The organism is Paenibacillus kribbensis (assembly GCF_001705305.1).
GTDB classification, from domain to species: domain Bacteria; phylum Bacillota; class Bacilli; order Paenibacillales; family Paenibacillaceae; genus Paenibacillus; species Paenibacillus kribbensis_B.
In genome coordinates, this window is record NZ_MCBP01000011.1 from 1 (window position 1) to 57,671 (window position 57,671).

Consider the following 57,671-nt stretch of genomic DNA (forward strand, 5'->3'; position numbering starts at 1 on the left):
CGGAAGAATTTGCGAAGCAAATTCATGTTTGGTGGCGATAGCGGAGGGGTTCCACACGTACCCATCCCGAACACGACCGTTAAGCCCTCCAGCGCCGATGGTACTTGGACCGCAGGGTCCTGGAAGAGTAGGATGTTGCCAAGCACAATAAAAAAAGCACACCCTTAACGGGTTGTGCTTTTTTCTTTTTGCCGATCTCTTTATCGTTCATACACAAGTTTATCGTGTTCTCGATGAGCTTTGCAGCATCCTGTTTGTTCTTAGTAACTTAGTAAAGTTGTGTCTTGCAGGCTTGCTTAGAACAACGGTACGGCACTATTCGAGTGACACTTAATCTATTTCAACTTGTTCTGCCTGGAGAACACTTAAGGCTTGAAGTTTACGTGTAATTTCTTTTTGCCATTTCTTATCTCCGACTTGTACGGCAAGATTAAGAAGATCCAAATAATCATCAATATGTAGGGAGGTTTTGCTGAAAACTTCTTTCACTGTGGTCCTGCCTCCTTTGAAGTCTATGTGTATTCATCATTAATAATGATAATCATTATCAAATAACGAGCTTATTCATATTATGCCTGTGTTCGAGATAAATTGCAAGTTATGATATGAATAAATTTTGAAGCGCGCAAATGAGTTTTAAAAAAACAAACCCTTCTCCTTAAGTTCACACATTGTTCACGTCTTTTATATGGAGCATAATAAAGAAACAAGTGTGCATTGAGTGTTCACCAATAGGGGACCCATTGCGTAATGCTTCAACAAGAGGAGGAAGAAGATTATGGGCAGAACTAAAAAATGAAAGCGTTTGCTATTGTGATGGTGGGGGCCTTGGCATTGATGCTGACAGCTTGTAATGGACGGAGCGCAAGTCCGGAAAATTCAAGTAACCAGGGAGGAGACATCTCAACAAAGGGTGTGCCGATGGCCTTCCAGAACATTAATCCAGACCCGATCTCCCTTCATACAAAATAATTAAGCAGGCCGATATATCACATTTTTACTCATTTTGCCGATAATTAGAATATCATGGTATTAGCTTTTATCGGTTCTTTGCAATCGTTCGATTGATCTGGGTGATGACGGGGGGAGGTCCGGCTCATGCGACGGATATGGTAGTGCTTGGTTTCAAATCTTGCAATATATTTGTTTGTCATTTACAAATGTGATAAATTTTGTTTCAAACGGACCGAAAATAAGGTAAGCTAAAGGAGAAGGGGCTGTTGAACGTCATGAAAAAAAACGGTGTTTTTTCCCCTATTAGCCATTGTAATGATTACACAGCTGTATCCGCTCTCCTAGCTACTGACCTACTCGTTGAAGACGAAATGAAGAAATATTTAGCGCAAGCTTCTTTGCACTCCCTGAAGTGCCTCAGTGGCACAACTATCAGGAAGCCTGTTAATTAGGGAACTACCTGCGTTATTTAGGAAACAGTGTGCTAGTGACCGGGGCTATGATGATGTTCGTCATTGTACCAAGCTCGATGACTGCTTATTGCGATACGCGTTTTCGCTAGCGCTTCGGAGCTGCTGTACTGACCATGTTTCTGATCGGAATGATGATTCCGATGCGGGCTACATGGCCACCGTTGATGGTGATGTTTAAAAATGCCCATATTTTGAATACGTTTTTCTCGCTGATTTTACCCTTATCGCTTTCCAGACACCGATTGCGGTCTTCATCCTATCTGGCTTTATGCGGTCTATTCCCCACGAAATTGAAGAATCCGCTCACATTGACGGAGCAAGCATTTATCGCATTTTCCGCAGTGTAATCCTACCCATCTCGATCCCAACTATCATGACGGTGTGTAATTAACTTTCACTAATATCTGGAACGAATACATTATGGCTGCTACCTTTATCTTATCCAAAAAGCTCAAGACTCTCCCATTTGGAGTCTATACATTCGTCAGCCAGTATTCTGTGAATTACGGTAATGTTGGCGCTTTTCTAGTCATGGGAGCTTTACCAGTCATTATTATTTATTTTGTCCTGTCCGAAAAGATTACCAAGTACATGGTAGCGGGAGCAGTTAAAGGATAGTCGGACGAGAGGAGCGCACAGAGGAATGCTGCGCCGTTTTACTACATCAACGAACGCACGATTACGAATATTTTGGGAGCTCTCTACTATTCGCGGGAGGATCTGATCGGCATTCATGTCATCACAGACACAGGCAAGGTATGCAACTATCGCACTATATGAATATCATGGATACTCATTACGCACATACGGAATGGTATAAGGAAATTCGAAAGCCAGCGGGCAAAATCGCATGGCTGGGTGTGTGTCCTCATCCTGTCATTGATCAGGTGGCAACCAGATCTGTGTTTGTGTTCGGACAGCAGCTCTATGATCTGGATAAGCACAAGCCGACTGGTATCGCCCTGTTTAAGACTGAACCACGTCCTGTTTTGTCTGCTCTTCACAATTTGCGATTGGGTACCAATAACCAGGTGTATCTGTTGGGTCATGAAAATCGGATTGTATCGGCTACTTCCTCTGAACTGCCCCTGGGTTTGGGACATCTGGAGAAGCAGGTACCGGAGGATGATGTCATTGCACATCGGGGTAAGAAGAGAGTTGTAATCGCTTCCAAATTGCTGTTTGCAGATCAATTGGTCTTATTGTGGCATTCAGCGAGGATTTGAACGTGGAACTGGTGCAAAAGCAAAGGTATTTGCCTATTGTGGCACCTGTGCTCGTTGTGTCCGCGTTAATTGCATCTATCGTCTCTAGAGGAATTTCACTTCCGTTCAAGCGCGTCATTCGGGAAATGAAGCGAGTAGAGACGGAAAATTTCCGTCATACGGTAAACATCGAATCATATGAAGAAATCAACCAGTTGGCTACCTCCTTCAATCATATGGTAAGACGGATTGCAGAACTGATTGAATTGATTTGTATCTCATCAGTCAGTGAAAAAAATGCAGTGAATCATGGGCTGAAGCCGCTGACTGCGAATACAGGTGGCAAGCTGATCGTTCGAGCGGAGGAGCATGACGGCGTATTAAGCCTACACATCATCGACAACGGAGCAGGGATGGAATACGAACGATGGGAGATGGTCCAGATAGCATTAGCAGAACCCGGCAAGCAGACGGGCAGCGGGCAGGCCGGAGGCATCGGCCTGCAAAACCTAAATTTAAGGCTACGGCACATGTTTGGAGAGGAGTACGGTCTGCGGATCTCCAATACACCTGGGGCTGGAATGACAGTCACTGTAAGTGTACCTTTACCACAGAAGGAGGAAAAATATGAATATTCTGATAGCTGACGATGAAAGTATGATTCGGCAGGGGATTCGGCGTACTATTGGCCAGGCTCTGCCAACCTGCGGCATTCATCTCGCTGCTTCCACTGAGGAAGCAGCAGGCATTCTGGCGGAGTATCCCGTCGATATTGTATTGACTGATATCCTGATGCCGGGTATGGATGGTCTGGAATTCATGCGAATTTCCAAGCGAAAGCATCCTCATCTACAGTGGGTTGTCACCTCGGCCCATTCCGACTTCCAATATGCACAAAGAGCAGTGAAGCTGGGCGCCAAAGACTACCTGTTAAAGCCAATCGGCAAAAAGAAGCTGCTGGAATGCATTGAAATGCTGGCGGCTGAAGCGCTTGTTGCATCGCAGCAGGCTAACGAGGGCAGGCTTCTCAAATCCAATATGGTCTATTTGCGTGAGGCTGTTTTCCAACGCTATGCACTTGGACTGGACACGGGAGAACTGGATATACAGCCCTTTATCGAAAATTATCCGGAATTTCACCTCTTCATGGTTCGCATGGAGCCTGATCATAAGCAGACGCACCTGGAGCATTTTATGATTGAAAACGTACTGTCCGAGCTCATTGAGGCTGGAGGCAGCGGCTTTGTCGTCAGTCTCGACAGCCACAGCCTGCTGGGCATTGCACGCCTGCAGGATGAAGCGGAGGCCGCACGGCTGGAGACGCTGCTCGAATCTCATTTGAAACGTTATGTGAAGGTGCCCCTGCAAATTACACGCTCAGGCGTTCATCATAATTTTGCAGCCATACCTGAAGAGGTAGCAAGGCTAAGACGGACGCCAGAGGAGATTGCAGCCGCAGCGACGGACACTGGTGAATGTCTTCGTAAAGGCATGCATACGGTGGATGTGGCATTGCAATACATTCAGGCTCATTTTACCGAGGAGCTGTCGTTAGAGAAGGTAGCTTCGGTCGTCTTTTTGAACCCTGTCTATTTTAGCCAGTTGTTCAAGCAAAAAACGGGACAAGGCTATAAGGATTATGTCATTTGTTTACGGATGGAGGAGGCGAAACGGCTGCTCAGTGATCCTCATCTGCGGCTGGCTGATATTTCAGAGCGGATCGGCTACCAGGATATGCGGCATTTTACACAAGTATTCCGGCGTAAATGTGGAATGACTCCGACAGAGTATCGACATCAGGGAGTCAAGTAGGACGGGATATACAATGATCTGAATAGTGAGTGTCTATGTAATATATGACTGTTCTGTGAGTGGAGTTTCTACTCTGGGGCAGTCTTTTTTTGTGTCTCCAGCTCCGGCTTGTAGGTATTCAACTAATTTGCGAGCTGCATTGGACAAATAACGATCCTTGCGCCAGACGACGGCTGGTCGGGTAAAAGGGAAGGGCTCCTTAATAGCTAGTGTACGAAATCTGTCGCCATACTCTCGTCCCAAGCCAGTGTCTGGAATGATAGTAATGCCCATGCCTGTTGATACAAGTGAGAGAATGGTCGATATTTCAGGACAGTCCAGTACTACACGGGGGATAAGATGCTGCTCCTGAAATTTGCGAATCACAGTCTCGTATACCCCAAGTCCTTCCGTTCGGCGTGCTAAAAGGAGGTCGTAGCTGGCAGCTTCCTGTAACGTGATTTCACCACTCGGATGGCGATCGGCCCATTCACAAGGAAGTACCACGACAAAAGGAGCCTCCTCTAATTCTATCGTATGATACGACTTGTCATCTACCGGAAGAAGGAGCAGGGCCAAATCAACTTTATTTTGATGCAACAGTTCTTCCAGGTGATGCGTGTCCCCATGCCCTATTTTAATGTACACCCCCGGGTAATCCTGATGAAAGCGGCTGAGAGGTCCGGTAATCAGAGACATACAGACCGATGAAGTGCCTATGGACAGAGTACCGGTGACATTGCTTTCAAATTCACCAATTTCTCTACAGGTATCCTCCATTTCGGCCAATAATCGCTTGGCACGGGTGTATAGTGCGTAACCTGCCTCGGTTACCTCCCACTTCTTTCCTTCACGGAAAATCAGCTTTACGCCAAGCTCATCCTCCATATTTTTGAGTTGCTGACTTAATGGAGGCTGAGCCATGTTAAGCCTTCGGGCAGCCTTTGTGATTTGTCCTTCTTCGACAATGACGCAAAAGTAGTGCAGATGCTTTATATCCATTTAGGCTACCTCCCATTTCTGAACAACCTCAGATGAATACTTTTAAAGTATGCATTACATATATTATATATATTTTTAGTGTGTACAGAAGAGGCGTATAATTTTTGGCAGAGATAAATTAGATATAATTGCCAAAAATCAGAGTGTTGCTAGAGAACAGGAATCATGGAGTGTAGGAGGGGACACATGAAGAAAATCATTGTAGGAATATCAGGAGCGACGGGGTCGATCTTCGGTATCCGTATACTGAAGCACTTACGAGAGGCTGGGGCCCAGAGCCACCTTGTGTTATCTCCGTGGGCTAGTGCGAATATTCCCTATGAGACAGGCTACACGGTAAAGGAAGTGGAGGCGATGGCAGATGTGGTCTACTCGTACAAGGATCAGGCTGCGCGTATTTCTAGCGGCTCCTTCCGAATAGACGGTATGATCGTTGCCCCTTGCAGCATGAAGACGCTCGCCTCCATTCGCATTGGAATGGCGGACAACCTGCTCACCCGATCAGCGGATGTGATGCTGAAGGAACGAAGGAAGCTGCTGCTTATGACAAGAGAAACACCATTAAGCAGTATCCATCTGGAAAATATGCTGGAACTGTCACGCATGGGCGTGACGATCCTGCCGCCAATGCCTGCCTTTTATAACCATCCTGCAACGATTGAAGAAATGGTGGATCATATTATATTCCGCGCATTGGATCAGTTCGACATCGTTACAACCGCAGCCAAACGCTGGGATGGAATGAAGCAGGCTGAATCCAGACTACACCAAAATTGAAAAATAGAAAAACAAAGGAGAATGAATGATGGCCTATAAAGATTTTCGTGATTTTTTGCATACTCTGGAGAAAGAGGGACAATTGCTCACGATTAGCGATGAAGTAAAGCCGGAGCCGGATATTGCAGCAGCAAACAGAGCATTAAACAACCTTGGAGACAAGACACCGGCCTTATTCTTCAACAATATTTATGGGTATACGGATGCTCGTATTGCAATGAACGTGATGGGCTCTTGGCCCAATCATGCTCTTATGATGGGAATGCCAAAGAACACTCCGCTCAAAGAGCAGTTTTTTGAATTTGCCAGACGCTATGAACAATTTCCGGTACCTGTGAAGCGAGAAGAAACGGCTCCTTTTCATGAAGTAGAGATTACAGAAAATATTAATTTGTTTGATATTTTGCCGCTGTTTCGTTTGAACCAGGGAGACGGGGGATTTTATCTGGATAAAGCTATTCTGATCTCGCGCGATCTGGATGACCCGGATACGTATGGCAAGCAAAATGTCGGTTTATACCGGATGCAGGTGAAAGGTAAAAACCGTTTGGGCATTCAGCCTGTACCTCAGCATGATATAGCGATCCATATCCGTCAAGCTGAGGAACGCGGGGAAAATTTGAAGGTGGCGATTGCCCTGGGATGTGAGCCTGTTATTACGACGGCTGCTTCTACACCGCTGTTGTACGATCAATCCGAATATGAGATGGCAGGTGCCATTCAGGGGGAGCCTTACCGTGTAGTTAAAGCCAAGGATGCGGACTTGGATCTGCCTTGGGGAGCCGAGGTCATTCTGGAAGGTGAAGTGTTAACGGGCGTGCGGGAGTATGAAGGTCCATTCGGTGAATTCACAGGCCACTATTCCGGTGGTCGCGCGATGCCAGTCATTCAGATTAATCGTGTATATCACCGTAAGCAGCCCATCTTTGAGCATTTGTACATCGGAATGCCTTGGACGGAAACGGACTATATGATTGGTGTGAATACAAGTGTACCGTTGTTCCAACAGCTCAAGGATGCATTTCCTAATGAAATCGTAGCCGTTAATGCCATGTATACGCATGGGCTGGTCGCTATTATTTCTACGAAAACCCGGTATGGAGGCTTTGCGAAGGCTGTCGGGATGCGTGCGTTGACGACTCCGCATGGATTGGGGTATTGCAAGCTGGTCATTGTGGTGGATGAGGATGTCGATCCGTTCAATCTGCCGCAGGTCATGTGGGCTTTATCCACCAAGCTGCATCCGAAGCATGATGCTGTCATAGTCCCAGGCTTGTCTGTTTTACCACTTGACCCCGGCTCCGATCCGGCAGGTATGACGCACAAAATGATACTGGATGCGACGACACCTGTAGCACCGGATATTCGAGGTCATTATTCGCAGCCGCTTGATTCTCCGCTGGGTGTAGCAGATTGGGAGAAAAAGCTGAGCCAAATGCTTCGTTAAATATGTTTGAAAATAAAAAAAATTAAAGGAGTGCTGACAGATGCATATTTGTCCCCGTTGTGAGTCCAATCGCTCAGAAGTTGTTTCCCATTCGCCGGTTAAAGGTGCCTGGGAGGTATTGTTGTGTCCTGTATGTATGTTCACATGGCGTACCTCGGAACCAGATAGCATTACCGATCCCGCAAAGTATAAATCAGCGTTCAAGGTTGATCCCCGGGATATTCCGAATGCGATCCATGTACCCCTGATTGCAGAACGGAGGCAGGATCGTTCGTAACCAGATGTAAATTGTGGTATTTTGAGTATATGGGCCGAATGTAAAGGGGGTTATACTTTATGCAGATACCAAGGATCGGCAAGGAGCTGTTTACGCTGTTGGACGGCAAGACGTTGGAGAACAAGCAGCATGAAGCGATGATGCTGTTGACGATCACGGAGGATCAGTGGCCGCACGTTGCAATGATAAGCGTAGGTGAGATTGTTGCGCTGGACGAGGGAAATTTGCGGCTGGCATTATGGCCGGGGACGACCACGACGGGCAACATGATCCGTACCGGGAAGGCAACGCTTGCGGTGTTCATCGGCGGAAAGGCGCATTATGTACGGTTGTCACTGAAGCATCTGCCGATGTTGCCCGGAGCCAAGCATGTGCGTGAGCGGTTTGCGGCACAGGTATTCGCAGCCCGAGAAGATTCGGCCCAATACGCAGATATTGTGACAGGTGTTACGGTCCGGCTCAAGGAGCCGGAAGCGGTGCTGAATCGCTGGAAAGAAACGTTGGCAGAACTGTTAATGTAGAACAGGAGGAATGAATATGTCTCGTTTTGAAAAGGTAGATCAGCTATTGCAACAATTCATAGCAAATGGGCCGGCAGGGTGTGGCTGTGCCATTTCACAAAATGGTCAAGTGTTGTATGAAGGGTATCACGGATATGCTGATCTGGAAGCTCGAAAACCAATCACTGAGGATACAGTGTATCGCTTGTTTTCTATGACAAAGGTTGTTGTATGTGCGGCTGCACTTATACTGTACGAACGCGGACAATTTTTGTTGAATGAGCCTTTGTATGAATATTTACCCGAATATCGTGATGCGCATGTATTCAAAACCGCTCCCAACGGATACACCTATGTGGATAAGGCGGAGAACCCCATTTTAATTAAGCATATATTCAATATGAGTGTGGGTCTTCCTTACGCTTCCGAGTCTTCAGATACAGGAAAAGCTATGCAAAAGGTCATTACAGCATTAAAGGAAAAGCAGGGGAAATATGACTTGCGCACAGAAATTAAAGCGCTTTCTGAGATTCCGCTTGCATTTGAGCCGGGAACACGGTGGCTATACGGATATGGACATGATCTTGTTGCAGGTCTTATTGAAGTGATTTCAGGTAAATCATTAGGGCAATTTCTAAAGGATGAAATATTTGATCCGCTTGGCATGAACAATACAGGCTACCGTTATCGTGGAGATATTGCATCACGCATGGCCTCCGTTTATCAACGGACAGACACCGGGAAACTTGAAAAAATAGAGGGTTTTCTGGATGAATATCATCAGCCAGATGCTATATATGAAAGTGGAGGCGCAGGTCTGTATTCGACAGTCAAAGAGTACCTCACATTTTCACAAATGCTGTCGAATGGCGGCATGGTAGACGGTGTGAGGCTATTGGGAGGGAAAACCATTGATTTAATGCGTACAAATCATCTGAATACAGCCCAACTATCTGATTTTACGAATTCATATCATACAGGTTATGGTTACGGACTGGGCGTGCGCACGCTAATGGATAAAGCGGCCGGGCATGCAAACAGCTCTATTGGAGAATTTGGCTGGTCGGGAGCAGCGGGCACTTGGGTTTCTATAGATCCGAGCGAGCAGTTCTCGGTCGTTTATATGCACCAGCTTCATCCCAATATGGAGGAGTACCACCATTTGAGAGTTCGTGCAGCAGCCTACAGCTGTTTGTAAAAGTGAAATTATACTTAACGGTTTGATCTTTGTCAGTACCGATTCTAGTTAATAAGGACCAAATTTTCTCTAAAGCCTAAACTATTCTTTTCCATATGTCGACATTAAACGTAGGTATAAGGATTTTGCGAAATCCTTAATTTTAAGTTTTGAAATGGGAGGGAATTAAATTTTGAAGAATAGGTGGTCCGGTTTTCTGGCGTTGGTCATCCTGATCTCAAGTTTTACATCATATGCAGGGTTTGCACACGCGGCTGATTTGGTGCTTTCCAAGATTGTGCTTTCCTCTAACGAGGTAACTGTGCAGCAGGGAGATACAGCTGCATTGACGGCTACGGCTATTTATACGGATGGGACGACGTCCAATGTAACCGTAAGTACGGATTGGAAAAGTGATAATACAGCTATTGCTACGGTATATAACGGTACAGTCTCAGGCAAGGGCGAAGGGGAAGCGACTGTGGTTGCGACCTATAAAGATAAGATACAATCGGTGCAGGTACATGTAACGAAAAAGGTTAAGGCACTGACATCCAGTGTACAAAGCCTGAGCTTGCGTTCAAACGGCACCGGGCAGGTCGATCTGACAGCGACTTACAGTGATAATACAACAGCTCAGGTTTCAGGTGATGCTACCTGGACCTCCGATAACCAGAAGGTAGCAACCGTAGTCAACGGATTGGTTACTGCTCAGGGAGCAGGTACAGCCAATATTAAGGCCGTATATGGTCAACAAACCGTAACGATTGCAGTACAGGTAGAACAGGTCAAACGATTGGATGTCAGTCCATCAGAGGTTTCCCTTTTGTTGAAGGATACGGAGAAGGTTAAGTTGACAGCGACATTCCCGGATGGAACGGTTCAGGATGTTACAGAGTCTGCCGAGTGGAGCTCCAGTAATGCAGCCGTGGCAGATGTGCTGAAAGGGGCTATTACCGGCTACAGCGCGGGCAAGGCGACGATTACAGGTAAATATGGTACCATGACCGCTACAATTTCAGTGGATGTGGACCAAACGAATAAGCTGAAAGCCAGCGAATCCGATATTTTCCTCCGTTTGGATGAATCGAAGAAAATACAGGTTTCCGCTGTTTACCCCGATGGGACGGTAACAGATGTCACCGATAAAGCTGCCTGGACATCAAGCGATGAGAAAATTGCGACGGTGAATAAAGGAACGATTATGGCAATTGGAGCGGGTTCAGCTACGGTGACCGCCAAGTATGGTGATAAGACCGTTTCGATCAAGACCGACGTTGAAACCTCCAGATACCTGGATTTGAGTGAAGATAAGCTGAGCCTGAATGCCAAGGAAACCAAAAAGCTCAAGCTGACCGCTACGTACGTAACAGGTACGGAAGAGGATATTACTAGCAAGGCAGAGTGGAAGTCCAGCAATGAGGATATTGCATTTGTCAGTAAGGGTGAAGTAACAGGCTATAAAACAGGTGAGGCAACGATCACAGCTTCTTATGGCGGTAAAACAGTCACAGCGAAGGTATCCGTGAATGTGCCTGGTGACCTGGCTTTGTCCTCCAAAACAGCAACGATTGATGTGAATGAGGACTATACGGCAACGCTGACTGCTACTTATGCCGATGGGCGTAAGGAAGACGTGACACAGGATGCGGAATGGACTTCAAGTGCGGAAGACATTGCTTCCGTATCCAAAGGAACGATTACAGGTAAATCAGCCGGTAAGGCGGTTATTACAGCCACCTACAATGGCAAAAAACTGACGATCAACGTACAAGTGGGCCTTGTAGACCGTTTGGAAACCGACACACGTGTAATTGCGCTCGGTGCCCAGGAAACGAAGCAACTGAAGGTAACAGGCGTCAAGAGTGGCGGTACAAAAACAGATGTAACCAAGGATGCCACCTGGACTACCAGCAATGTGAAGGTGGTCGAGGTTAGCGAGGGCTTGATCAAAGCGAATGGCAGTGGCAAGGCAACCATTACAGCTTCCTATGGCAAGCAAACCATTACGTTTACAGTGGAAGTGGACGTAGCGCAAAAGATTGAAACGGATACAGTCGCGTTATCACTGAAATCCGGTGATCAAAAAACCATCGCGATTGTTGTTAAATCCAGTGATGGCAAAGAAAAGGACGTTACGACCCAAGCTGAATGGAAAACGTCCAACTACAAGGTAGCTACGGTTAAAAAGGGTCAGGTTACCGCGGTCAGCTACGGTAGAGCTAACATTCAGGCGAAGTTCGGCGGAAAGGTCATCAGCGTACCCGTCGATGTAGATACACTTAAATATTTGCAAACGGACGAAGTCGCATTGAATTTGAAGGTTGGGCAGCTGGCTAAAGTGACGGCTACAGCCACGTACGTGGATGAGTCAGAGAAGGATGTGTCCAAACCGGCTGTCTGGTCCTCGTCCAGAATTATTGTTGCCACCGTCAAAGACGGCAACATTAAGGCACAGGGCAAGGGGAAAGCGGTAATTACAGTGAAATATGCAGGCAAACTGACGAAGGTACAGGTGAACGTTCAGTAAGAAAAAAGGGGTGTCCCAAAAGCCATGGAAATGGCTGAGGGACGCCCCTTTTACATTAGAGAAGGATTTTACTTTAGAGAAGCGATGGAAAGCTAAAGCTATGATTTGGCGTTCTTGACCGATGCGCTGCGTGTGAGCGATTCGGTCAAGCGCTTGCCGGTTGGCGTCTGGGCCAAGCCGCCCTTGGCGGTCTCGCGGTGCTTCGACGGCATCGCGCTGCCGACTTCCAGCATCACGTCGATGACTTCGTCAGACGGGATGGCGCTACGCACACCTGCCAAAGCCATGTCCGCTGCGGCAAGCGCGGTGACAGCTCCCAGCCCGTTGCGCACGATGCACGGAATCTCTACGAGTCCGGCGACGGGGTCGCAAATCAGGCCGAGCGTGTTCTTCAGTGCGAGGCCTACGGCGTGAATGGCCTGTTCAGGCGTGCCGCCGCGCAGCTCGACCATAGCGCCGGCGGCCATTCCGATGGCTGAGCCAATCTCAGCCTGACAGCCTCCCTCCGCGCCGGAAATGAAGGAGTTGTTGGCGATCACGTAGCCGATGGCTCCAGCGGCGAACAGGCCGTGCACCATATGCTCGTCATCCCAGCCGAATCGCTCCTGCGCACTGATGAACACACCGGGGATGACTCCGCATGAGCCTGCGGTGGGTGTGGCGACAATGCGACCCATGGACGCATTGACCTCCGACACAGAGAGGGCATAAGCCATGGCGAGCGCCGAGGCATCGCCGGAGCAGGTTTCGCCTGCCCGCAAATATTCGGCCAGACGCTTGCCGTCGCCGCCCGTCAATCCGCTGCGGGATACAGTGTCTTGCGTCTGACCGCGATGAACGGCTTCCTTCATCACTTCATAATAATCAGACATTTGGCGGAAGATTTCTTCCTCAGGAGTGTTCGTCTCCTGTGCCTGCTCTTGGATCATCAGACGGCCAATCGTGGTGGATTCCTCAGTACATAAAGCACTGATTTCATGCAAATGGGCAAATCGCATCAGACTCAGCTCCTTTTTTCAAATGAATCATTTTAATTTCGTACATATGTGGTAAGGACCGCAGCTTCGCGATCAATTCAGGCGTAGCAGGACTGTCCATTTCGATGGCAGTAAGTGCTTCACCATCCCGGCCTTTGCGATCCACGTGCATATAGGCAATGTTAATGTCAGCCGCGCCGAGCGCTGTAGTCACCGTGCCCAATGTACCGGGCTTATCCGAGTGGAGAAGCACCATCGTAGGCAGCTCCCCGGTCAGATTGACCCGAAATTCGTTGAGCTGCTGGACATGGATGCTTCCGCCGCCGATGGAGGAACCCAGCAGCGTACGCTGATCGTCACCCTTCCAGAGCTCGAAGCGGACCGTGTTAGGATGAGGAGCGGGTAGTCCGCTAAAGGCGAATTCCACCGCCATCCCGGCTTGTTCTGCCCATTGCTCGGCATCGGGAATGCGGTTGTCGTCCGTATCGTAATTGAGCAGCCCTGCGATGAGCGCCAGATCTGTGCCGTGGCCTTTGTACGTATCGGCAAAAGAGCCGTACAGTGTCATGCGGGCACGGTTGGGCTGTGCGCCAAGCCAGTGCCGGGCAACGCGTGCGAGCCGCACCGCGCCTGCGGTATGTGAGCTGGAAGGTCCGGTCATGGCCGGGCCGATAATGGAAAATACATCTTTGAAACGCATGGTGTGGCCCCCTGTGTGTTCTAGTACCATAGTATATGGTATTGCCGCGTCTTAGCGCGTATATGACGGTTCCCAATGGTGACGCACGATGTGAGCACAAAAAAGGACAGGATAAGGAAGTTTCCCTTATCTCTGTCCTCGTTACCTGAGAGTTTCGTGCGGTGTCATTACCGACTTACCCCTTGGGTGGCTTGCGCTCTCTCCAGAGTTGCGTCAGATGACGATACATGGACCTGAGAGATTATCCGTCAGCCGGGTGCTGGCGTCTTGCTCCTTCGGTGCCTCCAGGCTGTAGGCTTCCTGGATGGACTCTCCCGTCATCTTCATTCGCGTATACCGTTCTACAACTATTTCTTAGCGTAATATATGCCGTGCCCGCTGTCAATCACAGGGGTTGATTTTTACATAAACCAACGCGTTCTCACTAGAAAAAATTAAATTTTACATAATTATGGATAAAAGCAGGAAGGAATTAGAAGATTGATAGCTAATCTGATAGAGGACAATACCATTTATGGATAATAGGAGGGATATTAACGTATGGCAAAAGGCTTGGGCTTCACAGGTTTACGCTTGAAAGGAATGCTGCATCTAGCAGCGATTGTATCACTGCTGATAGGAATTTTCGTTCCATTCGGTCAAGTTAAGGCCGAGGGTGCATTAACGGTGGCAGAAGCACTCCAGCGTCAAAGCAGCGGGGGTACGGTGACGGTAGAGGGCTACGTCGTCGGACATGCGACCGGATCGAAAACGGCTAACTTTTCCAGCCCGTTTGCGAATGATTTTAACGTATTGATTGCTGATCAGGCCAATGAACGCAATACGTCTAATCTATTGGATGTGCAGCTTACATCAGCGTACAGAGGGCAATTTGGACTTTCAGGCCACCCTGAGCTGATCGGCAGCAAAATCCGCGTGACGGGTGCGCTTGGCGCCTACAACAATTTTGGCGGGGTGAAAAGCCCAAGCGCTGTCGAATTGGTGAGCGGAAGCGAGCCGGGAAACCCTGGTGAACCGGGCGAGCCTGATCCTGGCACTCCGGGCCAACCGGGTACTACCTTGCCGGATGGAAAAGGCAAAAAGGTGCTGTTCGACAATACGCACGCACAGACAGCCGGAGCTGCGGATTGGGTCATTGATGGCGCCTTCTCCGATTTTGCAGGCGGGCTGCGCAAGGCAGGCTTTACGGTAGACCAATTGAACCGAAGCATTCCTTTTACCTATGGAGAGCAGGCCATAACGTATGACAAGCTCCGTCAGTATGATGTGTTCATCATCGGTGAAGCCAATGTTGCCTTTAAGGCATCCGAGCAGGCCGCTTTGCTGCAATATGTGAAGAACGGAGGCAGCGTCTTCTTCATCTCCGACCATTATAACGCAGACCGCAACAAAAACCGCTGGGATTCTTCCGAGGTCATGAACGGCTACCGTCGCGGGGCCTATTCCAACCCGGCTAAAGGCATGACTGCAGAGGAAGCTGCATCACCAGCAATGCAGGGATTAACCAGTTCCGACTGGCTGGCGACGAACTTTGGTGTTCGTTTCCGTTACAATGCGCTTGGTGACGTGAACGCTACGGATCTTGTAGCCGCAGATCAATCTTTCGGCATTACGAAGGGGGTGCGATCAATTGCGATGCATGCCGGATCGACACTGGCTATTATTGATCCCACCAAGGCTAAAGGGATTGCTTACATCCCTGTAGGCACGAAAAAATGGGGCAATGCTGTAGACCAGGGTGTCTATAACGGCGGAGGCCGTGCCGAAGGGCCTTTTGCTGCTATCTCCAAGGTAGGGCAGGGTAAGGCAGCATTCATCGGAGATTCTTCACCTGTCGAAGACGCCACGCCGAAATATGTGCGTGAGGAAAATGGACAGTCGAAGAAGACGTACGATGGCTTCAAGGAAGTGGACGATGCGACCTTCCTGGTGCAAACCGTCCAATGGCTTGCATGGAAGCAGGACTACACGAAGCTGTCCGATGTGGCAGGTCTGACACTTGACCAGCCGACGAAGCTTCTGCCGTTCGAGGAGCCTGCGGCTTCTACAGAACCGCAGCCTGAGCCTTGGTCTGCTCCGGCAGCAGGCTACAAATGGTACGATCCAAAAACGTACAAGCCCGGCTCCTATGGAGCGGCTTCATAACCAGCGAAGTGAGTGCGAGGTTAGCGATTCGAGAAAAGCGCTTGATCCCTTAGAGGGTCAAGCGTTTTTTGTGACGGAAATTAACCTGCGGTTGGTTATATCATTACATTTTGTGCCAGAAAGGTCGCGCTGCTGCTGGATCATTGGTTTTTTCAATGATGTTCATAGCATAACCTTAATTGATATATCCATATACTGGTGATAGGATGTATTCAAATTATTCCGACAAAAACAGTGTGTAATGTTTATGATAGGTTTAACATCAAGCAGGGTGCGAATAAAGCGGGACAAGGCCGCGGGGAATGGAGGTAGTATAAATATTGAATATTGAACCTGTGTTGGAGATTAAAGGATTAACAGTGTCTTTTCGCATCAACGATCAATATTACCCCGCAGTCGACCATTTGGATATGAAGGTCAACCCCAATGAAGTGCTGGCTGTGGTCGGGGAATCCGGCTGTGGCAAAAGCGCGCTGGCGCTTTCGATAGCACAACTGCATGACATGGAGCGCACGCGTATAGAGGGAGAGGTTCTTTTTAAAGGCACAGACCTGAACCGTCTCTCATTAGGGCAATTAAATAAAATCCGCGGGGCGGGCATTGGCATGATCTTTCAGGACCCGCTAACCGCCTTAAACCCGCTGATGAGCATTGGTAAGCAGATTGAGGAAAATCTCGACTATCACACGTCACTGTCCACGAAGCACAAAAGGGAACGTGTGCTGGAACTGCTGAACAGTGTGGATATACCGAATCCCGCGCGCGTGTATGCCCAGTATCCGCATGAACTGTCAGGAGGGATGCGGCAGCGTGTGATGATCGCCATTGCCATAGCCTGCCGACCTTCTCTGATTATTGCCGATGAGCCCACTACTGCGCTCGATGTAACCATCCAATCTCAAATTCTTGACTTGCTCAAACAGCTTCAACAGGAGACCGGAAGCGGCATTATCCTGATTACGCATGATCTTGGCGTTGTGGCAGAAGTAGCCGATCGTGTGGTGGTCATGTATGCTGGTGAAATTGTGGAAAGCGCCGATGTTTTTGAATTGTTTCGACATCCGCAGCACCCGTATACACGTTCTTTGCTTGCTTCCATGCCGGGCTCCCATATCAAGGGAGAACCGTTGCATGTCATCGGCGGAATGGTTCCCTCCTTGCAGGATATTCCCCGCAATAGCTGCCGCTTTGCTCCGCGTATTCCCTGGATAGGGCAGGGGGCGCATGAAGATCATCCCCAATTTAGTGAAATTTCCTCCGGTCATTGGGTCCGCTGTACATGTTATCAGCATTTTCATTTTGAAGATAAGGCAAAGGGAGAGGCTGCTTATGGCATTACTGGAGCTCAATAATCTGAAGGTACACTATCCGGTACGTGGCGGTTTTTTCCAGCGTGTCGTGGATCAGGTAAAAGCAGTGGACGGTGTGTCAATCCGCATTGAGGCGGGGCAGATATACGGGCTGGTGGGAGAATCCGGCTGCGGAAAAACGACGACTGGAAGGACGATCATCGGCCTGAACAAGCTGACGAGCGGACAGATTCTTTTTAATGGAAAGGATCTTGCGGCTCTGAGCCGTAACAATCGCCATCCGCTGCGCAGAGACATTCAGATGATTTTTCAGGACCCGTATTCCTCGCTCAATCCGCGTAAGCGGGTGCTGGATGTCATAGCTGAGCCGCTGCGAAATTTTGAAAGGCTGAGTAGTGAGGAGGAGCGGAGGAAAGTACAGATGCTGCTGGAAAAGGTCGGCTTGAACTCCGATGCGGCTTACAAATATCCGCATGAATTTTCCGGGGGACAGCGGCAGCGGATTGGTATTGCACGTGCGCTGACGTTAAATCCGAAGCTGATCATTGCCGATGAGCCGGTATCGGCGCTGGATGTTTCCGTACAGGCACAGGTGCTTAATTTTATGAAGGATGTACAGCGGGAATTCAACCTGACGTATTTGTTCATCAGTCATGATCTGGGGATTATCCGCCATATGTGCGACCAAATCGGCATTATGTACCGTGGGCGACTGGTGGAGCAAGGGAGCGAACAGGACATTTATGAGCATCCACAGCACTTGTATACCCAGCGGCTCATTGCGACTATTCCCAATATCGATCCTGCAAAGCGGCTGGAGAATGCTGAAAAAAGGCGAGTCCTGTTGTCCTCCTACAAAACCGAGCTGTCCAAACATCTGGATGCGAGTGGAAAGCCGTTTGCGCTAAAAGCAGTCAGCCCATCCCATCAAGTCGCGCTACCATAAGGGGGGATAGAATATGTGGAAATTTACACTGCGCCGACTGCTGGTTATGATTCCCCAGCTTTTTGCTTTGAGCGTGCTTATATTTTTCCTGGCCAAGGCCATGCCGGGGGATGCACTGACAGGACTCATTACCTCCACACCCAATCTGAATCCGGCAGCATTGGAGGAGCAGCGACAAAGACTGGGATTGAACGACCCGGTGTGGGTGCAGTATGGGCACTGGCTCGTCCAGTTGGCTCACGGGGATCTAGGCAAATCCTATGTACATAAAATAAGTGTTACCGATCTGATTGGCAGCCGTTTGGGCAACACGTTCTTTCTGGGTGTGGTCATTCTGATTCTGACGTATCTAATCGCCATCCCGCTCGGCGTGCTCAGCGGCCGCTATCAGTATAGCCTGCTGGACAAAACGGTAGTGGGCTATACCTATCTCAGCTTTGCGACGCCATTATTTATACTCGCGCTGCTGTTGCTGTACGTGTTTGGATTCAGGCTCGGCTGGTTTCCGACCAGCGGCAGCGTGGATGTTGGCATAGAGCCGGGGACATGGGCGTATTACGTGAACAAGTCTTATCATCTCATTTTACCGGCGGTTACAGGCGCATTGCTCAGCACGACGGCTACGATTCAGTATTTACGCAACGAGGTCATTGACACACGGCTGAAGGATTTTGTGAAAACAGCGCGTTCCAAAGGGGTGCCGGAAGGCAAAATCTATTCCCGCCACATTTTCAAAAACTCCTTGCTGCCGATTGCCGCATTTTTGGGCTACGACCTGACGGGAGTGATTGCAGGCAACATTTTCCTTGAGTCTATCTTTGGATATCCGGGGCTCGGCCAGTTGTTTCTCCAGTCCATTACCCAGCGGGACTTTTCCGTTGTGAACGCACTTGTGATGATTTCCGGCTTCCTGGCACTTTTGGGGACCTTGTTGTCTGATGTCATCCTGAGCAAGGTTGATCCCCGCATTCGCATCGAATAGTGAACAAGTCTGGAGGAAGGAGGGGGATGTAAGGTGTCTACACAGGTGAAGGGAGCTTTTACATCGCAAATCATTCGCAAATCACCATCCAGTTGGTCGGTACTGCGCCGCGAGCTGGTACGTGACAAAATGGCTTTGGTGTCCATTGCGTTTGTGGTTCTGTTCTTGATCTTTATATATGCTTCTGTCCTGTTTGTAAATCAGGATGTAGTCACAACCGTGGATTTGGGTGCGATCCGTGAAGCTCCAGGCTCGGTGCATTGGCTGGGGACAGACCGGGCGGGCCGGGATATTTTCGGTCAGCTGGTCATTGGAGCACGCAATTCCTTCACGATTGGCTTCACGATTACGCTGCTATCCGCCGCCATTGGCTTGACGTTAGGTCTGCTGGCCGGCTTTTATGGGGGGCTGGTCGATAACATCATTATGCGGATTATTGATTTTATTTTGGTGCTTCCATTTTTGATGCTGGTCATCGTGTTCGTCAGCATTGTTCCCAAGAGTGGCATTGGGTCTTTTATTTTCATCATGACCGCCTTTCTATGGATCGGAAAAGCGCGCCTGATTCGGGCCAAGGTGCTGTCGGAGCGGGAGCTGGACTACGTACAGGCTTCCAAAACCCTCGGCACACCCAACTGGAAAATCATCTGGTTTGGCGTGCTGCCCAATCTCAGCTCGGTCGTGATCGTCAATCTGACGCTCAGTCTTGCGGGAAATATCGGGATTGAGACCGGGCTTTCCTATCTCGGCTTTGGCTTGCCGGAATCCACCCCAAGCCTGGGTACACTGGTGAGCTACGCCAACGATCCGGATGTTTTACAGAACAGCTGGTGGATGTGGTTGCCTGCCTCACTGCTTATTTTGGTGCTGATGCTGGCGATCAACTTCATTGGTCAGGCGCTCAAACGTGCCACAGATGCCAGACAACGATTGGGTTAACCGAAATTCAATTATAAGGGCAACGATAAGGAGGAGCTTACAATGGTCAAACGCTGGAAAAAAGGAATTTTGCCTGTTCTATCTGCAATTTTGGTACTTTCCCTGGCTGCATGCAGCGGCTCGCCGTCTGCTTCAAATGGAGGTTCTTCCTCTGGCAGTACAGGCGGCTCCGGCTCGGATAGCAAGCAGGTGGATACGACCGCACTGGCAACGGCGGTGAAGAACGACAAGGCCCCGATCAAGGGCGGTGTGATCAATTATGCGCTGGTGTCCGATACTCCCTTTGAAGGTATTCTGAATCCTGTATTTTATGATGGGAACCCCGATTATGAAGTCTTCAAATTTTTCTACCCTTCGTTGTTCTCCATCGACTCCAACCTCAATATTGATGATAAAGGAGCAGCGACGATTTCCTTTTCCGCCGACAATAGAGCGGTGACTGTCAAAATTGATCCCAACCTGAACTGGACAGATGGTAATCCTGTAACAGCGGAGGACTATGCCTTTGCCTATGAGGTCATTGGCCACAAGGATTACGAAGGTCCACGTTACGATAGCTTTATGACGAATATCGTGGGCATGGAGGATTATCACGCAGGCAAGGCCAAAACCATAGCAGGCATCAAGGTGCTGAATGAGAAGGAAGCGACGATTCAATTTAAACAGGCCACTCCCTCCATCAAATCGGGACTCTGGTCTACGCCACTGGAGAAAAAAGTATTCCAGGGCATTCCCGTGAAGGATATGGCGGGATCTGATCCTGTCCGTAAAAATCCTGTTGGCTATGGTCCGTTCAAAATTAAATCCATGGTTACAGGTGAATCTGTAGAATTCATCAAAAATGAGGATTATTTCCATGGTGAGCCCAAGCTGGACGGCCTTCATCTGAAAGTCGTGAACCCAAATGTCATTACCGAGGCGCTGAAAAGCGGCGAGATTGACTGGGCCAGCTATCCAACTACCCGGTACAATACCGCTAGTAACCCGAAAAATGTACAGTTTCTCGGGCAGGAGGAACTGTCCTATAGCTATGTAGGCTTTAAGCTGGGTAAATTTGATCAGGCGAAAAGTACAAATATCATGGACTCGAATGCCAAGCTGGCGAACAAGTCATTGCGTCAGGCCCTAGGCTATGCGCTCAATAACGAGCAGGTTGGCAAGCAGCTCTATCATGGGCTTCGGATTCCGGCAACATCTCTGATTCCGCCTGCTTTTAAGGGATATCATGATGTGAATGCGAAGGGCATTGCGTATGACCCGGACAAGGCGAAAAAGCTGCTGGATGAGGCAGGCTATGTGGATACGAATGGGGATGGCTACCGTGAGGACCCTAAAGGCAAGGAGCTGGTGCTCCATTACGCTGCCATGAGCGGGGATGCGACAGCCGAATCGCTGGCGAAGTTTTATTTGCAGAACTGGAAGGATGTCGGTCTCCATGTCGAGCTGGTGGACGGTCGTCTGCTTGAGTTCAATTCCTTCTATGACCGTGTGCAAAAGGATGACCCCGGCATTGATATTTTTGGCGGCGCATGGAGTACAGGTTCAGATGTAGACCCTAGCGGGCTGTATGGGCGCGGAGCCAGCTTTAACTATTCGCGCTTTACAAGTGAAGAAAATGATAAGCTGCTGCAGGAAGGCATTTCGCTAAAAGCCTTTGACGACAATTATCGCAAGGATATATATAATCAGTGGCAGGCATATATGAGTGAGGAAGCGCCACTAGTACCCACGTTATTCCGTTACTCGCTGGAGGCCTTGAATAATCGGGTAGCCAATTACGATATTACTCGTGGCAAGGAGTACGATGCAGACACATTTGCAAATATAACGTTAACTGCGGATAAAGCAGAAGTGGCCCAATAAGCTAAAAAATGCGCAATAACCTGAAAAGAGGCGCGAACCGGAGTGATCCGATCTCGCGCTTTTTTTGGCCTTTTAATCAGTCTGGGGATTTGGAAGGGAGAGAAGGAAGACGGAAATACGTCAGCTTCAATACTTCATAGCGGTATGTGAGGAACTGCATTTTACGAAAGCTTCGGAAAAGATCGGAATCTCTCAACCTACACTCAGCTTGCAAATTAAAGCACTGGAGGAGGAACTGGGAATGACACTCTTCGATCGTACAGGCAAAAAAATTACAATGACAGAGGCCGGAAAGCTGCTCCTGCAACATAGTGCTCATGCGCTCAAGGATTTACAGCAAGCGAAGGCTTCCATTGAGGAGCTGCGTACCGAGCAACGTGGAAGCTTACGGATGGGCATCGCACTACCGGAGCTGGAGGAACCCTTGCAAGAGATGCTTGTCCATTTTCATCGCTTATTTCCTAAAATCAGCCTGCACATCCGTCCATCATTCGATGTAACAGAACAGGTGTTGGACAACCGGGTGGATATAGGGATTACGCTGCATTCGGGTACGGATAACAGGCTTGTCCAGCTTCCTCTTCGCACGGAGAATTACTGTCTTATTGTCCCGGTCCAGCATGTGTTCTCCAATCGTTCTTCCATAACACTCGACGAGTTGAGGCATGTGCCCTGGGCGCTGCAGCCGGAATATCATCCTGGGAGGAGGCTGATAGAAAAGTGCTTCCGTGAGCGCGGGTATCCCTTTGCGACCGTCTTGGAGACAAATTCCATCCCATCCATCCTGCGCTGGGTACAGGAGGGGCTTGCTGTAACCCTACAGCCCGAGTCGCTTGCGGCAGTTCTGGATCGTTCACACTTTTGTACTGTACCTATTGTACGGGGCGCGCCTCAGGGTCAGCTAGAGCTGATTTATCGCTCTGACCGTTACCTGGGAGAAGCAGTGAAGCGATTGATTGAAAAGATACAGGCCGGGCTGATACAGCGTTCCAACTGACGGCAGCCCTGATGAATGCCCATAAGCTTTAATGTGTGCGAACCTCCAGCCTGCGTGCAATCAGCGACATACTGTAATTGACACCAAAGTACAGGAAGGCGGCGAACAGCAGAGCCGGAATGACGAAGGATTGATTTTGACCGCCGACAATCTGAATGTTATGCGTCAGCTCCGGCAAACTGATTATGACAGCCAGTGAGGTATCCTTGAACAGGGAAATAAACTGGCTGACAATGGGTGGAACCATGCGGCGAAGCGCTTGGGGCAGGATGATATGCCATAAGGTACTGGAATAGCTCAGCCCGGAGGAACGTGCGGCTTCCACCTGTCCTTTATGGACCGAATTGAGGCCGCTGCGTACAATCTCGGCAATCATGGCCCCCTCGAAGATCGACAGTCCCGTAATGGCTGCCCACTTGAGAGAAATGGAAAAACCGATGGATGGCAATACCATGCCGATGAAGAAAATAATGAGCAATAATGGAAGATTGCGAATGAGATCAATGATAAAGGCTGCAACCTGTGAAATGACAGGTAAGCGCGTATAGCGCAGGATGCCGAATACAATACCGAGAGCAAAGCTGAACACGATAGCGTAAATGGCGACCTCCAGCGTTAGCAGGAAGCCCTCCAGTATAAAGCGCACATTAGGCCATACAAACAATCCGCTGAAATCCATACAGGCTTCCCTCCTTAGGATGTTTTGGACAGACGTCGCTCCATATACAGTACAAGAAAGCTGAGCGGAACCGTCAATATAAGGTACAACAACGCCGTGATGGCGTAGACTGTGATGGGCAAGAAGGTGTCCGAGTTAATCAAATCCGAGTAATACATCAGGTCCAGTCCGGCTACAATGGCCAGCACGGAAGAGTTTTTGACCAGATTGATGAATTGGTTGCCAATCGCAGGCAGTACGACTTTGATGGCTTGCGGCAAAATAATGCTGATCATCGTCTGGTTGTAGCTCAGCCCGGAGGACCTTGCCGCTTCAAATTGCCCCTTGGGAACAGCTTGGATGCCGGCACGTATGGCTTCCGCAATAAAGGAGGCTGTGTATACGGTCAATCCAAGTGTTCCAGATACAAATCCGTCCAAAGGGATGCCCAAAGTGGGAAGCCCGAGATAAAAAAACAGCACCACGATCAGCAGCGGAATATTACGAATAACCTCTACATAGACGGTGCCGATCCAGTTAAGCCATTTAAAAGGCGCGATTCGAAGGATGGCGATGACAGCTCCCAGAATAAAGCTGCCAATCAAGGCAATCACGCTGGCTTGGACGGTATGAAGCAAGCCTTCTCTGAACCGGTCGCCATGATCGAAAAGTACGTTGATATCAAAAGTAAGCATCTGTGCATGTACCTCCTTATCCAGAGCTGTGGAGAATCCGAGGATGAATAGATTCTTTCTGGTGTGGTGTTCAGCAGAAAGAAAAGGAAGGAGCACGCAACCTGCGGCTCCTTCACAAGAGTATTATTCGGGTTTGACCCCAAGCCATTGCTCGTGAAGCTTATCGTATTCACCGCTGCTTTTTAGTTCCTTGAGCGTATCATTAATGGCTTGCAGCAGTTCAGGCTGTCCCTTCTTCACTGCAATGCCGTAAGGTTCCTCTGTGAAGTTGCCGCCTACAAGCGTATAATTCGGATCTTGCTGCTGCATACCGAGCAGAATGGAATTGTCGGTAGTCAACGCATCCCCCTTACCAGCCTTGAGGGCGTTGAACGCATCCTGATAGTTTTCAAACTCCAATATCGTTGCATTGGGTGCTTTTTCACGGATATTTTTGGCGGAGGTAGAGCCTTTAACGGCGAGTACCTTGGTATCTGGGGTCAGAGACTCCAGCCCGGTGATGGGACTTCCTTTTTTCACAAGCAGAGATTGCCCGGCGTTAAAATAGACGTCACTGAAATCGACCTGCTTTTTACGTTCATCCGAAATGGTCATGGTCGCGATAATGGCGTCGATGTCCCCGTTTTGCAACAGGGTGATACGTGTTTTGGACGTGACTTCCTTTAATTCAAGCTTGGTTTCATCACCAAAAATATGTTTGGCTACAGCCTTGGCGATGTCGATATCAAACCCTTCTACTTTCCCGCTGGCCGGGTCTTTCAGACCGAACAGCTTGGTATCGTATTTCACACCAACAACCAGCTTGCCACGCTGTTTGATCGCTTCCAGCCCGTTGGCTGCTGCCGTCTCATTCCCCGACGTTGCCGCTTCTTGCTTGCCTCCACAGCCTGCCAAGACGAGCAGACAGGATACGGCTACCAGTACCAAAGCACTCCATTGAAATCTTTTTCTCATTAGAACGATCCCCTTTCGATTTACGCTACATTGGTAGTCTGTTTAATGATGAATCAGACGGCTCAGGAACAGGCGAGCCCGTTCTTCACCCGGATTCTGAAAAAATTCGGCAGGCTGACTGTCTTCCAAAATCTGTCCTTTGTCCATAAAGATTACGCGATCCGCCACTTCGCGGGCAAAGCCCATTTCATGCGTGACGATGACCATCGTGATGCCTTGATGGGCGAGCGAGCGCATGACATCCAGTACCTCCCCGATGGTTTCGGGATCAAGAGCTGAAGTAGGCTCGTCAAACAGCATAATTTTTGGATTCATTGCGAGCCCGCGGGCGATTGCAACCCGCTGCTGCTGCCCACCGGACAATTGAGCGGGATAGCTCTGTGCCTTTTCCTCGATGCCGACGCGTTTTAGATAGGTGATGGCTGTTTGGGTAGCTTCTTCCCTGGAGATCCCCAGCACCTTCATGGGTGCGAGTACAATGTTCTCAATCACCTTTTTGTGGGGATACAGATTGAAATGCTGGAACACCATCCCGATATTGCGGCGGAAGGCGTTGATATCAATCTTTTTGTCATGCACAGGTATTTCGTTGACGATCAGTTCCCCATCCGATATCGTCTCCAGACGATTGATGCAGCGAAGCAGGGTGCTTTTACCTGAGCCGGAGGGGCCGATGATCACGACCACCTCGCCCTCCTTAATCTGAAGATTGATGTTTTTGAGTACATGGAAGTGACCGTAATGTTTGTTTACATTGCGAAACTGGATCAGAGAGCTCACCCCTTTTAGGCTTGGATACTTAGCTTAGTAGACATACTGACATAGTCAAGTTCTATCAGAATTCAAAAATTTCTCTCATAATACTATAAGCTTACAATAAAAAACAAGATTTTATGTCATAAAACTTCACGTATTATATATTTTTGCTTACTTATCTGCTAGTTAACTGCTATTTATATGATGAAATCGAGTAAATATTCACAATTTAATGTTATTAAATTTGACATAAAGTAATGATGTTCGACATGCGAAGGGAGAAACGTGACAAAAGCAACGCTATGTTTTACAGTAGGGAGGAAGGAATTTAGGGTAAAGGAAGGTTAGTACAATGACGAAAGCTATTTCACCGCTTGTAGCGGCATTGGGCATGGAGCCCCATCCAGAAGGCGGTTGGTACAAAGAGATGTGGAAGGCTCATTTTCAAATTCCAAAACCCGTGCTGCCGGATATATACTCCGGTCCGCGGTTTGCAGCTTCGTCGACTTATTTCTTGCTGCATCCGGGCGAGTTCTCTGAGTGGCATGTTGTGCATTCAGATGAGCTGTGGCTTTACCATAGCGGGAGTCCTGTGGAGCTGAAGCTGGGTGGAAGTGGAGAAGAGCCCGGTGAAGAAACTGTAATTATCGTCGGTGCTGACGTGGAAGCCGGACAGCATCCGCAAGCGCTGGTACCAGGTACGGTATGGCAAACGGCGCGGCCGCTTGGAGATGAGCCTGTACTGGTAACCTGTGTTGTTGCACCGGGATTCCACTTTGATGATTTCAAGTTGATTGCCAAAAATAAAACTGAATCTTGATGTGCATATTGGGCGGGTGTATTGCTGTATCTCAACAGGAATTACCCGCCTGATTTATTTTTATTCGCAGGTTGAGGCATTCATGAACTTGGGTATTCATGAAGTTGCCTTAAGTTCGGGTGCTTAGTTTAGCCTGAACAATGAGACGATGGGTGGGGTTTACGAGAGGGCTGCATGTAATCAGGGTGAGCAGCTTTTGCTTTTTGAAGCTTTTCAGAACAGACACGTCCGTAGGATCGATCACCTTAATGCTATAGACCAGGTACACATATTGCTCCCCTTGAGTGTTAACAACAATCTCATCCCCGAGCTTCATTTCATTCAGCCGATTGAACAAACGCCCGGGAGTACGCGCCCGATGAGCAGCAATCGCAGCATTTCCCACCTGTCCCAGTGTCCCCGTTTCCGCCATATGTACAGCCGCATGCTTCATGTTTTGTCGGGTTGCGCCTTCCAGTACAGGGAGCTTCAAGTGAATACGGCTTATGCTAATGGTTGCTATCGGAGTTTGTTCATCGGCATTTGCAATGGGAGCAGGGGCGGGGGAAATGCTTTGCTGTGCATCGCTGATCGAAGCTTCCGTAAGCCGAGTGGACAAGCGAGTGTGGCTATCCGCAAGCTGGGGATTTAATACCGTTTCGTTTTTTCTGGGTAGAAGCTCTGCTGCTTTTAATAATAGCTCATGCTGCTCTCGATCCTCATTCCATTCCGTGGCTTTAGGAAACAAGATCAAGAGTATGCCCAAGAAGATAAACGCGTAGGAAAGTTTGCGCAGCCTCAGCAAGTTCGACACCCCCTAAGCAATGTGCGGACGATGCATATTATGAAAAAACACCCAATTTCCCGGCTCACTCCAGTGGAAATGGAATGAGCCGAAAATCGGAGCAGATCATCACTTTTATTTTTTGTTTGTCTTTCTGAATTTTAGAAATACACCCCATAGCATCAGGGCTATACCCGTCAAATAGAACGGAGCGGGGCTGCTTTCTCCCGTTTGGGGCAATTGGTGTACCTCAGGTGTATCCTCTGGATCTTCCGGCTGTTTCCCCGGAACTTTGGGGTGAGCCTTCGGCTTGGGGTCGTCTTTCATCGCTTTAGGAGCTGGCGGAGGCAATGGCTCCTGATGAGGCAAGACGACTGGTGGCACGGGCAGAGTCTTGGGTTCGTCCTGATCCGCTGGCGGCGGTATAGGTGCAGGCTCCTCCTGTGGAGGGATTATGTCATCTGGAAGCTGGGGCTGTGACGGAGGAACGGGTATTGACGGCGTATCGGGTATTTCCGGATCATCGTCATGTTTCTTACCTGGGCCTCCCGGATGGGTAGGCGTTCCCGGTTCTGTAGGATTCGTGGGTTCTGTCGGAGTTCCGGGGTCTACAGGTGGGTCCGGCTCGTTCTTCTTTTCTTTTCGATTGGTGATGATAATTTTCTTTACACCAGAGTTTTGTTGAAGTGAGCCGTCTATTTTGATTTCCAGCTTGCCCTCGGTTATTTTATAGCCCTCCGGTGCTGCCAGCTCTTCCAGGATGTAATCATCATGCAGCAAGGAGGAAAAGACAATTTTGCCGTCCGCATTGGTGGTCTGAATGAGCGGTGCTCTTTTTTGGGCCTTATCGTAGAGTGCAAACCGCGCTCCTGGCAGTACCTTGTCAGGCACATCCTGATCCACCTTGGTCAGCTCAAGGCTTTCGGTTGTGCCCCCGCCGGAACCGGAGCCGGAAGACGTCCGCACGATAATTTCCTGGCTAGTCTCCCGCAGCTCTGTCGTCAAGCGATCTCCTTCAAAGGAAACCTTGTTGCTCACCTTGGCTTTGTCCTCAGCGTTAATGAATGATTGATATTCAAGGATAAAAGCAGAGGAAATATCCTTGGCAAAAGCAAGCTCAAAAGCTTGCTGACCTTGGGCGTCGGTCTTGATCAACAGCGTGTAATCCTGATCTCTGATCAACTCGGTGCCCTTGGCGGTATTTCCGTTGGCGGCAATGGTTGTAGCGTATACGTGAAAAGAATCCTCAATTAGAATCTGATTGCTGCTGGGCTGATCTATAATTTTGGCGTTGGACACATGTGACTGTCCTTCATTGATACGGATGCTCCAGTCGATCTTGTTGCCATTTTGTGTTCCCGCTTTAGATACATATTCCCCGCCATGAGGGATCGTGACTTGGGCTGTCCATTCCGAGACTGTTTTTTCTCCATCCAGCAGCAGGGCCTTATTGCGGATTTCCTTTTCGATCAATTCCCCTTCCAGTGAAGTTTGAAAGGTAATCCAGTAGGGGGTCTGCATCTTATTTTTGAACTGGATACGTAATTCTTGACCATTTTGCTCTGAGGGAGGGATGATGGTGTATTGATCTGCCGCAATTTCAGCCCCTTTTTGTACGCCATCCCACCATCCCAGCAAGGTCATATCGTATATTTTTATGGAGCCGGTCACTAGCTTCTGGCCTTGCAGCAAGGGATCTCTCACTTCGGCATGGTTCAGGGTCTTGCGATTGTAGTTGGCTTTAATGTCCCATGTAATGAGCTTGGAGTTTGCATTATAGCTTCCTTGCTTGGCCCCGTTCCGTTGTGTCATAAAGTCTGGCCAGATCGGGCATTCCACTTCGTACGATGAGGTGTCTCCGTTTTCATACTGATAATCTATAGTGGATCGATTGCGAAACTCAGGCTTACTCGTATCTGTTTTCCAGTCATTATTATAGGTGGTTGAATATTTAATCGTGTATGCTTGCTGAATGGTTTTATGAAAAATGAGCTTAAAACCTTGTTTGTAATCCTGTGATAGCGGAATCAGCTCATAATCTGTGGGCGCGTGCAGCTCTGTTGTTCCGTCAACGCTTTGGATTTTCAGAGTGTTCGGCAGCAAGGCCAAGCCACCGTTAGGAAATACATCTCGAATGACAATGTTTTTCATGGTGTATAGATCGGTATTAATAGTAATCACCCAAGGTATGATTTTGGTGTTGTAGTTGGGTGTGTCATACACTTTAGTCATGACTCCGCTTATGATTTCCGTCGATACGATCTTTTCGGTTCCATCGGAGGTTATGATGTTGGTAATTTTTTCATTCTCATAGACACGGCCGCTGGCCTGGGTCTGATACCGGATCGTGTAGGCTGAATCTACGTCAAAGTTGAATTGAAGTTTGAAGCCGTTTCGGTCAGGATAGTCGACAGGGATGAGGGTATACGCCCAAGCCGGCAATTCCTCCAAGGTGTTACCCTTAAATACCTTCAGGGAGCCGGGCAGCAATTTTTGAGTTTTGTTGAAATGATCAATCAAGAGGGCTTGGGCCTCGGGGATTTTTTTCTCACCGAAATTATATTTTATGACCCACGAGAGCGTTTGTGTGGCATGATCATATTTTTCAACCTTTTTGGACAAAAATTCACCACGCTCCACCTGAACAGTGGCGGTAGCAGAAACGTTCTCTATCGTATCTCCTGAAAGAGTCGCTGTGTTGGAGAAACTAGATTCGTCGCCCATAATGCGGGTGGAGTATTGAATCTGATAGGCAGTGCTAATGCTCTCGTCTTGAAAGCGAATCACCAATCCTGTCCCGGCCTGATCCGTTTCAATGGCATATTTACTCGTGTTCACAGGATCTCGAACGACGGTAGAACCATCGATATTCACTTGCAGATGATAGAGTCGAACAGAGTCTTTGATGAGCTCCAGCCCTGAAGGAGTGGGATCAGTGATGAGGGCATGTTTTACGGTGTTTAGCTGCTTGTTCACATCAATGGTCCAGTCAATCCGATTGGTGCCGTCGGTTTTCCCTTGTTTGCTCAGGTTTGGCCCTGACTGGGGTTTGACATTCACGATGACCGTTTGGACCCCGCCTTTAATCGGAATCGCAATGATAATCTCGGTGCTGCCTTTTACCGTTTCCTTGGTGAACTCGGTTTTGATTTGCAGCTTGCCGCTAATATTGGAGTGATTCTCTACATATTGGTTAAAGGTCATGATAACCTTGCCCTGACGATCTACAGTGAAGCTGCCTACGGTGCCGTCGGTGGTTACCAATGGAGATGAGATATCCGTGTAGATGACAAACTGTTCCGGTAATTGGAAGGTGAAGGTGTCTCCAGCTTTGTAGGTATTGTCGGGAAGTTCCCATTCATAGCCCAGTTGGATGGCTGATCCGATATCCAGTTGACTGCCGGGGTTATATACCGCGTCAATGACACGCCCCGCTTCATCCGTCAGGATCAGCTTGGTTAGTATGCTCTGAGGAGCCGTTGCAGCATGAGACTCAGCGTTGGCTGCTGCCTGAATGATAGGGCTCGTGTCGGAAGGAACCTCCATGGCAGGTTCAGGATTTGGGACTCCGTATACAGCATCCGTAATGGATTGTGCGGGATCGACAACAGTACTTTGCGGCAGTTCCGAGGCTGGAGTATCTGCGTAAGCCAGCGTTGCGCTGAAAAAGCTTTGGATAATGAGCAATAAGGCAATGATCATAACATTTATTTTTGTTCCCATGCTCCAAGTCATTCTCCTATTCATTGTAATATGGCAATGCTTCCGAGATTAGTATATTCAGCATGCTAGGCTGACATGACTATCCAATAGAAAAAAGCCCTGATCTTAGTGATCAGGGCTTTTCTTCGAGAGAGGCATAGCATATTGTTGTAGATCTATGTAAAAAAGACATAATAAAAAGCTCGTTCATTTCGGTGGCTGGCTGCCATCCGTTGGAGGAAGGCCCTATAGCTTTGCGTCACTGCCTTTCGACAGTTTTGCCATTATCGTGAATAGCTTGTGCGTCTATCATCTATCAAACTGAATTTATGTGACCTCTCGTTTACAGCTTGGAACGGTTCCCCCATTTTTTACGGAAGGAGTGGGGAGTTTCTCCTACATGTTCCTTGAACAGGTTAATAAAATGGCTCGTATTGGGAATCCCTACGTATCTCGCAATATCTACAATGGACATGCCACTGGTTTTAAGCCAGGTTTGGGCAGCAGTGATGCGGACATTAATGAGATAATCAATAGGCGAGAATCCAATTTGCTTTTTGAAATTTTTAGCCAAATTAAACTTGTTTAATTCGAACATGTCTGCCAGCGAGTCCAACGTAATACGTTCACTGTAGGATTCATCCAAATATTGCTGCACCCGACGTACTTCGCTGAGCGTTTCTGCATTCACATGCGGACGATCGTAGGGATGCTGCAAAATGCATGTCAGTATTTCAGCAATAACTCTGGACGTTAGCAGTTCGGCGGAAAGGCTTCTGTCAGACTGCCCACAAATCAGAGCATGCAGCTTGTCCAATATAGCATCTGGATTGTGCATGGATAATACGGGTTTATTATACTTGGCAAATTGTTCGTAAAAATTTTCGATCAGGTTGCCATACAGGTATAAACTGATGAACTCCCAGGATTCATGACCGGAGGCGCTGTACTGTACATATTCCTTGCAATTAATGAAAAACAAATCATACGGATTTAGAATATACTTCTTGTCCCGGTACAGTAATTCTCCCTTACCAGACAACGTAAAAACAAGCAAAAAGGAGGTAAGTTCTTTCCTTTCCATCGTAAAACCAGATGATTTTTGGAAGTAGCCTATTTCCTGGATATACAAAAGGGATTGCTTGGCAAAAGCGGAGGGAGTGCGTACAATTACGACCGGATCGCCGTTCCAGAGGCCTTTGTTGTTTTTTTGGTCTGTTGTCATATCCAATTCCTTTACAAAGAAGCAATTTTATCAAGCTTATCATAGTTTGATTTATCAATATATAATGGCTGATTAAACATGATTTCCTATTTATAAAATTTTATTTTATAACTTCGAATATGTCCATATATCAAATTAGCAAATTATGTGTGAGAGTTTTGAAGTCGAATAATGTTGAAAGAATCTGGGGATATCATGGATCAAATCCTTTCTGAGGTTAAATAGCGGGTTGATGCTAAAAAGGTATCTTATGCCCATTCAACTTTCCTGTTCACTTCTCCTTTCGTTTTAAAAAAATTGGGACTTTGTTCTACTAAAATGGTTCGTAAGACTTATTATTGAAAATAAGATATTGGTCCCAGTGTTGTGATGCCGTTCACAAACATGAATGTAAAAAAGAGATATATATGTATAAAAAATTACGCAAAAAATCAGATCATTTAGGGTGCTCCTCACTTTGGAAATCACACGGGCAATGATATGATGGGTAATACAGGTATAGTACTTAACTTACTCGACAGTCAGTTTGGAGGATTACAGGATGGGAAAATCAAAAAATACGAAAACCGCAGCGGCTTGGTCGCTCGTTATTCTGGGGGCGGGCTTTGCAGCTACGTTGCCCTTCCAGCAATATGGCTGGGCACGTTTGTTGGCTGGTGCTTTTGAGGCAGGACTTGTCGGGGGACTGGCGGACTGGTTCGCCGTCACCGCGTTGTTCCGCCATCCGTTAGGTATTCCGATTCCGCATACGGCGCTGCTTCCTAAAAACAGGGAAAAGCTCACGAATGCATTGGTGAGTACGGTGGAGAATAACTTGCTTAACAAAGACAGCATCGCGTCTAAAATTGCTGATATCCGTTTGGCCGATTTAGTGCTGAATGGTGTGGAAAAAGGATTGCGCACGCCAGAAGCTGCGGCATCCATAGATGTTCTTGCCAAACGGCTCGTTCAGTCGCTCCCGCTCGCGGAACTGACTCCTGTCATTGTGGCAGAGCTTAAACGGCAGGCGACTGATTTTGACGCCGGGCCATTGCTGGAGGCACTTGCTCATCAAACCAGTGAGAAGGGCTACGATCGCCAGGTACTGGATTACACACTGGAGCAGGCTGAGTCCTGGCTTTTGAAGCCGGAGACAGGCTACACGCTGGGTGCCTTGGGAATGCAGGCTATCAGCGGTTTACAGGTGAGCGGGCTGATGCAGTTTGCCTTGAATGCGTTCCTCGGCTATCTGAACGAAGAGCGTATGGGTGAAATGATTCGCCATTTCCTGTTGAATCAGGTAGCAGAACTGCAAAGAGAAGAGCATCCGCGCCGTCAGGCTGTACAGGATGGTCTAAGAACACAGTTGGCCCGATTGGCGACGAAGGATACGGTTCAGGAAGGATTGAACGGCTGGAAGAACAGCCTTGTTGAAGCCTGGGAAGGCGATGCGTCGGTGCTCGGTAAAATGGAGGAGCTGCGTGCACGTTTATTGAACTATATGGAGGACGGAAGCTATGTGCCGACCTATATTTTACCGCTATTGGATCGGATGCTGACTGATTTGAGAGGAAACACCGAGCTGTTGGATAAGATCAATGCACGAATAGTGGAGGAGATTACCGAATTGGTGGAAGCCAACCACAGCCGGATTGGTAATCTGGTACGCGAAAATGTAGATAAAATGGATAATAAATCCTTGATTGCGTTGATGGAAGACAAGCTGGGACAGGATTTGCAATGGATACGTATTAACGGTGCAGTTACAGGCTTCCTGATCGGTATTGTCCTGACAGGCATCCGTATGCTGATCCATTAGAACAGAAAATGCTACGGATATGGTTGTGGAACCATGAGGCTTTGGCATGAGCATTTAATAGAGATTGAAGGGGTATAAAAAGGCGGGCTGCGGTGTGTTCATCCTTCAGATGAAGTGCCGCAGCCCGTTTTTTGGATGCTTCATTGCTTGGTGTTTAGGAGGAGGTTCAGGGTATCAGGTTACAGAACCCAGCGTGTGACCTTTTCCAGCGGTTGTCTGGATTTTTCCCGCTTGGGTTCCTGAGCGCGATAACCGAAGGCGGCAATGACCGAAATATCCAGTCGTCCGTCCTCCAGCAGTCCTTCTTCCTCCAGGATGGCATGCACCTGATCGTAGTTAAAGCCCTCAATCGGGCAGGAATCAATGCCGATCTGAGCCGCCGCCGTCATCATATTGCCCAAGGCGATATAGGTCTGCTTGGAAGCCCAGTCGAATAGCGTACGTTCGTTTTCCAGCAGGCGTTGATTTACACCCTGAAAAATTTTGTAGCGGCCCGGTAGCGAAGCAAAGTCTTCCTCGGACATGCCTTTTACCTCTTTATACATGTACTCCACGTAAGGAGAATCATATCGTACATCCTTGCGCGCCAAAATGAGCACAACATGGCTGGCCGCAGGAATCTGCTTTTGTCCCCCAGTGGAAACCGCAGCCAGCTTTTCTCTTAATGCCTGATTTTGTACGACCACAAACTGCCACGGTTCAAAGCCGACGGAGCTTGGGGAAAGCCGCCCGGTTTCGAGTATGAATCGAAAATCCTCCTCCGGTATGATGCGATCAGGATCGAATTCCTTCGTTGCGTGTCTGAACAGAAAAGCCTCCAGAATTTCTTGTTTTTTAGCGGATGTATCGGACATAAAACGTATTCCCTCCAGTTGGGTTTAGTGGGTGTTTCATATATTTTCTGCTAATATAATGAGAGCTGATATCGAATATATAGTCATCATATAGAAAGTTTTTGGAGGGAACAAGTACGCACATATTTGTTCCCTGTCCCGGATCTGGGGCTAAAGGTCTACATCCGTAGAAAGAAGGGAAGAATACATGACGCAAGAAATGGGAAATTCAGTAAGTGTCGAGAACCTCCAATTTGGTGAAGTATTTTTGTTAAGGTGGGCATAAGGAAAGCCCGCGGATGATTTCATACCAGATGCATGAGATTATTAGCGGGCGGTATAAGTTCAGGGTTATTTTATAAAATGTACATCTATTTAAACTCGATGGACTCATTCATTTTCGCCCAAGCCGTTTCTCCGATGATGCCCAGCCGCCAGATGGCGATGCCTTTAAGGTCATAACGTTTGGCCAGACCGACCTTGGCGTTAACGGTGCTGTCTTTTTCGCTACCCATCGAAATCCCCAAAATCAGCTTGTCCCGCGAAGTTTCCTTCAAGGCCAGCTTTATGGCTTCATCCACTTTATCCAAAGGCTCAGGCGTCGCCTTTTGGCCATAATCATAAGCCATAATGATCAAATCGTCCGCCAGATTGCCAAGCGTCTTGTAATCATAGCCAGAGTATGAGCTGTTCAGCGGATGCAGGACGACGGTGAGCTTGAGACCAGCCTGATGCGCTTTGGTCGACAGCTTTTGGATAAAGGCGTTGTAGTCTGAACGTGCTTTGGCTTTATCGCCGCTCCAGCCCAGTCCTTCCAGATCAAGCGTGATGCCCTTGAACTGTTTGTCAGTGGCAGTGCTGACGATTTGGGAAATGGTCTGCTCTTGAAGCTGCGCATTGTCCAAAACCTTGGTCAGCTCGTGATTACCGTCGACCGAATAAACCATCAGGTAAGGGGAAGTTCCCTGGCTGTCTGCGTCCTGTATAATAGACTCCGGAGTTACGGCTCCAGCGGCTTGAGGCCATTTGTATTCTTTGCCGGTTGTCGTAAACTGTCCGTTCGTATCAATTCGGCTCCAGCCGAAGGCTACGGCGTTAAAATTGGGTATCTTGGATCGCTGGTCAAAGGAAGATAGCGCATAGAAGCCTACCGTATACATGGCCTCGCGTGGCGATGTAATGGAGACCGTCCGTGTTGCCTGATTCCAGTTGACCGTGGCCCCGAACTGCTGTCCGAAAAAGCTTAACGGGATCATCGTGCTGCCGCGCACGGTTTGGGGTGCGGCTGTTAGCTGTACCGTTTGCCCGTCCACTGTGGCATTGCGGCTGCCCATTTTCAGAACCACCTGCTTGGTTGCAGAGCCTTGTGTTTTGGTAGCGGTGATGCTTTGGATGGTCTGATTCCATTTTACTGTAATGCCAAGAGCTTCAGAAATAGCACGAAAGGGAACCATGGTGGTGCCGTTCATCATGGCGGGCTGTACGGGGAACGGTAACGGGTATCCGTCCAGCATAATGCTGACCTTGCCCGCCTCCGCTTGTGCCAAGGGGGTGAAGCTGCCCACTGCGGTACTTAGAAAAATAGCGCTAGATAACAAAGCCTTATTTACGATTTTCATCCTATGATCTCCTATGCTCAATAGATTGCAAAGCTATTATGCTAGAATCGTGAGGGTTCTACCATTTTACCAAAAAAATGATAGATAGGTGAATGTGAAATGCATAGGATGTCGTTATTTTTCATACCAAAAAAGCTGGCACCTTTTAAATAGGTGTCAGCTTTTTCTTTTTATAACTGTCTTATACTTTATATCGTACCCCAGCTTACTTGCGGCGTTTGAGCGCAATGCCGACAGCTGTTGCACCAAGCACGACTGCAATAATCGAGAGGACGAGTGCTGTCGTTTGTGTGGCAGAGCTGACTGGAGCAGGAGCGGCAGGAGCGGCTTCGGTAGCAGGGTTCGAAGCGGGCGCGGGGTTAGTGCTATCTTGAGCTGTGCCTGTGCTCGCATGGCCTGCTGCGGTGCCTGCTGAATCGTGCCCGCTGTCTGTGGCAGGAGCAGGAGCTTCGGATGCGGCCTCTGTCGTTATTTTGGTAATGGAATGAGGATTGTTGCTTCCTTCGTCGCCTGTCCATTCCACAATGCTTCCGTCACTGTAATACTGGAAGGCGTCCCATGCTGCTTCGGTATTCTGGTTCGCATTTTGCGCTACAAAGCTGAAGCGCTGGTATTGCCCTGCTTGAATACCGTCTTTTTCCGCCGACCAGGTAACGGTGGTTACTTTACCGGAGCTGTCCTTTTCAGTCGCTATCTTCCAATCCGGTACAGGCTCGTATTGTTTAAAAACGACCTCTTTCGGGATTTTTAAAGCGACTTTGGTGGTGGGAATGTTTTTCTCCACGGGCACCTTCAGCGTATAGGTTTCCCACGCATTAGGCTGTGAAACGGAAGGCTTAACCGTCACGTGTGCACTGGCCATACCTGCAAAAAGCAAGGCACCTGCTGCAATCAGGCCTGCGGACGCCGCAAACCTGGAAAATCTGGATTTCACCGATTGAATCGTTGTATTCATATTTATTTCGCTCCTTTTCATGTGAGGATTTTGCAAAATCCTGAAGTCATAAAATGATTATTTTTTCCCGCCTACGTGCAGGGTAAAGTCAGCATCTATTGCATCAAGAGATGCCGTCAGGGCGTGTACTTTGACAACCCACGTTCCTTCGGCGGTCATCAATTCCTGACTGCGGAAGGGCTGCTGCTTCACGGGGAGGACAAATTCCTGCCGAGCTTTGTCAGGATCTGCCGGAACGAGCGTCAATGTAACCTGCTGAATTCCTGAAACCGCAGCCCCTTTGCGATCCTGAACGGTTACCTTAAATTCATTGCTGCCCACAGCATTGGGGCTGACCGCCAGCGTCACATTATACTCGCCTGTCGTGCGAGTCTCCTCGAACGGTACAGCGGGTGCCTGACCAGGGGACAGGTGGGTGAGCAGCGCAGCCAGCAGCAGCACGAGCAGGCCGACGCACAGCTCGGTGCGCAACCCTATGGCGGCCCGCCGGGTCGCGGCCGCTTGCCGTGCGCTGCGGAACTGGCTGGCCGCGAAGGCCAGCATGACCAGCAGCAGCGCTGCTTTCCCGAGCAGAACGAGTCCGTAGGACGTGTTCAGCAGCATGGAGGGAGCCGGGACGTACAGCACGGCTCCATAGATACCGGTGGCGAGCAGCGCAGCCACCATGGCAATGCCCCAGCCGGCGAAGCGGCGCAGGGCTGCTTGTCGCAGAGCTGTCCGCTCCGACACGGGCAGCTCTACGCCGGCAACAGGCAGGCACACGGCCATGACGGCAAGTGAGCCGATCCAAAAGGCTGCGGCCGCCAGGTGGACAAAGTCCGCGGCGATGGCCGGAGCCGGATGGGTCGCCGCTGCCGGATGGCCGACAAAGGCTTTGGACAGCATGACGATCAGCGTCAGGATCACAGAGCTGTAGCCCCACAGACGGCGCTGCCGGATGGAAATGCTGTGATCCAACGTGTAAATCAGCGTTACACTCAGCAGCAGTACGAGAATCATCTGGATGAACCAGACTTGTCCTGCCCCTGTAAACTGGAGAGCTTCTCCCAGGATCGGGAGTGTAAAGCCCTCCCCGATGGAAACCCCCGCATCCCATGAAGCCTGAAGCGGCAGGCTGATCAGAATGGCAGCAGACGTTATGCCATAGCCGATCCATAGCAACACAGGCCAGCGGGGCAATGCGGCAGAGGAGCGTTGATCAAGCTCCTCTGCCGCATTGCCCTTGCCTTGGTATAAGCTTGGCAAGATGAACAAACGGAAGCAAAGCGCTCCGAAAAGCAGCGATATTCCGATGTACAGGAACCACCGGACAGCGATTAAGTCGAGTCGTGATGCTATTGAGCCTTCAGATGCGGCAGTCTGGTTGGTATATGCATCGGAACCGCTACCGACTTGAAAGGGAATAACTCCATTAATCGGGTGTCCGTCTGCGGACAAAGCTCTCCAATTAACGGTGTAAATTCCAGCTTTCATCCCCGGAATCAGTTTGATTTCCATGGTGGCTTTGTGTTCCGGGTTGAGCTGTGCTTTTCCTGTATCGACTCGCTTGCCTGCTTCATCGGTCACCTTGATCGACATAAAGGCAGACTGCAAATCCTCATTAAAGGTGATGCTCACCTGTGAAGGCGACTTGTCCAACACCTGATTTTCGGTCGGACTGGATTCAATGACAAATGCATGAGCCCATGATGAGCGAGGAAACAGGATAAGAAGCGGTAGGCACAGCAATAGAAGGCAAGCCACGCGAGCTGGCCTGGACAGATACAACATGCCTGTGAAGTCACCTTCTCTCGATTACTTGAAGCGAGGATATCCTCATTTGTAACATTTTATACAGACAATTCAATCTCTATCTATCATAGTCCATACAGCGTAAATAGATGGAGCGAATTATGACATTTATATGAAATTTGAAATAAACAGCATTTTGTATGTGTTCATCATATGAAAACCCCTACCGATGTAGAAATCTGGACGATTTCTGGCGGTAGGGGCGACGAGGCTAAGCCTGTGGAGAGTTAGAGACCTGTTTCCATGGAATCCATGAAAGCAGGTTGCTTATGCTGAATATAGTGGATAAAAATAGCCGTTAGCTCGGGATCGAATTGGCTGCCTGAGCAGGCGCGCAGTTCTTCAATGGCCTCCTCGAACGTTTTGGTGGGTTGGTAAGGACGTTCAGTCGTCATTGCATCAAAAGAGTCGATAATCGTCAGCATCCGACACAACCGGGGAATTTGCTCACCCTTAAACCCGAACGGATAGCCTCCCCCGTCATAGCGTTCATGATGCAATTCCACAAAAGGAACCAGATCTATGAATCGCTCGTTCGCCTCGATAATTCGTTTGCCCCACGTGACATGTGCTTTCACCATCTGCCATTCCTCACAGGAGAGCTTCTCTTTTTTATTCAGGATATTCCATGGGATTTCCAGCTTTCCAATGTCATGAATGAGAGCACCTAACGCAAAACGCCGTTTGTCCTCCGGGCCGAGTTGAAGCACTTCACTCATGTCTGCTGCATATCTGAAAACCCGTTTGGAATGCTTGAAGGTATTGATATCCTTGTACAAAAACAGATTAAGCTGCTGTTCAATATCACGAATATCCTGTCCCAGATCGACTTCACGTTCCACTTCATTTAAACTGCCATGTATATGAACGATATTTTTTCCCTGCTTCTTGGCGTAGTACAGTGCTTTATCTGCCAGATCGACCAGCTGTGACTTGTCGTAGATGTCGATGCGGCTTTGTGCAATGCCGGCGGAGAAGGACAAGCAGCCGTGCGGGAAAATTTCCACGCCCTCGTAGCGGGAGTCATTCAGCCTTTTTCGGATGGCATTAACGATTTCGTAGGCTTGTTCAGCGGTATGGTCAGGCATAAGCAGGGTGAATTCTTCTCCGCCATAACGGGATACAGTGATGTGGGTACCAGAGGTTTCTTTTTTTAGAAAATCACCGAGGAATCCCAGCAACTGATCGCCTTTGAGGTGGCCAAAGTGATCATTGTATTTTTTGAAGTCATCAATATCAATCAGAGCCAGGCTGAGAGGAGTGTTCTGAGATCTGCATATATCCAGTTCGGCTTCAAGTGTATTTTCAAAGTAGCTGTGATTATATAGTCCTGTTCTGCGATCCATGTTGGCCTTTTCCTCAATTTCCCGATACATCGTGAACATCTGCTTGAAGGCGTGAGACAGGAGCATGCTTAGTCCAAGGACCAGCAGAAGTCCCAAAATGCCGTTGTAATACATCAACGTAGTCAACACCAGAGACAGGATGAGGGTACATAAATATACGAGCAGGGATTCAGCCACAAAAGCCTGTTTCAACTCATTTAGGGACCCTTTGTATGCGATATAAAAGTAGATCCCCAGCGTGATTGTATTCACCGCAAAGTAGCAGATTAGCGCGAGCAGGTAGGCTGCAAAATGCTCTTGGTCCAAAGCCCCCTGCGTCCCGCCGCTTAGTTCAAATACGATGGAAGACAGGAAAATGGAGAGTGCGTAAATGGAAAAATTGACGGTATGCTTCCACCAGGACAGCTCTTTATGCCGGAATGCGGCAATGATTGCATTGAACAGCAAAACCAGAATGGCAATTTCGATGCCATGCACAAAAATACAAGCAAGGTACACGGAGGAATCCATGGACTGCTTATTACTGGCTGGCGGTAGCTGGAAGGTAAAATGCTCCAGAATCAGAACTGCTCCCAATAGGGAATAGATCGTGACCCACTCTGTTGTCGAATAGTGCAAAAAGGACCAGTGGTTCGTATACAACAGGACGATCACGCCTGCCGTACATATGAGAAACACGTATACTCCCGTCGCGGTAACCCGTTCTTGCAGCTTTTTTAATATACTCATCATTTCTTCTCCTGCCTTGTCGTATCTAGATGTCAAAGCTACCAGGGGTGAATGGGATAATTTACAATTTTGTAATCGGAAATTTCACATGAAAAAACAGGCCGGAATCCAGCCTGTTTTGTTGAGCCTGTGCTTCCTTTTTTTCTTATCGGTGACTAGCCTCCGATTTTGTAACCGGAAGTCAAAGCGATTACGACAGAAGCGACGATAATAGCATTGATAATCACACGGGAATATTTCAAGTTTTTCATAGGATTCCCTCCCTTCCTTGGAATAAGGTACGCGCTAGGCGTGACGGGGATTGGTTTCTTGCTGATTATCCTTCTTCTTGTTCACGACCATAACGCTTTGGATAAACAGGAACATCCCGAAGTTCATGACGACATCTCCAATACTAATCACCTGCGTGCGGGGATAGGGCTTGGAGAGGGGGATGATATCACCAAGCAATGATAAATGCGTGCTCGCATCCATCATATAATGCTTCGAGATGACGCTTCCAGATTTAAGCATGTCTGTATAATAGGGACCTAGCACCTCCGAAGCGCTCAATGAGACCGGCATCCTGCCGCCATTCACCGCCATGACGATAAAATTCAACAGTACACCGATGAAAATAAGCCCGAATCCCTTATGATGTCTGTTCAGCCAGAGAAATATCAATCCAATCACATAGATGCCCATAAATAAATATCCGTTAATGGACGCCAGCCAAGCCCATTTTTCCTGGGCATAAAAAATAATAAACTGCACCAGCAGCAGCAAAGGGAACATCCAGCCGGCTATGAGGCGAATTTGACTGAAACGGATCAGACTTTGCCGCCAGCCTCCTCGGAGCAGACCTACAATGAGACCCAGCAGCACTCCATCATAGACCATTATCATTCTCCAGATTCCATAAATTTTTTTGTTTTGAATCGCGTGTTTTGGATACAGTATAATTCGACCTGAAATTGGTAAATTCCTGCCTGATATATAGCAGTTTTCAAAAAAAATCGCGGATTAGCGTGAAATTATTCGAAGCAGAACGAAATGAATGATATCATAATATATTGAAGTCATATTTTATTTTTTTTGTGAAAAGGATGATTCTTATTATGAACCGGTTTTCCAATACGGTAATGGCTGCCGGGGACATGACCAAATCCCGAATTTTATGGATTGCCTTTGTCCTGGGCGCATTGAGTGCTTTTGGACCCTTGTCCATAGATATGTATTTGCCTTCATTACCTACATTAGCTGACAATCTGCACACGACCACTTCGCTGGCGCAGCTTAGTTTGACAGCCTGTCTGCTGGGACTGGCAGTGGGCCAGATCGTTGCTGGTCCGCTTAGTGATGTCAGAGGCCGCAGAGGGCCACTGGTCATCTCGCTTATTCTGTACGCTGCTGCTTCGCTACTATGCGTATTTGCGCCGAACATCGGTGTGCTCATTGCGCTTCGTTTTGTTCAAGGACTCACCGGGTCAGCGGGAATCGTAATCTCCAGAGCTGTGGCGCGTGATCTATACTCAGGCAAAGAGTTGACGCGCTTTTTTTCATTGCTCATGCTGGTGAATGGCGTGGCTCCCATTGCTGCACCAGTGCTGGGCGGGGTAATTCTGAACTTTGTTTCCTGGCGCGGTGTGTTCATGGTGCTTTGCCTGGTCGGTGTGGCTATGCTGATTGCCGTCGTGCTCGGCTTGCCGGAAACGCTGCCTGTTAATCGACGCTCATCCGGTGGCTTGAAGCAGACGCTGAGTACGCTTGGTCATTTGTTTGCGGATCGCCGCTTTATGGGCTATGCCTTCTCGCAGGCACTCATTACAGGGGCAATGTTCGCGTATATCGCTGGCTCGCCCTTCGTGCTTCAGGATATTTTCGGGGTTTCCCCTCAGACGTATAGTATCATTTTCGCGGTGAATGGCTTGGGGATTGTGCTGTTTTCCCAGCTGACTGGCAGACTCGTGGGCCGCTTCAACGAGCGGCAATTGCTCTTGTCGGGCTTGGTGATTGCGGCTGTAGCCGGGATCAGCTTGCTTACCGTGGCTTTTACCGGGGGGCAATTGTTTGCTATTCTAGTCCCCATGTTTTTTGTCGTTTCCTGCGTGGGGATCGTAGGTACAACGACGACTTCATTGGCGATGCAGAGCCAGCAGCGCTCCGCCGGCAGTGCGTCCGCCATGCTTGGTTTGCTGCCTCTGCTGCTTGGCTCCATCGCTTCACCGTTAGTAGGCCTGGGTAGCGGCACAACACCTGTACCCATGGCGGTCGTTATCGCTATTGCAGACATCGGTGCGCTGCTAAGCTTTCTGGTACTTGCCAAGGAAGCGCGCGCGAAGGCTTGAAATAAGGCAAACTTGAACTGAAAAACTCCCATGGACTGATACGTGAACCATTTCAGTCGATGGGAGTTTTTTCTACCGTTCTACATTCGAGATATCTCCGGCTTCCTTAACGGGGAAAGGTGTCTGTTTTAAGTACATACGAGATGGTTTGTGAACTAGAATTGAAATAAGCATGCTGATATGAACGGGAAACAAAGGGTCTATTCCGTTTATGTTTAAACCAAAAATAGATACAAAAAGCAGTAAAGTAAGAGTGAGTTTATACTTTTTTGTCTTAATAAATAGCAGGATCAGTATTGTAGGAAGTAATCGAAAGAACAATTTTCCGAATACATATCCGACCATATAAGCGGTAGAGCCTTCAAGTGGATGTGTGATGGATAGCGCGCGAGAAGCCATATGGATTAATCCCGACTCTCCACCTGTCGACTGAACTGAAATAAATATACATCCTGCCATAATTAATACAAGGATTTTAAGCCACAGCAGGCCCTGGATAAGCCGTAACAAGGGTGTAATCTTAATTTCCATTAGTTTCTAACAAGCTCCTTCAATGTATGATTTGTAACTACTGCTCGTTTGGGGTAGATATACAAGACAAGCGGGAATAGTACTTTAATATTATATCAATATATTACCAATAAAGTAGTCCCTACAAAAGAATGATTATGAAGAGACTATTTTTCTGTTGTTGAGTCAAAAAATCGAACGATATTCCGGTTTCCTGCCAATATATAGTGTGAGATGAAAGAGAGGGGGAGATGAGGATTGGACAACGCAAGGAGGTGGGCAAGTTGACAAAGGATGATCCGATGATTGCTCTTGTTACGGAGACGCTGGCTGGCAATCGCGAAGCCTATAGGGAACTGTATGATCACACGATTCATACAGTCTATAGATCAGTGTATTTTCTGTTGGAAGAGAAAGTGGATGCTGATGATGTGGTGCAGGAAATTTATATTCATGTATATAAATCACTTGAGCAATTCGACAAAAGACGTCCTTTTCAGCCTTGGCTAATGGGAGTTGTTATGCGCCAGATCCGGGCTTACCGGAGAAAACGATGGATGAGGCTGCGAATCACAAGCAGAGCCAAAAGACTCGAATTTCATACATCTCATGATTTTTCTGAAGAAATTGTGGACAGGGTAGCAAATCATGCGTTGTTACATGCTATTCAGCAGCTTTCATTTAAGCTCAAACAGGTCATTGTGTTGCACTATTTGCAGGAGTATTCCCAAGAGGAAATCTCCAACATTTTAGAGATACCAGTAGGTACGGTGAAATCACGAATTCACGCGGCTTTGCAAAAGCTTCGTTCGAAAGAGCAGCAGGGACATTTTCTGATCGGAAAGGTGGAGAAGACGCATGAAGCTTGAGCAAGAACTACGTAGGGCGATGCGGGAGGGTGATGACCATGTATCGGCTCCGGCTGAATTAAAAGAAAACATTATGGTTCAAATTGAACGGCATGAAAAAAGAGGATTTAAACCTATGAAAAAGTATATTGTTATAACTCTTCTCGTAGCCGTATTACTGATTCCAACAGGTGCCTTTGCTACTTACACTTATTTGGCGGATACAATGTATGGTTCGCAGGAAAAGCTAATTGAAATGGGAGGATCGCCAGAGGAATATAATAGAGTAGAATCCAAGCTGCAGCAGGCGCAGGGACATTTAACGAAAGAGGAGTTCACTGTTTTTATGGGATTATTGAGAGATCTGGGGGCCTATAATCTGAAAATGACGGATGAAAAGGGAGAACTCCACAAGGAGCGCCTAAGTGCAGATGAACAGCGTGAATACGATCATATATCTGCCAGGCTGGAGCCGTATTTTGACAAGTTGAATCAGGGAAAAGTGGTAACCCAAACGAACGATGGTAAAAAAGATGGCGGTGATTCTACCAATACGGGTACACCAGATTCAAAGACCCACGCAGCTATCCATTTACAGGTCGAGCTGGACTATGCGAAAAAGGTTCTGACTGAGGATGAGTTTGTGAAGTTTCGTGTACTGTTCACCAAGTTCTACGAGCATGCGTCCCGCATAACAGGTGCCAATGGCGTACTATATCCAGATCGTTTGTCTGAAAGAGAAAGAAAAGATTATGAGGAACAATTAAAGTTGCTACAGCCCTATTTTGATCAACTTGATTCATTTGGAAAGAATCAGTAAGGCTTGAAATAAGGCAAACGAGTGACATTTTTCTGGAAGCTTGACATACCCTATGGGGGTATATTATGATGAGAACATATTAACAAATGCACTATGTACTGCACAGGCATATACACAACACAGGAGGCTGATGTATGGCTGAGGAGCAACCTGTTTCCCACCATGAAGTTCATGAGAATCATTGCGGAACAGACGGGGAAAAGACAGTTAGGAAAAGTCATCATTCGGCAGAGTTCAAGAACAGTCTTACATCCCGGTTGAACCGTATTGAAGGTCAGGTGCGCGGAATTAAAGGACTGATCGAGAAGGATACCTACTGTGATGATGTGCTGAACCAGATTGCGGCTGTCCAGTCTGCTCTGAATGGTGTCGGCAAGCTGTTGCTGGAAGGGCATATGAAAAGCTGTGTCATTGAGCGCATGCAGGCAGGAGAGCCGGAAGTGATCGACGAGCTGCTGGTTACGGTCAAGAAGCTAATCCGTTAAAAGCAATACCCATACACATATCGGGTACATGAAGTACCCCGGAGGAGGAAAAGAAAATGGCACAAGTTACATTGAACGTAGAAGGCATGAGCTGCAATCATTGCGTGAAAGCAGTAGAAGGAGCTTTGGAGAAGGTCGGCGCTTCCGGCAAGGTCAATCTTGAAGCGAAGCAAGTGGCTGTGGAGTACGATGAGTCCAAGCTGAACGTGGAAGCCTTGAAAACTGCCATTGAAGACCAAGGCTATGATGTTGTCTAATTTTAGATGCTTTATGCGTGAAGAGATTTGTTTTTTAAAGGAGAAGCTTCGATAACAGGAGCTTTTTCTTTTTGAACACAATATACCCCTGTGGGGTATGTAGGAGGAGAGCTACCATGGAAAACCGTGTGACCGACGGTGACAAGCAGACGACGCTTCATATTACAGGGATGTCCTGTGCCGCCTGCGCTAGCCGTATTGAAAAAGGTCTGAATCGAATAGACGGCGTGGCCCAGGCCAATGTGAATTTGGCGCTGGAGCAGGCGTCGATATCGTATGATCCGAAGCAGGTGGATATCCCTGATTTTCGCGATAAAATTGCTTCTCTTGGGTTTGGAACTGTAAGCGAAGAAGCCAATCTGAATGTGACAGGTATGACATGCGCAGCATGCGCAACCCGGATTGAGAAAGGTCTGAATCGAATGCCGGGTGTGACAGGCGCTACGGTGAATTTGGCGATGGAAACGGCTCATGTCGAATATGCGGCGGGGAGTATTACAGTCGATGATCTGGTAAGCAGGATTGAGCAGCTGGGCTACGGAGCAATCCCGCAGAGCGCTGAGGATCATATAGCGGATGTGCGCAGCAAAGATATCCAGCGTAAAAAATGGAAGTGGATCGTGTCTGCAATACTGTCGCTTCCGTTATTGTGGGCGATGGTGGCTCATTTTTCCTTTACCTCATGGATTTATGTGCCGGAACTGTTTTTAAACCCATGGTTCCAGCTTGTGCTGACAACACCAATCCAGTTCATTATTGGATGGCAGTTTTATGTGGGCGCGTATAAAGCGCTTCGAAATGGAAGCTCGAATATGGATGTGTTGGTTGCACTGGGTACGTCTGCGGCTTATTTTTACAGCTTGTACCTTACCCTGCGTCCGTCTGCCGCCATGGAGGACATGGGAGGAATGACAGGGACACCAGTGATGACTATGCCCGAGCTGTACTATGAGACCAGCGCAGTGCTGATTACGCTTATTTTGGTTGGTAAATGGTTCGAGGCGGTAGCCAAAGGGCGTTCGTCCGAGGCGATCAAGAGTCTGATGAGTCTCCAGGCGACGACGGCACGTGTGGTGCGTGATGGACAAGAGCTCGATGTACCAATTGAACAGGTGCGTGTGAAGGATATCTTTATTGTACGCCCCGGCGAGAAAATTCCCGTCGATGGGGTGGTCGTGGATGGGCGCTCGGCAGTGGATGAATCGATGCTAAGCGGTGAAAGTCTTCCAGTTGAAAAAGAGGCGGGTTCCCCGGTCACAGGAGCCACGCTCAATAAAAATGGAGTACTTCGTATCCAGGCCGAGCGTGTGGGTGGCGATACGGCGTTAGCTCGTATTATTAAAGTCGTGGAGGATGCGCAGAACTCCAAAGCACCTATTCAGCGGATCGCGGATCAAATCTCGGGTATTTTTGTACCTATTGTAGTTGCGGTTGCCGTGATGACGTTTCTCGTCTGGTTTTTCCTTGTGACACCGTCTGATTTTGCAGGTTCACTGGAGAAAATGATTGCAGTTCTCGTCATTGCTTGTCCTTGTGCGCTCGGATTGGCTACGCCAACGTCCATTATGGCAGGATCGGGACGTGCCGCAGAATATGGCATTCTATTCAAGGGCGGCGAGCATCTGGAAATGACCCGTTCCATCAACGCGGTGGTACTGGATAAGACAGGTACGGTTACGAACGGCAAGCCGGTACTGACGGATGTTGTTGTCGAAGAGGACAGCTTGGCTGAAACGGATTTGCTGCGTTGTCTCGGTGCGGCGGAAAAAAGCTCAGAGCATCCACTGGCGGAAGCCATTGTAAAGGGGATTGTGGAACGCGGCATTGAGCTGGTGGAGCCGACAGATTTTGAAAATATTCCGGGTTACGGTGTGAAGGCTCATGTGGAGGGCAAGCAGGTGCTTGCGGGTACACGCCGATTGATGAGCAGGGAAGGTATCGCGATAGCTGAGTCCGCCGAGCTGCATATGAATGAACTGGAGAGCGCTGGTAAAACAGCGATGCTGGTCGCTGTGGACGGTTCCTATGCCGGACTGGTAGCCGTGGCGGATACGATCAAAGAAACGTCACGGGAGGCCGTTGCCCGTCTACGGGCGATGAATATTGAAGTCATCATGATTACAGGCGACAATGAACGGACCGCGCGGGCGGTAGCCGCCGAGGCCGGAATTGAGCGGGTACTGGCGGAGGTGCTGCCTGAGGGCAAGGCTGAAGAGGTGAAACGTCTTCAGGAACAGGGCTTGATCGTAGCGATGGTAGGCGATGGTATCAACGATGCGCCTGCACTGGCCACGGCTAATATTGGAATGGCGATGGGCACGGGTACGGATGTGGCGATGGAGGCCGCCGATATCACGCTCATGCGCGGCAACCTGAACAGCATTCCCGACGCGATCGAAATGAGCCGCCGGACCATGACTAACATACGCCAGAATCTGTTTTGGGCGCTCGGTTACAACGTAATCGGCATTCCGATTGCTGCCTTGGGCTTCCTCGCTCCGTGGCTGGCTGGAGCAGCCATGGCATTCAGCTCTGTTTCGGTTGTGCTGAATGCGCTGCGTCTCCAGCGGGTGAAGCTGTAATTGCAATGATGAATTAGGCGGGATACGAGCACCAGAATCATCTGGAGCGTGACAAAATTGGTGTTGGGGCAAGTACGTCTGATTTGATTTTCAGCGTGCTTGCTTTTTTGTTATGCTTGGTTCTTTTAGCCCCTGCTGTTACCTTATATCGCTTTAGGTTGCTTATCAACCGCGAAAGTTTCATAATATTTGTAGGAGTGCCATGCAAACATGCAAGAACTTCTTCGTGTACGCACAGCTTGACACAGATATTATGGATTAGGAGTGAAGCAGTCATGAATGATACGATTTCCTTGTTGATGAATCATCGGTCTGTACGAAAATTCAAGTCAGACGCCGTTACCGACGAGCAGCTCGCAGCTATTGTGGCGGCTGGCCAAATGGCTTCCTCGTCCAGCAATGTGCAGGCTTATACCGTCATTGCCGTTACAGAGCCTGCTTTGAAAACCAAGCTGGCTGAGCTGGCGGGGGGTCAGGCTTACGTTGAGCAATGCCCGGTGTTTCTGGTATGGTGTGCAGATCTATATCGCTTGAAGCAGGTCACAGTTCACCATCAGCCAGGCCAGTCTTCCTACGAAGGTTCCGTCGAAAATTATACAGTTGCGACCATTGACGCCGCGTTAGCTGCACAAAATGCAGCGGTAGCCGCTGAATCACTTGGCTTGGGCATCGTCTACATTGGGGGCATCCGTACGAAAATAGCTGAGGTATCCGAGCTGTTAGGGTTGCCTGAACTGGTATATCCGGTGTTCGGTATGTGTATCGGCGTACCGGATCAGGACACGGGCTTGCGTCCACGTCTTCCGCTGTCCGGTGTTTTGCACATGAACGGCTACGACAAAAATCAGACGATGAAGGCTGTGGAGCTATATGATCACACATCGGCTGAATATTTGAAGGAGCGTACGGGCGGTCAACGATCTACTCCTTGGTCTGAACAAATGGCGGCGAGACTGACTGAGCCTGCACGGTTGCAGTTGAAGCCATTTTTGGAGCAAAAGGGATTTTTGAAGCAAAAGGGATTTTTGAAGCAATAAAGATAGAGCGCCATTAAATAAAGCAGAAGCCTATATAGGACTTATGAAGCTCTCTATATAGGTTTGAAAATACAAAGAACCTTCGGTTACGCGGCTTATGATGCGTAACCGAAGGTTCTTTGCTTTTACTGTAAAAGCAGATATCTTATTCTTCGGGAATTGATTAGTAATATGACTTTATAAATTAGACAGTGAGTAGAAGCGTCTCGTATTTTCATAAAATAATGGGCGGACGGCAGTCTCGTCTTGATGGGTCAGCTTGCTATATGCGCGAATGACGTCGGCAGTCATCCGTGGATGCGTCTGTTGTCCGGTAAAAGCTCCCTCGAACGGCCAGGGACCGTCTGTCTCCACCATGATCTGATCGGACGGATACTGTCTCGCCAACTTGTGAATTTCTTCTTCGTACAGAAGATCGGGTGTGAAGGAGACATAGTAGCCGTTACGGGCCATACGTTCGGTCGTGGCGGCAGAGCCCTTGAACCAGTGAAAATGCGCCTGTGTGACACCATGCCGTTCCAGAAGGTCGCAAGCGATATCGGCATCTTCATAAACGGCGTGCAGCACAATGGGCTTGTCATGCTTCCGTGCAAACCGGATAAAACGCTCCAGCAGCGCTATGTAGGGAGCGTGGTCAAAGAAGGCCCCGCTCCGTAAGGCCTCCAGCCGATTGTAGTAGGGCAGGCCGACTTCGCCAACGGCGACCATCTGCTCTATATGCTTATCCATCCAGTCAAACAGCAGATCAAGCTCGGCTTGTGATGGAAGAGGCTGCTCGGGATGAAACCCGAAGGCCGGGCGTACCAGCCCGGGCCAACGCTCAGCTAACCGCAGATTGGCTTGACAGGAGGCGAGATGCATGGATACGGCTATAATGGCTTCGACGCTGCTATCGGCAAGAGAGGCCAGCAATGGCTCCTGCTGCTCAGGCGGGTAGCTGTCAACATGAATGTGTGCGTCGATCAATGGCGCGGATTCTGTCGTGGTCAAAATGTCACTCATACCGATTCGCTCCGTCACCCGGGGTATTTTTGCGGGCGTTTTCAGCATTGTCCATGCCGTTGTCCAGTTTGTATTTTTCCTCACGCATCCAGCCAGTCATGATCCGCTTCCATTCGCTAAAACGTGGATCAAGGGTGATTTCCTCCCGGCGAGGGCGTGAGAAGGGAACATCTACGACATGCATCACCGTAGCAGGTCGCGCCGACAGTACGTAGATCCGGTCGGAGAGCAGCAGCGCTTCCTCGATGCTGTGGGTGATAAACAGCACAGAACGGCGGTTTTTCTCCCACATCCGCAATAACCATTGCTGCATGTCCGCACGTGTCAGCGCATCCAGGGCGCTGAAGGGCTCATCCAGCAGCATCAGCTCCTGCGGGCTGAGCAGCGCGCGCAGGAAGGCCGCGCGTTGTTGCATACCCCCAGAGAGTGTATGCGGATACGCTTTGGCGAAAGGACCCAGCCCGACCTGCTCCAGCCATTGCAGGGCTTCCTCGCGGCGTTCACGTTCGCTGGTGTACCGTGAGTGTGCCGTATCTTTGCGCGGCGCGTTTTCCTGCCCGAGCAGTACGTTATCCAGCGTGGTACGCCACGGGAAAAGGGCAGGCTGCTGCGGCATATAGCTAATATGCCCGCGTTCACCCGTCACATCCTGTCCGTGCATGCGGATGCGACCCTGCTGGGGCTTGAGCAGCCCGCCGATGATGTGAAACAGCGTGCTTTTGCCACTGCCGGATGGGCCGATGAGGGAGACGAATTCTCCCGGCTTAACGGTCAGGGCCACATCCTGCAATACGGGCAAGGAGCTTCGTCTTTCACGGAAGGCGAGGCTGATGCCATCCACTTCCAACGCTGGAGGAGCCGTCGAAAGCTCCTGCTCCTCTCCGGCTCGTTGTCCATCAGCCATGTTTTGTGGTGATAAGTCAGGCGGATGCAGACTCATACGCGCCACACCCTTTCTTCGAGTTTATTGAATCCATTTGGAAGCTATTCCTGATCCGGTTTCCAGCGAACCAGCCATTTCTCCAGCAGTACGATCATGACAAACATCAGTAAACTGAGTGCAACAATGATGCCAATGGCGGCAAAAATCAAATCCGTGCGATAGGCCGACTTTTGCAGCATCATATAATATCCGATTCCTTCGCTGGCACCGATCCATTCGGCAATAATTGCGCCCATCACGCTGTAGGTGGCAGCAATCTTGATGCCGGAAAATACTTGTGGCAAGGAGTGCGGCAGCTCCAGCTTCATAAAAATGGCCATCCTGCCCGCGCCTGACATGCGCATGTAGTTCATCATCATACGATCCGTCCGTGTCAGCCCGTCCATGGCTGCTACAGCCACGGGGAAAAAGCACACTAACGTAATGACCATCAGCTTGGGCAGCACGCCAAAACCAAACCACACCATCAGCAATGGGCCGAGGGCTATGATCGGAATGTTTTGACTAAGGATGAGCAGTGGATACAGGGCGGATTTGAGAAAAGGAATCGTATGAAGAACGATGGCAATCAACAGTCCCGTAGCAGTCCCGATAGCAAATCCACCAAGCGTCAGGCGAATCGTCGCCCACGTATGGGCACCAAGCAGCTCCGACTGAGCCATGCCCGCCTGTACGATCAGAGACGGAGCTGGCAGTAGCCAGGACTCAACCTGCAAATAGGAAACTGCTCCCTGCCAGGCTGCCAAAAAGAAGAGGACCGCCACAAGGGGCGGCCATACGCTTTTCCACCAGGATGCGTTCTTGCCTTTTGGATTCATGGGCGATATTTTTCGGTCAGCTTGTTCATGCTGATGCCCTGTGGGTTATGTGCGATTTTGATCTGTGAAATGATGCTGGGACTGCCGGCCTCCGTCAATGCCACATGCATTTCTTTAACTATGTTCAGCAGCTCGTCCAGCTCGCCCTCCATAGTCGTCTCCAGTGGATTCACCTGATGTTTGACACCAGAACGCTGTATGACCTCAATCGCCTTATCTACATAAGGGTAAGAGTCCTCGTTATTAGGAGTTTTAGGAATCACTTGAATACTGAGCAAAGTACTAGCCATGCGAATTCACCTGTCCTTCATTTGGAGTGTTTTAGAGAAAATAGGCTGGTTTAAGGCGGGTGAGACCGCTTCGCGTTTCATTTGATCTTACGATCGCTGTTGCCGTGGGATTCTTTGAATAAATTTTAAAAGGTAAGAATCCCACGGCAAAGGCGAACGCTACGCTTCTCCAGATTCAAATGAACCGCTACGCTGCTGCCCGCCTTAAAAGCACCTATTTTTAAAGCTGGTTTGTGTGGTATTTTTAACATCTAAGCGGACCTGCTTAGCGCTTAGATAAGATGAAACTAAAGAATAAACCAAGTTGATCGAGAACGAAGTGGGCGGAATGGTGCTGTACAAGCGCTAGCGTTCGCCTTTGTACCCAGATTTCAACCTCTGGATATACATAAAAGAAATCTGGGTACAACAGCGATGGGAAGCACTATCCGACCGCGTAGTGGCGCTGCATGTACACTTCTAGTTCTTTGACTTTATTAGTTGGTGATTTTAGCGTTTTAGCAAAATGCTCAACGCTTGGGCAAAAAGTCGTTTGTGAAGGCTTTGTCGACTTCCAAAGGCTTGCTGAGCAGCTTGCGTTCGTACATCCAGTCCGAGTAGTTTTGCCATACCTCGGCCTTTTGCACACCCCATTGCGCGGCATCGTCCTGATAACGCGGGCTTAGCCATTTTTGGCTGGCCAGTACCAGCTTTTTGTCCAGCTCCGGTACGGCTTTGCTTAGGATATCCGCGGCTTCTTCCGGGTGAGCAATGGTGTATTCATATCCTTGGGCGGTGGCGTCCATGAACGCTTTGACCAGCTCTGGATCATTCTTAATCGTCTGTTCATTGCTCACAATCACAGGCGTATAGTAATCAAGGCTTTTGGAATAATCTTTTACATACAGCATATCCAGGGGTTCACCTCGAAGTTGAGCCTCGATCCCGGTCCATGCGTAGAAAATCCAGGCAAAGTCGATATCCCGCTTCACGGCTGTAAAATAGTCGGCATTGCCCATATTCATAATCTTCACCTTGCTCACATCGGCCTTGTCTGAATCCATGATGGATTTCATGACCGCTTCTTCTACGGGTGAACCCCAGCCGCCGTATTTTTTCCCTTCAAAATCCTTTGGGCTTTTAATGCCACGGTCTACCGGGGCTGCGAAGCCTGAGGTATTATGCTGAATTACTGCTGCGATAGATACGAGTGGTACACCTTGTGTGCGAGCCTGGGTGACGCCCTCTTGATAGCTGATACCAAAAGGTGCCGCATTCGATGCAACCATTTGATCGGCTCCGCCTGAACCAGGTTGGACAATTTGGACATTCAAGCCCGCTTTTTCGTAAAATCCTTTATCCTTGGCGACATAGAGTCCCGTGTGATTCGTATTTGGTGTCCAGTCAAGTACAACTTTAACATCCTTAAGCCCCTTTGCCGGGGTGGAGGCTGGAGCGTTGGTAGCAGGTGCCGCCTCCTGAGATGTAGAGGGGGAGCCTCCACCGCAGGCGGTCAGTGTCAGGGCCATGAGCCACAGACTAATCAGTCCCAGGCTTAACATTTTCATGCGCTTCATCGTTGTGTTCTCTCCTTTTAATTACCCGTCATCCGTCGAATCAGACAGCTTGTGTTCCCCATTTCATAAAAATAACATCTGCCGGGCGCTATCTCTCCAACAACTTAATCCTCAACAAAAAAAGCGCCCCGTGGTTCCGGGACGCTTGCGCTTGTATATACCAAAGTAAGGGATGGCCTATGAAAAGAAGGCACATCTTAGCTTAAGCATTCCTACGCTGGCATTACCCAGATCAGGTTGTAAGGGTCAGTGTCTTGGGACACACTCTCAGCCGGCCGATTCCAGCACCCCTGGCATTGTATGGTTTAATGGGTTTGTTTATTCGGGTTTACTACGACGATTATATGCCTTGAAGGCGGGGCTGTCCAGCATGGAGGAAGAGGTGACGGTTCATTTGCGAGAAAATTAATTATTTTTTTATAATTACTTTGGGCAAATGACTACTCTTTTGTCTGGCGTTGGATTAAAATAGGAATGGTGGGTTCGAAACTTACATATATGTGCAAAAGTATGTATATGAGCCATACACCTTAATAAGGAGGGGTATATTTTGTTATTTCGTAAAAATTGGTTTAAAGGGTTTACAGCAGCGGTTGTAGCTTGTAGCATGCTGGTGTTTACAGCTGCTCCGTCCTGGGCTGCCACCGATTCTCGGGACAGCGCTACAGTGAATTTGCGGATCATGGAGACAACGGATATTCACACGACGTTGATGAACTACGATTATTATGCAGATAAGGAAACCAACGAATATGGCTTGATTAGCACTGCCGGACTGATCCAGCAGGCGCGTAGTGAAACGAGAAACAGCATGCTGTTTGATAACGGTGATTTGTTGCAGGGCAATCCATTAGGCGATTATATGGCCAGAAACAAAACCTTTTTGCAAGAAGGCGGTGTCCATCCTGTCTACAAGATGATGAACATGATGGGGTATGATGCGGCTACTGTGGGCAACCACGAATTTAACTATGGCCTCGACTTTTTGGAGAAATCGCTTAAGGGAGCCGAATTCCCTTACGTAAATGCGAATGTGTATGTTGACAACGGGGGTCAAGGTACTAAAAATTATTTTACCCCTTATCAGATTCTCAATAAAACGGTAACGGACGAGAAGGGCCAAGAGCACACGCTCAGAGTGGGTGTAATCGGTCTGGTAACTCCTCAAATTATGCAATGGGATGATGCCAATTTGAAGGGTAAGGTCGTTACGAAGGATATTGTGGAAACGGCGAAAAAGTTCATTCCTCAAATGAAAATGGAAGGTGCCGACATTATTGTCGTGCTTGCGCACACAGGTTATGAGGATGCGCCGCAAACGCCAATGATGGAGAATGCAGTTAAATATTTGAGCCAGGTGAACGGAATCAACGCTATTCTGTTTGGGCATGCTCATAAATCTTTCCCCGGCCCTGATTTTAAAGGAATGAGCGGTGTAGATCTGGATAAAGGGACCATTAATGGCGTACCGGCTGTAGAAGCTTCCTCTTGGGGCAAGGAGCTGGGCATTATTGATCTGAGTCTGGAAAAGAAAAAAGATGTGTGGAACGTGACTAATTCCCAGTCTGAAGTACGTCCGGTTGTGAATGCCAAAAATCAGGCTGTGCAGACGAATCAAGATTTTAAGCTGGTAGATGCAATCAAGGATGAGCATAAAGGAACGCTGGATTATGTTCGTCAACCGGTCGGAACCACAACCGCACCGATTACCAGTTATTTTGCATTGGTTCAGGATGACCCATCCATTCAGATTGTGACGAATGCACAAAAATGGTATGTACAAAACCATCTGAAAGGGACCGAATACGAAAATCTTCCCGTATTGTCGGCTGGTGCTCCATTCAAGGCCGGTGGTCGCAACGGTGCCGAGTATTACACGAACATTCCGGAAGGCACGATTGCGATTAAAAACGTGTCCGATCTGTACGTATACCCAAACACGGTTCATGCTGTAGAAGTAACCGGTGCCGAAATCCAGGAATGGCTGGAGTGGTCTGCGGGTCAGTTCAACCGCATCGATCCCAACAAAACAGAGGAACAAGCGCTGATCAACAAAGATTTCCCAACCTACAATTTTGATGTTATTGACGGTGTGAATTACCAAATTGATGTGACTCAGCCTGCACGCTATGATGCCAAGGGAAACATGATTGATTCTTCGGCTCATCGTATCAAGGACTTGCAATACAATGGGAAGGCAATTGATCCTGCACAGAAATTTATCGTAGCGACCAATAACTACCGTGCTTCCTCGTCCAAACTGGCGAATCCGGATGGCAAGCGTATTGTGATGGCAGCGCCGGATGAAAACCGCCAAGTCATTATTGATTATATCCGTACGAACGGAACTATTAATCCGTCAGCGGATGGCAACTGGTCTATTGCTCCTTTCGGTCAGGCTAAGGTTACCTTCGAGTCCTCTCCTGATGCCAAGGATGTGCTGGCTGGAAATCAGCAAATGGCTTACTTGGGCAGCGCGGCAGACGGTTTTGCCAAATACAGCTTAAAAGCTGGCGCGAAGCCTAATACAGCCAATACTCCTGCTAAGGAAGCTGTGGTT

At 48.7% G+C, this 57,671-nt stretch carries 51 protein-coding genes, 1 rRNA gene, 1 pseudogene and 3 riboswitches (1 of these 56 running past the window's edge); of the genes and pseudogenes, 29 read left to right on the forward strand and 24 right to left on the reverse strand.

Features of this window, described 5'->3' with window-relative positions; all coding sequences use genetic code 11:
• Positions 1-27 precede the first annotated feature (27 nt).
• Positions 28-144, forward strand: a 5S ribosomal RNA gene (gene rrf / locus BAZ21_RS18670).
• Between the two features lie 186 nt (positions 145-330).
• Here rrf and BAZ21_RS29075 read toward each other — a convergent pair.
• Positions 331-489, reverse strand: a complete 159-nt coding sequence (locus BAZ21_RS29075) for a hypothetical protein (protein ID WP_176718175.1) — start codon at positions 487-489, stop codon at positions 331-333.
• Positions 490-795: 306 nt separating this feature from the next.
• Between BAZ21_RS29075 and BAZ21_RS29080 the strand changes: the two genes are divergently transcribed.
• The 5 genes and pseudogenes from BAZ21_RS29080 to BAZ21_RS18690 all read left to right on the forward strand — a co-directional run bounded on the left by BAZ21_RS29080 (position 796) and on the right by BAZ21_RS18690 (position 4,444).
• Entirely contained in the window at positions 796-972 is a 177-nt protein-coding gene (locus BAZ21_RS29080) for a hypothetical protein (protein WP_176718176.1), read from the forward strand.
• Between the two features lie 257 nt (positions 973-1,229).
• Positions 1,230-2,045, forward strand: a pseudogene (locus BAZ21_RS18675) (carbohydrate ABC transporter permease).
• A 158-nt stretch (positions 2,046-2,203) separates the two neighbouring features.
• The gene (locus tag BAZ21_RS29780) at positions 2,204-2,653 is read left to right on the forward strand and encodes a cache domain-containing protein (RefSeq protein ID WP_068503947.1); all 450 of its coding nucleotides are present in this window, start codon (positions 2,204-2,206) and stop codon (positions 2,651-2,653) included.
• A 2-nt stretch (positions 2,654-2,655) separates the two neighbouring features.
• On the forward strand, positions 2,656-3,279 hold the full coding sequence (locus BAZ21_RS29785; RefSeq protein ID WP_068503949.1) for a sensor histidine kinase: 624 nt from the start codon (positions 2,656-2,658) through the stop codon (positions 3,277-3,279).
• Positions 3,260-4,444 carry a response regulator gene (locus tag BAZ21_RS18690; RefSeq protein WP_068503952.1) on the forward strand — a complete coding sequence of 395 codons (1,185 nt, stop codon included), beginning with the start codon at positions 3,260-3,262 and terminating at the stop codon, positions 4,442-4,444. The genes BAZ21_RS29785 and BAZ21_RS18690 overlap by 20 nt, the downstream gene beginning before the upstream one ends.
• Before the next feature lie 33 nt (positions 4,445-4,477).
• On the opposite strand, the gene BAZ21_RS18695 is transcribed toward BAZ21_RS18690, so the two are convergent.
• Positions 4,478-5,425 (reverse strand): LysR family transcriptional regulator, encoded by a 948-nt coding sequence (locus BAZ21_RS18695; protein ID WP_068503954.1) that lies wholly within the window; start codon positions 5,423-5,425, stop codon positions 4,478-4,480.
• A gap of 186 nt (positions 5,426-5,611) precedes the next feature.
• Between BAZ21_RS18695 and BAZ21_RS18700 the strand changes: the two genes are divergently transcribed.
• The 6 genes from BAZ21_RS18700 (at position 5,612) to BAZ21_RS18725 (ending at position 12,133) form a co-directional block, all read left to right on the forward strand.
• A complete protein-coding gene (locus BAZ21_RS18700; RefSeq protein WP_068503956.1) occupies positions 5,612-6,202 on the forward strand; it encodes a UbiX family flavin prenyltransferase in 591 nt (196 codons plus the stop codon).
• Positions 6,203-6,230: 28 nt separating this feature from the next.
• The gene (locus tag BAZ21_RS18705) at positions 6,231-7,649 is read left to right on the forward strand and encodes a non-oxidative hydroxyarylic acid decarboxylases subunit C (RefSeq protein ID WP_068503958.1); all 1,419 of its coding nucleotides are present in this window, start codon (positions 6,231-6,233) and stop codon (positions 7,647-7,649) included.
• Positions 7,650-7,689: 40 nt separating this feature from the next.
• The gene (locus tag BAZ21_RS18710; protein WP_068503960.1) at positions 7,690-7,926 is read left to right on the forward strand and encodes a non-oxidative hydroxyarylic acid decarboxylases subunit D; all 237 of its coding nucleotides are present in this window, start codon (positions 7,690-7,692) and stop codon (positions 7,924-7,926) included.
• A 59-nt stretch (positions 7,927-7,985) separates the two neighbouring features.
• Positions 7,986-8,447, forward strand: a complete 462-nt coding sequence (locus tag BAZ21_RS18715) for a hypothetical protein (protein ID WP_068503962.1) — start codon at positions 7,986-7,988, stop codon at positions 8,445-8,447.
• 16 nt (positions 8,448-8,463) lie between these two features.
• The gene (locus tag BAZ21_RS18720) at positions 8,464-9,624 is read left to right on the forward strand and encodes a serine hydrolase domain-containing protein (RefSeq protein ID WP_068503963.1); all 1,161 of its coding nucleotides are present in this window, start codon (positions 8,464-8,466) and stop codon (positions 9,622-9,624) included.
• 172 nt (positions 9,625-9,796) lie between these two features.
• On the forward strand, positions 9,797-12,133 hold the full coding sequence (locus tag BAZ21_RS18725) for an Ig-like domain-containing protein (protein ID WP_068503965.1): 2,337 nt from the start codon (positions 9,797-9,799) through the stop codon (positions 12,131-12,133).
• 98 nt (positions 12,134-12,231) lie between these two features.
• Here the strand turns inward: BAZ21_RS18725 and sdaAA are convergent, their stop codons facing one another.
• Together sdaAA and sdaAB are read right to left on the reverse strand one after the other, a co-directional pair.
• Entirely contained in the window at positions 12,232-13,131 is a 900-nt protein-coding gene (gene sdaAA, locus BAZ21_RS18730; protein WP_068503967.1) for an L-serine ammonia-lyase, iron-sulfur-dependent, subunit alpha, read from the reverse strand.
• The gene (gene sdaAB, locus BAZ21_RS18735) at positions 13,109-13,810 is read right to left on the reverse strand and encodes an L-serine ammonia-lyase, iron-sulfur-dependent subunit beta (protein WP_068503969.1); all 702 of its coding nucleotides are present in this window, start codon (positions 13,808-13,810) and stop codon (positions 13,109-13,111) included. Before sdaAB ends, sdaAA begins: the two co-directional genes overlap by 23 nt.
• A gap of 211 nt (positions 13,811-14,021) precedes the next feature.
• Positions 14,022-14,137, reverse strand: a riboswitch (glycine riboswitch).
• 213 nt (positions 14,138-14,350) lie between these two features.
• On the opposite strand from sdaAB, the gene BAZ21_RS18740 reads away from it, so the two are divergent.
• From BAZ21_RS18740 to BAZ21_RS18770, 7 genes are all read left to right on the forward strand, one after another.
• On the forward strand, positions 14,351-15,955 hold the full coding sequence (locus BAZ21_RS18740; protein ID WP_068503971.1) for a DUF6359 domain-containing protein: 1,605 nt from the start codon (positions 14,351-14,353) through the stop codon (positions 15,953-15,955).
• 320 nt (positions 15,956-16,275) lie between these two features.
• The gene (locus BAZ21_RS18745; protein WP_068503973.1) at positions 16,276-17,307 is read left to right on the forward strand and encodes an ABC transporter ATP-binding protein; all 1,032 of its coding nucleotides are present in this window, start codon (positions 16,276-16,278) and stop codon (positions 17,305-17,307) included.
• A complete protein-coding gene (locus BAZ21_RS18750; RefSeq protein ID WP_068503975.1) occupies positions 17,285-18,211 on the forward strand; it encodes an ABC transporter ATP-binding protein in 927 nt (308 codons plus the stop codon). The genes BAZ21_RS18745 and BAZ21_RS18750 overlap by 23 nt, the downstream gene beginning before the upstream one ends.
• Before the next feature lie 13 nt (positions 18,212-18,224).
• Positions 18,225-19,193, forward strand: coding sequence for an oligopeptide ABC transporter permease (gene opp4B, locus BAZ21_RS18755; protein ID WP_068503977.1), 969 nt, complete (start codon positions 18,225-18,227; stop codon positions 19,191-19,193).
• Positions 19,194-19,226: 33 nt separating this feature from the next.
• Positions 19,227-20,132, forward strand: coding sequence for an ABC transporter permease (locus BAZ21_RS18760; protein ID WP_068503979.1), 906 nt, complete (start codon positions 19,227-19,229; stop codon positions 20,130-20,132).
• A 42-nt stretch (positions 20,133-20,174) separates the two neighbouring features.
• The gene (gene opp4A, locus BAZ21_RS18765) at positions 20,175-21,995 is read left to right on the forward strand and encodes an oligopeptide ABC transporter substrate-binding protein (RefSeq protein ID WP_068503981.1); all 1,821 of its coding nucleotides are present in this window, start codon (positions 20,175-20,177) and stop codon (positions 21,993-21,995) included.
• 154 nt (positions 21,996-22,149) lie between these two features.
• Positions 22,150-22,992, forward strand: coding sequence for a LysR family transcriptional regulator (locus tag BAZ21_RS18770; RefSeq protein ID WP_256021980.1), 843 nt, complete (start codon positions 22,150-22,152; stop codon positions 22,990-22,992).
• Positions 22,993-23,020: 28 nt separating this feature from the next.
• Here BAZ21_RS18770 and BAZ21_RS18775 read toward each other — a convergent pair whose 3' ends face one another.
• From BAZ21_RS18775 to BAZ21_RS18790, 4 genes are all read right to left on the reverse strand, one after another.
• A complete protein-coding gene (locus tag BAZ21_RS18775) occupies positions 23,021-23,671 on the reverse strand; it encodes an amino acid ABC transporter permease (RefSeq protein ID WP_068503985.1) in 651 nt (216 codons plus the stop codon).
• A 14-nt stretch (positions 23,672-23,685) separates the two neighbouring features.
• Complete coding sequence (locus BAZ21_RS18780; protein ID WP_068503987.1) at positions 23,686-24,345, reverse strand: amino acid ABC transporter permease; 660 nt, start codon at positions 24,343-24,345, stop codon at positions 23,686-23,688.
• 123 nt (positions 24,346-24,468) lie between these two features.
• Positions 24,469-25,299, reverse strand: a complete 831-nt coding sequence (locus tag BAZ21_RS18785) for a transporter substrate-binding domain-containing protein (protein WP_068503989.1) — start codon at positions 25,297-25,299, stop codon at positions 24,469-24,471.
• 42 nt (positions 25,300-25,341) lie between these two features.
• On the reverse strand, positions 25,342-26,079 hold the full coding sequence (locus BAZ21_RS18790; RefSeq protein WP_043890702.1) for an amino acid ABC transporter ATP-binding protein: 738 nt from the start codon (positions 26,077-26,079) through the stop codon (positions 25,342-25,344).
• A gap of 328 nt (positions 26,080-26,407) precedes the next feature.
• On the opposite strand from BAZ21_RS18790, the gene BAZ21_RS18795 reads away from it, so the two are divergent.
• Positions 26,408-26,875, forward strand: coding sequence for a cupin domain-containing protein (locus BAZ21_RS18795; RefSeq protein ID WP_068503991.1), 468 nt, complete (start codon positions 26,408-26,410; stop codon positions 26,873-26,875).
• 109 nt (positions 26,876-26,984) lie between these two features.
• Here the strand turns inward: BAZ21_RS18795 and BAZ21_RS18800 are convergent, their stop codons facing one another.
• The 3 genes from BAZ21_RS18800 to BAZ21_RS18810 form a co-directional block, all read right to left on the reverse strand.
• Complete coding sequence (locus BAZ21_RS18800) at positions 26,985-27,659, reverse strand: class D sortase (protein WP_068503993.1); 675 nt, start codon at positions 27,657-27,659, stop codon at positions 26,985-26,987.
• A gap of 114 nt (positions 27,660-27,773) precedes the next feature.
• Positions 27,774-31,361 carry an LPXTG cell wall anchor domain-containing protein gene (locus BAZ21_RS18805; RefSeq protein ID WP_068503995.1) on the reverse strand — a complete coding sequence of 1,196 codons (3,588 nt, stop codon included), beginning with the start codon at positions 31,359-31,361 and terminating at the stop codon, positions 27,774-27,776.
• 190 nt (positions 31,362-31,551) lie between these two features.
• A riboswitch (cyclic di-GMP riboswitch) is annotated at positions 31,552-31,633 on the reverse strand.
• A gap of 50 nt (positions 31,634-31,683) precedes the next feature.
• A complete protein-coding gene (locus BAZ21_RS18810) occupies positions 31,684-32,565 on the reverse strand; it encodes an AraC family transcriptional regulator (RefSeq protein WP_068503997.1) in 882 nt (293 codons plus the stop codon).
• A 541-nt stretch (positions 32,566-33,106) separates the two neighbouring features.
• On the opposite strand from BAZ21_RS18810, the gene BAZ21_RS18815 reads away from it, so the two are divergent.
• Positions 33,107-34,363, forward strand: a complete 1,257-nt coding sequence (locus BAZ21_RS18815; RefSeq protein ID WP_068503999.1) for a DUF445 domain-containing protein — start codon at positions 33,107-33,109, stop codon at positions 34,361-34,363.
• 179 nt (positions 34,364-34,542) lie between these two features.
• Here the strand turns inward: BAZ21_RS18815 and BAZ21_RS18820 are convergent, their stop codons facing one another.
• The 6 genes from BAZ21_RS18820 to BAZ21_RS18845 form a co-directional block, all read right to left on the reverse strand.
• Positions 34,543-35,217: an NAD(P)H-dependent oxidoreductase gene (locus tag BAZ21_RS18820; protein WP_068504001.1), complete on the reverse strand. Its 675-nt coding sequence runs from the start codon at positions 35,215-35,217 to the stop codon at positions 34,543-34,545.
• 350 nt (positions 35,218-35,567) lie between these two features.
• The gene (locus BAZ21_RS18825) at positions 35,568-36,815 is read right to left on the reverse strand and encodes a stalk domain-containing protein (protein WP_068504003.1); all 1,248 of its coding nucleotides are present in this window, start codon (positions 36,813-36,815) and stop codon (positions 35,568-35,570) included.
• Positions 36,816-37,020: 205 nt separating this feature from the next.
• Entirely contained in the window at positions 37,021-37,770 is a 750-nt protein-coding gene (locus tag BAZ21_RS18830; RefSeq protein WP_068504005.1) for a YcnI family copper-binding membrane protein, read from the reverse strand.
• A gap of 57 nt (positions 37,771-37,827) precedes the next feature.
• Positions 37,828-39,540 carry a copper resistance CopC/CopD family protein gene (locus BAZ21_RS18835; RefSeq protein WP_068504007.1) on the reverse strand — a complete coding sequence of 571 codons (1,713 nt, stop codon included), beginning with the start codon at positions 39,538-39,540 and terminating at the stop codon, positions 37,828-37,830.
• 248 nt (positions 39,541-39,788) lie between these two features.
• On the reverse strand, positions 39,789-41,639 hold the full coding sequence (locus BAZ21_RS18840) for a bifunctional diguanylate cyclase/phosphohydrolase (protein WP_068504008.1): 1,851 nt from the start codon (positions 41,637-41,639) through the stop codon (positions 39,789-39,791).
• 282 nt (positions 41,640-41,921) lie between these two features.
• Positions 41,922-42,515, reverse strand: a complete 594-nt coding sequence (locus BAZ21_RS18845) for a DUF5317 domain-containing protein (protein ID WP_068504011.1) — start codon at positions 42,513-42,515, stop codon at positions 41,922-41,924.
• A 218-nt stretch (positions 42,516-42,733) separates the two neighbouring features.
• Between BAZ21_RS18845 and BAZ21_RS18850 the strand changes: the two genes are divergently transcribed.
• Complete coding sequence (locus BAZ21_RS18850) at positions 42,734-43,963, forward strand: multidrug effflux MFS transporter (RefSeq protein ID WP_068504014.1); 1,230 nt, start codon at positions 42,734-42,736, stop codon at positions 43,961-43,963.
• A gap of 72 nt (positions 43,964-44,035) precedes the next feature.
• Here BAZ21_RS18850 and BAZ21_RS18855 read toward each other — a convergent pair whose 3' ends face one another.
• Positions 44,036-44,494 (reverse strand): hypothetical protein, encoded by a 459-nt coding sequence (locus BAZ21_RS18855; protein ID WP_068504016.1) that lies wholly within the window; start codon positions 44,492-44,494, stop codon positions 44,036-44,038.
• Positions 44,495-44,775: 281 nt separating this feature from the next.
• Here BAZ21_RS18855 and BAZ21_RS18860 point away from each other — a divergent pair, with 281 nt between their 5' ends.
• The 6 genes from BAZ21_RS18860 to nfsA all read left to right on the forward strand — a co-directional run bounded on the left by BAZ21_RS18860 (position 44,776) and on the right by nfsA (position 50,502).
• Positions 44,776-45,342 carry a sigma-70 family RNA polymerase sigma factor gene (locus tag BAZ21_RS18860; RefSeq protein WP_068504334.1) on the forward strand — a complete coding sequence of 189 codons (567 nt, stop codon included), beginning with the start codon at positions 44,776-44,778 and terminating at the stop codon, positions 45,340-45,342.
• Positions 45,332-46,141 (forward strand): DUF3600 domain-containing protein, encoded by an 810-nt coding sequence (locus BAZ21_RS18865; RefSeq protein WP_068504017.1) that lies wholly within the window; start codon positions 45,332-45,334, stop codon positions 46,139-46,141. Before BAZ21_RS18860 ends, BAZ21_RS18865 begins: the two co-directional genes overlap by 11 nt.
• A gap of 134 nt (positions 46,142-46,275) precedes the next feature.
• Complete coding sequence (locus tag BAZ21_RS18870; protein ID WP_010347801.1) at positions 46,276-46,626, forward strand: metal-sensitive transcriptional regulator; 351 nt, start codon at positions 46,276-46,278, stop codon at positions 46,624-46,626.
• A 56-nt stretch (positions 46,627-46,682) separates the two neighbouring features.
• Positions 46,683-46,883 (forward strand): copper ion binding protein, encoded by a 201-nt coding sequence (locus BAZ21_RS18875; protein ID WP_007428461.1) that lies wholly within the window; start codon positions 46,683-46,685, stop codon positions 46,881-46,883.
• A gap of 116 nt (positions 46,884-46,999) precedes the next feature.
• Complete coding sequence (locus BAZ21_RS18880; RefSeq protein WP_068504019.1) at positions 47,000-49,465, forward strand: heavy metal translocating P-type ATPase; 2,466 nt, start codon at positions 47,000-47,002, stop codon at positions 49,463-49,465.
• A gap of 275 nt (positions 49,466-49,740) precedes the next feature.
• On the forward strand, positions 49,741-50,502 hold the full coding sequence (nfsA, locus tag BAZ21_RS18885; protein ID WP_068504021.1) for an oxygen-insensitive NADPH nitroreductase: 762 nt from the start codon (positions 49,741-49,743) through the stop codon (positions 50,500-50,502).
• Positions 50,503-50,679: 177 nt separating this feature from the next.
• Here the strand turns inward: nfsA and BAZ21_RS18890 are convergent, their stop codons facing one another.
• From BAZ21_RS18890 to BAZ21_RS18910, 6 genes are all read right to left on the reverse strand, one after another.
• On the reverse strand, positions 50,680-51,504 hold the full coding sequence (locus BAZ21_RS18890; RefSeq protein ID WP_068504023.1) for a TatD family hydrolase: 825 nt from the start codon (positions 51,502-51,504) through the stop codon (positions 50,680-50,682).
• Complete coding sequence (locus BAZ21_RS18895) at positions 51,497-52,444, reverse strand: ABC transporter ATP-binding protein (protein ID WP_068504025.1); 948 nt, start codon at positions 52,442-52,444, stop codon at positions 51,497-51,499. The genes BAZ21_RS18890 and BAZ21_RS18895 overlap by 8 nt, the downstream gene beginning before the upstream one ends.
• Positions 52,445-52,488: 44 nt before the next feature.
• Positions 52,489-53,265, reverse strand: coding sequence for an ABC transporter permease (locus tag BAZ21_RS18900; RefSeq protein WP_068504026.1), 777 nt, complete (start codon positions 53,263-53,265; stop codon positions 52,489-52,491).
• Positions 53,262-53,555, reverse strand: a complete 294-nt coding sequence (locus BAZ21_RS18905) for a thiamine-binding protein (RefSeq protein WP_068504028.1) — start codon at positions 53,553-53,555, stop codon at positions 53,262-53,264. The genes BAZ21_RS18900 and BAZ21_RS18905 overlap by 4 nt, the downstream gene beginning before the upstream one ends.
• Positions 53,556-53,680: 125 nt before the next feature.
• Positions 53,681-53,806: a hypothetical protein gene (locus tag BAZ21_RS29790; RefSeq protein ID WP_256021855.1), complete on the reverse strand. Its 126-nt coding sequence runs from the start codon at positions 53,804-53,806 to the stop codon at positions 53,681-53,683.
• Positions 53,807-54,064: 258 nt separating this feature from the next.
• The gene (locus BAZ21_RS18910; protein WP_068504030.1) at positions 54,065-55,111 is read right to left on the reverse strand and encodes an ABC transporter substrate-binding protein; all 1,047 of its coding nucleotides are present in this window, start codon (positions 55,109-55,111) and stop codon (positions 54,065-54,067) included.
• A gap of 192 nt (positions 55,112-55,303) precedes the next feature.
• Positions 55,304-55,413: riboswitch (TPP riboswitch) on the reverse strand.
• Positions 55,414-55,661: 248 nt separating this feature from the next.
• Here BAZ21_RS18910 and BAZ21_RS18915 point away from each other — a divergent pair.
• Positions 55,662-57,671: the 5' portion of a bifunctional 2',3'-cyclic-nucleotide 2'-phosphodiesterase/3'-nucleotidase gene (locus BAZ21_RS18915; protein ID WP_068504032.1), read on the forward strand. 93 nt of this gene lie beyond the right edge of the window; only the first 2,010 of its 2,103 coding nucleotides appear in the window; the start codon lies at positions 55,662-55,664; its stop codon lies beyond the right edge, outside the window.

Excerpts from the sequence above, each read along its gene's own strand:
- opp4A (WP_068503981.1), top strand. The coding sequence starts at position 20,175 with ATGGTCAAACGCTGGAAAAAAGGAATTTTGCCTGTTCTATCTGCAATT.
- BAZ21_RS18700 (WP_068503956.1), top strand. The coding sequence starts at position 5,612 with ATGAAGAAAATCATTGTAGGAATATCAGGAGCGACGGGGTCGATCTTC.
- BAZ21_RS18720 (WP_068503963.1), top strand. The coding sequence starts at position 8,464 with ATGTCTCGTTTTGAAAAGGTAGATCAGCTATTGCAACAATTCATAGCA.
- BAZ21_RS18870 (WP_010347801.1), top strand. The coding sequence starts at position 46,276 with ATGGCTGAGGAGCAACCTGTTTCCCACCATGAAGTTCATGAGAATCAT.
- sdaAA (WP_068503967.1), bottom strand. The coding sequence starts at position 13,131 with ATGCGATTTGCCCATTTGCATGAAATCAGTGCTTTATGTACTGAGGAA.
- BAZ21_RS18820 (WP_068504001.1), bottom strand. The coding sequence starts at position 35,217 with ATGTCCGATACATCCGCTAAAAAACAAGAAATTCTGGAGGCTTTTCTG.
- BAZ21_RS18910 (WP_068504030.1), bottom strand. The coding sequence starts at position 55,111 with ATGAAGCGCATGAAAATGTTAAGCCTGGGACTGATTAGTCTGTGGCTC.
- BAZ21_RS29080 (WP_176718176.1), top strand. The coding sequence starts at position 796 with ATGAAAGCGTTTGCTATTGTGATGGTGGGGGCCTTGGCATTGATGCTG.
- BAZ21_RS18860 (WP_068504334.1), top strand. The coding sequence starts at position 44,776 with ATGATTGCTCTTGTTACGGAGACGCTGGCTGGCAATCGCGAAGCCTAT.
- BAZ21_RS18865 (WP_068504017.1), top strand. The coding sequence starts at position 45,332 with ATGAAGCTTGAGCAAGAACTACGTAGGGCGATGCGGGAGGGTGATGAC.
- BAZ21_RS18795 (WP_068503991.1), top strand. The coding sequence starts at position 26,408 with ATGACGAAAGCTATTTCACCGCTTGTAGCGGCATTGGGCATGGAGCCC.
- BAZ21_RS18855 (WP_068504016.1), bottom strand. The coding sequence starts at position 44,494 with ATGGAAATTAAGATTACACCCTTGTTACGGCTTATCCAGGGCCTGCTG.
- BAZ21_RS18740 (WP_068503971.1), top strand. The coding sequence starts at position 14,351 with ATGGCAAAAGGCTTGGGCTTCACAGGTTTACGCTTGAAAGGAATGCTG.
- nfsA (WP_068504021.1), top strand. The coding sequence starts at position 49,741 with ATGAATGATACGATTTCCTTGTTGATGAATCATCGGTCTGTACGAAAA.
- BAZ21_RS18750 (WP_068503975.1), top strand. The coding sequence starts at position 17,285 with ATGGCATTACTGGAGCTCAATAATCTGAAGGTACACTATCCGGTACGT.
- BAZ21_RS18805 (WP_068503995.1), bottom strand. The coding sequence starts at position 31,361 with ATGGGAACAAAAATAAATGTTATGATCATTGCCTTATTGCTCATTATC.
- BAZ21_RS18880 (WP_068504019.1), top strand. The coding sequence starts at position 47,000 with ATGGAAAACCGTGTGACCGACGGTGACAAGCAGACGACGCTTCATATT.
- BAZ21_RS18830 (WP_068504005.1), bottom strand. The coding sequence starts at position 37,770 with ATGAATACAACGATTCAATCGGTGAAATCCAGATTTTCCAGGTTTGCG.
- BAZ21_RS18785 (WP_068503989.1), bottom strand. The coding sequence starts at position 25,299 with ATGAGAAAAAGATTTCAATGGAGTGCTTTGGTACTGGTAGCCGTATCC.
- BAZ21_RS18775 (WP_068503985.1), bottom strand. The coding sequence starts at position 23,671 with ATGGATTTCAGCGGATTGTTTGTATGGCCTAATGTGCGCTTTATACTG.
- opp4B (WP_068503977.1), top strand. The coding sequence starts at position 18,225 with ATGTGGAAATTTACACTGCGCCGACTGCTGGTTATGATTCCCCAGCTT.
- BAZ21_RS18845 (WP_068504011.1), bottom strand. The coding sequence starts at position 42,515 with ATGGTCTATGATGGAGTGCTGCTGGGTCTCATTGTAGGTCTGCTCCGA.
- BAZ21_RS18705 (WP_068503958.1), top strand. The coding sequence starts at position 6,231 with ATGGCCTATAAAGATTTTCGTGATTTTTTGCATACTCTGGAGAAAGAG.
- BAZ21_RS18815 (WP_068503999.1), top strand. The coding sequence starts at position 33,107 with ATGGGAAAATCAAAAAATACGAAAACCGCAGCGGCTTGGTCGCTCGTT.
- BAZ21_RS18825 (WP_068504003.1), bottom strand. The coding sequence starts at position 36,815 with ATGAAAATCGTAAATAAGGCTTTGTTATCTAGCGCTATTTTTCTAAGT.
- BAZ21_RS29780 (WP_068503947.1), top strand. The coding sequence starts at position 2,204 with ATGAATATCATGGATACTCATTACGCACATACGGAATGGTATAAGGAA.
- BAZ21_RS18890 (WP_068504023.1), bottom strand. The coding sequence starts at position 51,504 with ATGAGTGACATTTTGACCACGACAGAATCCGCGCCATTGATCGACGCA.
- BAZ21_RS18905 (WP_068504028.1), bottom strand. The coding sequence starts at position 53,555 with ATGGCTAGTACTTTGCTCAGTATTCAAGTGATTCCTAAAACTCCTAAT.
- BAZ21_RS18715 (WP_068503962.1), top strand. The coding sequence starts at position 7,986 with ATGCAGATACCAAGGATCGGCAAGGAGCTGTTTACGCTGTTGGACGGC.
- BAZ21_RS18875 (WP_007428461.1), top strand. The coding sequence starts at position 46,683 with ATGGCACAAGTTACATTGAACGTAGAAGGCATGAGCTGCAATCATTGC.
- BAZ21_RS18710 (WP_068503960.1), top strand. The coding sequence starts at position 7,690 with ATGCATATTTGTCCCCGTTGTGAGTCCAATCGCTCAGAAGTTGTTTCC.
- BAZ21_RS18690 (WP_068503952.1), top strand. The coding sequence starts at position 3,260 with ATGAATATTCTGATAGCTGACGATGAAAGTATGATTCGGCAGGGGATT.
- BAZ21_RS29790 (WP_256021855.1), bottom strand. The coding sequence starts at position 53,806 with ATGTTAAAAATACCACACAAACCAGCTTTAAAAATAGGTGCTTTTAAG.
- BAZ21_RS18835 (WP_068504007.1), bottom strand. The coding sequence starts at position 39,540 with ATGTTGTATCTGTCCAGGCCAGCTCGCGTGGCTTGCCTTCTATTGCTG.
- BAZ21_RS18900 (WP_068504026.1), bottom strand. The coding sequence starts at position 53,265 with ATGAATCCAAAAGGCAAGAACGCATCCTGGTGGAAAAGCGTATGGCCG.
- BAZ21_RS18810 (WP_068503997.1), bottom strand. The coding sequence starts at position 32,565 with ATGACAACAGACCAAAAAAACAACAAAGGCCTCTGGAACGGCGATCCG.
- BAZ21_RS18695 (WP_068503954.1), bottom strand. The coding sequence starts at position 5,425 with ATGGATATAAAGCATCTGCACTACTTTTGCGTCATTGTCGAAGAAGGA.
- BAZ21_RS18840 (WP_068504008.1), bottom strand. The coding sequence starts at position 41,639 with ATGATGAGTATATTAAAAAAGCTGCAAGAACGGGTTACCGCGACGGGA.
- BAZ21_RS18850 (WP_068504014.1), top strand. The coding sequence starts at position 42,734 with ATGAACCGGTTTTCCAATACGGTAATGGCTGCCGGGGACATGACCAAA.
- BAZ21_RS18780 (WP_068503987.1), bottom strand. The coding sequence starts at position 24,345 with ATGCTTACTTTTGATATCAACGTACTTTTCGATCATGGCGACCGGTTC.
- BAZ21_RS18895 (WP_068504025.1), bottom strand. The coding sequence starts at position 52,444 with ATGAGTCTGCATCCGCCTGACTTATCACCACAAAACATGGCTGATGGA.
- sdaAB (WP_068503969.1), bottom strand. The coding sequence starts at position 13,810 with ATGCGTTTCAAAGATGTATTTTCCATTATCGGCCCGGCCATGACCGGA.